Raw genomic sequence first — 55,489 nt, forward strand, 5'->3', positions numbered from 1 at the left:
CCAACACCAATCCAACACCAACCACCCCAGGTGGGTCGCCACCACCACACAGGGGGGGGGGGGGGGCCCCCCCCCCCCCCCCCCCCCCCCCCCCACGACTTGCTATTCGGCTGGTTCCGGTTCCGGTTCTTCCTTGATCGCTGCGAGTTCGCGCTCGACGCGCTCGTCGTGCGCCTTCGCCTCCGCGGCGGCCTGCTTCGGGCTCCAATGTCCGGACATCAGGAATACGAACGGCAGGAATACGACCTGCGCGATCAGGCAGATCCACCACCAGCGCTTCCACTGTCCGGGCGAATCCTTGGCCGCCTGCTGCACCTCGGTGGCGTGGGCGGCCAGATATGCCTGGTCATCGACGGGGATGGTGCCGACCGACTGCAACTGCGCCGTCGCCTGCGTGAGCTTGGGGCCCACCTTGGCGGCGACGGCGAGATCGGCGGCCGGGAGCTGCTGGGTCGCCTGCAGGCGTGCGATGGCCTGGTCCACCGGGATGGCGAATTTCTTCGCGACCTGGCCGACCGCCGCGAGCCCGGCCGTGGCATCGGCCGGATTGGTGGACAGCGTCGCCAAGGTGGCCGGGTCGATCGCCTGTAGTGTCGCCAGCTCCTGCGGATAGCGGGTATTGAGGCCGATGGTCGTCTGGATATCGGCGGGTGACGCGCCGGTCAAGTTGGTGAGCGCCGCGACCTGTGCGGCCGGATCATTGGGGTTCTTCTGCAGTGCCGCGAGGGTGTCCGGGCCGACCGTCTGAATGGTTGCGAGCTGTGGACCGTACTTGTGCTGGATCTCGGCGAGGCGAGGACCGTAGTTGACCAGCGTGCCAGCGGTATTGATCACGATCAGCAAGCCGAACAGCACAATGGTGACGACGCCGCGTAGCGTGCCGCCCCAGACCGCGAGACCCACCGCGGTCGCGGCCGGATTCCGGTTCTCCACGGTCTCGGTGAAGCTGGCCATCCAGGTGGCGTAGGCGATGCCCGCGCCGACCGCGATGACACTGAGCCACAATGCGAACGTGTAGTACCCGGTGTCGGGCTTCTCCGTATAGCCGAGGAATACGAACAATCCGACAATGCTGATGAGCGCGCCGATGATCATGAACGGCTTGCGCACCTTGAGGTAGTCCGAAATGATGCCTGCCAGCACGAGCGCGATCGCATTGGCGATCCAATACCAATTTCCGAGGGCATTGGCCTTGGCCGAACTGAACCCGAAAATGGTTGCCATATAAACGGGTAGGAATGACACGATCGTGTAGAAGTAGGCGAGGAACAGGCTGATCGCCAGCGCCGAGCCGACGATATTGACGCGCAGCATCTGCCGCCATTGCCCTTGTTCCAGCGTGCTGACGTCCAGCCCGCGCGCCCGCGCTTCGATCAGCGCGCGGTCGCGCAGGGACACCATGATCTGGTCGCGCAGCGCCGGACTCAGTTCACGCAATCCGATCACCGCGAATACCGCGATGACCATGCTGATCACACCGCAGAGCCGATAGTGGTACTGCCAATCGGGATGGGCATCGAGGGTGTGCGTGGAGATCTCGGTGGTGATCAAGGCGCCGAGCACCGGCCCGAGGGTCCAGAAGCCCATGGCCGAGGCCCGGCCCAGCTGTGGGGAGAAGTCACGAATCAATGCCGGTGTGGCGACCAGTACCGCGCCCTCGACAATGCTCACCACGCAGTAAACGACGAGATAGGCCTCCTTGCTGGTGGTCGCGGGCACGGCGAACAGGGTGAGCAGGGAGCAGATCACCACGCCGTAGGCGACGATATTGGCTCGTCCCCAGCGGTCGAGCAGACCGGCGAGCACCGAGGCGGCCGCGCCGAATGCGGCACCCGCGATGAAGATCCCGACGAAGTACCGGAAGGATAGGTGGAAGTAGGCGATCAGCTCATTGCCCACCGCTCCGGTGACGAACAACTGGTAGTACAGCGCCACTGATGTGATGACCACCAGGGCCAGATACCAGGAGCGGGCGGGAGTATCGGGATAGTGCGGTAGCTTGCGCTGCCACAGCCCCGTCAGTAGGGTCGGCGGCTCAGCGGTCCGGGTCGAGCTCATGGTCGAGATGCCTTTCTAGCCACGGCATTTCGTAAGGAACCTGAACCGTCCGCGGGCCAGGACGAGTTGCCGGGTGGAAACAGGGTAGTGATATGGATCACTTACCGCAGGTGTTTCGGGCCATGAGACCGATTGATTGCGCAACTGAAATGCGCGGTACCGGTGAGCGGGACTGGTAGTTGACTGTGCGAGCGCGCGCGGGAATCGCGAATTCCACTATCACGGAGGGATGTTCGAATCCGATGTGGCGCGGGTGGTCAACGCGTATCGCTGGAAATAGTTGCTCGGTGTCCGGATGATTGCTGGAAATAGCTCCGGTGCTATCGATTTCAGTGGTGCGGAGTCCGGTGTGCGGGCCGACGACAACGGGGTCCGTGCCGCTGGCACGGACCCCGTTGGGGAGATCTGGGCTTACAGGTAGGCGCCGCACACGGGCCACGCACCCGGGCCCTGGGTGGCGAGCACATTCTCGGCGACGCGGATCTGCTCGTCACGGCTGGCGCCGCTCGGGCTGCCCGAACCGCCATTGGCGGCCCAGGTGCTCTGCGTGAACTGCAGGCCGCCGGCGAAGCCGTTACCGGTGTCGGTACCCCAGTTGCCGCTGCTCTCGCACTGGGCAACGGCGTCCCAGTTGTGGCCGGCGGCCGACGCGGTGGCGGTGGACAGACCGAACGGAACTGCGGCGATGGCACCGGCGACGGCGGCGATACCGAGGGCGCGGGTGAACTTGCGGTTCTGAGTCATGTGTTTTCCTGGCTGCGCCCGCTCGGCCCCGGCGGACTTACCGCCGTGTCCCTGCCCCCAGCGATGTCGGGGATCCTCGGAACCGCGGGGCAGGGTTACCGGCGTTCGGCGGTTCGCGTTCGAGCCCGTCTCGTTGATCAGGGCTGTCGACGACGGTAGCGAAGAATTCGCCGCAGATCACGTAGAGATAACGTCCGAATTGCCTGAAGCGCAGAGCCAGGGTTTTTGATATTCCCGCAGTTCGAATGGGTAAAAATGTATATCTGCGGTTGGTCGTGATAGTTACGTTATGTGTTCGGGATCACTGTGAAATAGTGACCTGCATCGCGTTTTCGCGGCGATTCCTGGGATGAATGTCCGATTCGGCAGCGGCTTCAGATGGCCCCTCGCTGTTACACATGGTGCAGCAGTCATCTGCCGGGGTAATTGTGAATCCAACACACTCCGATTCACGGGTCCGATCAAATCGAGTATTCCGGTGTGGAGACTGGTTTGGCGCCGCCCGACAGAAGCGGCAGAGCGCTGTCGATGCGATACCGGAATCGGGCTCGTAGCGGGGCTTCTAGGGCCCTGATGCCCGACAAGGCCGGGTGAGCACGACTCTGACGTGCAATCGAGCGTGCGTTGTAGCGAACGACGATGCGAGGTTGTGGCACCGCCTGGGCGGCCCTGACCAGCCGTAAGCCGTACCAGGGCAGCCGCACGGATGTCGGGGACCAGCCGTGCGCCCGTTGTGTGTGGAGTCATGATGGCTGCTGGGTGGTGGTGGGTTGCGGGCTGTGGGTGGGCATTGGGGGTGGTCGTGGCGGATTTCATTCGTGACCGAGGCGGCGGAAGTCGGGGCGGGGTGCCATTACGGCGGACCTGGTGATCGGGCGGGACGGACCGGGATCGTCAGAGACGTGCTTCGTTCGGTTCGGATCGGTGGTGGCCGGTGTACTGGGTGACGGAGCCGCTGCCGCGGTGGCTGTCGCTGTCGAACCGCGATGGCGGTGGGGGTGGTGTCAGTTGCTCAGTGCTCGTGCAGTGGTTGCCGAGGCGTTGGGGCTGGTTGTGGAGGATCCAGCTGCGACCCAGACGGCGGAACTCGGGGGGAGATTGTCTGATGGACCCGGTGGTGACCCCTGCGGTGGTGATTGCGTTGGCCCGCGATGGCCAGCAGGGGGTGTCAGTCGCTGGGGGCTCGGGCTGGTTGTGGTTTGTCGTCGGGGATCTCGTCTTCGGGGCGGATTCGGCGTAGTTGGCCGTGTATGACGATGTAGCCGTCGAGGGGGTAGGCGATGTCTTCGGCGGTTGGGCGATCGGCGAGGCGGCCGGGGATTGTCGCGGGTGCTTCGTTCGGCTCGGATCGGTGATGGCCGGTGTATGGGGCGGGGGCGTCGGCGTCGGTGTCTGGGAAGAGGTAGCGGGCGCCTTCGCGGACCGTGGTGTGGATATCTCCGGTTGGTGCGGTCCATTGCAGGCGGTCGAGGTCGGCGCGCCAGGTGCGCCAGGGGAGTCTTTCGTTGTCCGCCAACGTCTTCAGGCGATGGTGGCGGGTACACAGCACGGCCAGGTTGGTGCGTATGGTTCGTCCGCTGCGGTCGGGCCGCCGGTCGTTGGCGTGATTGTGGTCCAGTTCGGATTCCGCGGCGGGCATGACGCAACCCGGAAAGCGGCACATACCGTCCATCGCGCGCACCTCACGTTCCAGTCGCGGCGATGGCCGCCATTGCACCGCCTCCTCGGCCGCGGGCGGGTCGTCGGCGGCGGCCGAGCGCTCCGGAATCACTTGGAAGCGCGCGTGTTCGGCCAGAATCCGGGCCAGCGCCGCATCGATCGGCCCATACCCGGCGAGAAAAGCCGGTGCCTCCTGAATGCCGAGCAGGGTATCCGCCGGAATCCCGATCTGGATCAAGGGCCTGCGCGGCTTCTCGATCGGCACCCCGAACTTCGGACACCGCGTACCGCGCCCGCAATGGCATCGCAGCCGCCCCGACCCATCCGCCAAGGCCACCAGGGCATCGGCCCGCCGCTGCGGCATGCTCCGCGGATCCGATGCGCACACCTGCAGACCCATCTCCCGCAACCGCATCGCAACCGTCTGCGCACCCGGTGCGGGGAGCAACCCGTCGAACACCGCCATGTCGTCCTGCACTGCCCGCAGCCGCACATCCCGCTCGTCCTGGCGCAACTCCCGCCGTCGCTGCGTCCCGCCCGGATCCAACCGCGCCGCCCACCGCCGCGCCGCCTGCCGCAGCCGCATCGAATTGTTCCGCCCTGCCGCATCCAGCAGCCGCGGCTCGAGAACATCCAGCACCTCCCTCGCCACCGCCCGGGTGTTGTCCACGATCACCCGCACCTTCGCCAGATCGATCCGCCCCGCGGCAAACGCCGCCCGCGTCTGCGGCAATGAATCCTCCAGTGCCAGACCGATATCGATCAACGCCCCCGCCGTGCCCTCGTCGACCTGCAGAGCCACGGCGGCCTCACTGGCCGCGAACTCCCCGGCCCGCACCCCGCCGGGCCCCGGCTCCGCACTCTCGGCCCGATGCCGCCGATACAACTCCCGCACCGCGAACACCTCGGCGGCCTGCGCCATTGCCGCCCGCCCGTGCGCCGCCCGAAGGGCCTCGATCAGCCCCTCGTCACTCATGGCCCCGAAGTCCACGGATGAGAGATCATCGCTATCGAACATGTGTTCGATTCTAGGTTCGAACAATCCCTTCCGCTACCCCCGAATCAAGGCGATTTGGTTGCCGACATGCCAGTGGTGTAACTTCGTTCAGGCAGTCAGGGAAACCTGAAAGCAACCCATTCGGGGCTATGGCGCAGCTGGTAGCGCACCACACTGGCAGTGTGGGGGTCAGGGGTTCGAGTCCCCTTAGCTCCACCAGGTTTGCTATTGCGCAAACACTGCTCTTGGAGGCCTTGACCAGCGGTTTATCGCCGGTCAGGGCCTTTTTTGCGTTTGCGGTGGCAGCTGGTGCCGGGTGGGTGGTTGGGGGATGCGGAAGACGGGGACGACGGTGGTGGGGCCGCTGAGATATATAACGTGCGTCCGATCCCGCAACGCCCGATTCCGCACGATGGCGGCTGGTGACCCTGGTCGATGATCGCCATCACCGGCCCGTAGGGGGCACGGCCGGTGCCGGCAGACATGATCCGGATCTCTGGACCTTCCACCGTCAGAGAGTCCGGTTTGTGGAGCGTTAGGCCCGCAACGCAGCAAAGCCGCAGGTCAACGACCCGCGGCTTTGCAGTGTTCATGTAGTTATCCGAACCGTTTCCCTGCTGCGGCCGGCACAGTCGGAGCGAAGTTGTGTGTCCGTACTGCTTGGACAGCAACCACTTCGATATCGGCCTTACCGCCATGATCGACGGCTTTGCCCATCACCTCGGCCCGGCAGACCGGCCTGACAGCTGACCGACTTCCCCTGTGCTCCAGGAGATTTCACCCATGCATACTGCTGCCTCAACAGTGCGGCCAGGAAGTCGCGGCCGAACCGCCGACCAGGCCGAGTGCGGGTGGCGAGCGGGTCCGCACGCCTTCTTCGAATCGCTTGCGGACGGCCAGATGGTTCACCCGGCCGGCCCTTCGCGTTCCGCGGTCAGGCTTTCACGAAGCCCAGGAGCGCTGTGTTGACCTCGTCGGCATGGGTCCACAGCAGGCCGTGGGGCGCGCCGTCGATTTCGACGTATTCCGCGTGCGGGACCAGTGCTGCGAACCGGCGGCCCGAGGCGTCCACCGGCAGGATGTTGTCCTTGGTGCCGTGCAGGATCAGTGTCGGCAGTTGGGTGGTGCGCACGGCATCGACATCGGGGCGGAAGTCCTCGATCCATGCCGGGACGACGGCGTAGGCGGCGACCGGTGCGCTGGTGGTGGCGGTATTCCAGTTCGCCCGGACGACCTCTTCGCTGATGCGTGTGCCGAGCGTCTCGTCGAGGTTGTAGAAGTTCTTGTAGAACTGCGTGTACCAGGCGTAGCGGTCGGACCGCGCGGCGGCGGCGATGCCGTCGAAGACCTCCTGCGGCACGCCCTCGGGATTGTCGTCGCGCTGCACCAGGAACGGTTCCAATGAAGCCAGGAATGCCAGCTTGGCGACCCGCTCGGGTCCGTAGTTCTTGATGTAGCGAGCCAGTTCGCCCGTGCCCATAGAGAAGCCGACCAGGATGACCTCGCGCAGGTCCAATGCCGTCAATACCGCATTCAGATCGGCGGCGAAGGTGTCGTAGTCGTACCCCTCGCCGACCTTCGACGATCGCCCGAACCCGCGGCGATCGTAGGTGATCACCCGGAAACCGGCCGCCAGCAGTTCGCGCGCTTGCAGTTCCCAGCTGGCGCCGTCCAGCGGGTAGCCGTGGATCAGCACGACCGGCTGTCCGCTGCCGTGGTCTTCGTAGTACAACTCGACTGTGGTGCTGTTCTCGGTGCCGACGGTGATGAATCCCATGACTGACTCCTCGCGACTCGATTGTGTGGACGACTTCGACCTCATCGTGGAGAACGATCGTTCTCCACGATGTCTGCTAGGTTAGAGAACGTGCGTTCTCGGCGCAAGCGAAAGAGAGCATGATGTGACTCACACGGTGCAGCGTCCTGTCGGCGACGTGCGTGAGCAGGTCATCAGGGCTGCCGACACGCTGTTCTACGAGCGGGGAATTCAGTCGGTGGGCATGGACGCGGTGCGGGAGGCGGCTGGCGTGTCGCTCAAACGCATCTATTCGCTGTTCGGCTCGAAGGACGACCTGATTGCGGCGGTGCTGCGGCACCGGTCTGCCATGTGGGACGACGGCCTGGCGTCGGCAGCGCGGCCGACGATGACCGCGCGAGAGCGGTTGCTGGCGATCTTCGATTTCCTCGACGCATGGTTCCGTGCGCCGGACTTCCGGGGCTGCGCGTTCATCAACGCCTACGGCGAGTTGAGTTCGGGCTCACCGGCTGTGAGTGAGGCGGTGCGGGCGCAGAAGGACGCCTTCGGCGAATACGTCGCCCGCCTGGTCGCCGAGGCCGGCGCCCCACCTGAGCTGGCACCCCAAATCGCCATACTCGCCGAAGGCGCCCAAACCACCGCGGCCATCGCGGGCACCCCGGCCCCCGCACGTCAGGCCCGAGCCGCAGCGCAAACTCTGCTGGACGCCGCATCGGCAAACGCTCGGCACGGCACCGACTGATTCGTCGGCGACTGCCCCAGGGATGTCGAAAGCCTCACCGGCAGCTTGTGCACCGTCCGCGTAGTACTGGACCTTCGCGAAACCCGCTGCCGCCGCTGGGTAGGCCGTCGACGAGGTGGCCGCTGCTGCGGCTCCTTTTCCGACGGCCCCCCTCCGAACCGGGCGTGCGACTTATGACCGCACCCGGCTCTCCAGTGCCGGTTTCCGTGAATCCTGCCGATCCGAACATCCGGCGTGGATGCCGACGTGGCAGTCACGGCAGACGATCAGGGTTTTGCGGCGGCGTGAAGCCATCTGCTCGACCCATTCGGGCCTGTCTGCCCGCTTTCCGAAGCGGAGGTCGCTCAAACGCCGAATGTGGTGCACTTCGACGTCGGTGTGCGCGCTGCAAAGCTCGCAGCGACCGACTATGAGCCTGCCGACGAGTTCTGCTGGCCGCTTCCTCCAAATCTTCGGAAGATCTTCTGTGAGAGGTGCTTTCGTGATCCGTTGCCGGGCCAGTGAAACCCCGCCCCATCGGGCAACTAGGGCTTTCTTCCCGGTCCCGCGTTCGACCGTGACCTGTAATCCCCGCCGACGGCCAGCGGGTGTTGGCCAGGTGGCGCGGTAGCGGTTCCAGACCTTGTTGACGCTGATTTTGTTCTTGTGCCCCAGCGTCTTGGTCAATGACCGCTCCATCATCCACCGCAGCAGGCCGAGGCGGTGCCGGTTGTAGGCCAGCCGGTAATACTCCGCGATGCCCCGGAACTCGGACTGATACCGTGCCACGATCCGGAAATCCGAATCATGCGCACGAGCCAGCAGAGCCGCCGGTTTACCACGGCGCATATAGGGTTTGCATTTGTCCCGCACGACGTCCATCGGCATTTTCAGACCGATCTGCCCGTTGATCGAGCGGTGACCGTTCCGGTCGCGTTTGGCATCATCGTGGTGGACCACGATCTCATAACCGAGGAAACGAGCGGCCTGAGTCCGCCCGTGTGTGATCAGGGTCTTCTCCCCGGACAGCTCCAGTTTCAACTGATCCTGCAGGAACCGGGCGATGTCGTCCTTGATCTGCTCGGCTTCCCGCCGTGTTCCCGAGAACCCCAACAGCCAATCGTCGGCATAGCGGGCGTAATACAGCCGCCGGAAACCAGGATCGTTCGGATCGTGTGAGGGAAGCACCTGCAACTGACGCCGCAGTGGGCGTGCTTCATCCCGCAGTCCGCGTTTCTCCAGCTTCCAGGCAGCCTTGTGCACCCGCGTATACGGCAGATACGGCTTGCGCCGGGCTCCCTGGTTGAAGACGGGCAGAAGCGTCTTCTCGACAAACTTGTCCAACCGGTCCAGATAGATATTGGAGAGCAAGGGACTCAGAACACCCCCTTGCGGTGCGCCACTGAGTGTTTCGTGGTAGCGCCATTCCTCCAGATAACCAGCCTGGAGCAGTCCGTCGATCAACCGCAGGAAGCGATTGTCGTGAATGTCTTCGGCTAGAATCGAGTGCAGCACACCATGATCCAGCCGGTCGAAACACTGGGAGATATCTCCCTCGACGAACCACGTCACACTACCCCACGACCGAGATATCTCCGCCAACGCTGTGTGACACCCTTTTCCGGGACGGAAGCCGTGGGAGCGGTCGGAAAACCGTGGCTCGTAATACGATTCCAGCAGGGAGCGGATCACTTCCTGCAACAGTTTGTCCGACCACGACGGTAGACCCAGCGGCCGGGTCTTCCCATTCCTTTTGGGAATGTGGATTCGCCGGGCCGGAGTCCATCGATAGCGCTCGTCTCGCAGCGCGTCGATGATCGCCTGAATCTTCTTCAAGCTCATGCCATCCACGGTCTCCGCGGTGGATCCGGGTGTCATCGCACCGTCGTTACGGTAGATCTTGCCGTAGGCCCGCAGATACAACTCCGGATTGAACAGCTGCCGATACAACCGCTCCAGTGGCAATCCTCTCTTTCCGCGTTCATGAATGACCTCCATCAGGACTTCGGCTCTCTGCATTACGCATACCTCGTCTTTCCGGACAATCTCGACACCTGTGCCACTTGGCCCTGTAAGCGGCTTTCCCGCTCTCCCTGGTGGGGCGTTACTCCCACGACTACTATTGGCACTCCGTCACCATGGGGCTCGCGCCCGGTAGGTGATCCCGAATTCCTCTTGCGCTGGACGTATCGAGTGCGACGTAGGCGGCCCGTCCGTTCCCTTGAGTGAGCTCGTTGCCCACCGCCCACCAGCCGGAAGGTTGGGGCGAAGCAAAGGGGATTCGCCTGATGCTGGTGGCTCCGCTCCGGGCGTTGTATGTCGGAGGATGCACATTTCCATCTCCGGGAACTGGGCTTCAAACAGTCTGGTCTTCGCCATATCACACGGGTCTTGCGCGGCAGCACCATAAACGCCTTCACAATGCTCTACGCTTTCCCGCCATGCTGTTGTCCCCTCGCGCTTTCGCGTCCAGGTAAGACGGGCGACCCAAAGGTCTTCTCCTTCCGAACCTCTACTCTCTGCGAGAGTGATCCAACGCCGAGTGAGACGGCGCAACTTCGCCATGTGACCGGCTCTCCCGGACTCGGACTACTACGGCGGCTCCGCCCCACCCGCCCCGTTCAGCGGGTCGATAGAGGCCGAGGTGTCGTGACGTGTGCTGGCAGTGCGTGCGCACGGTCTGGAGCGGTTCTTCGATGGCCGGGAGTGATAGAAGCTGTCGCCGGCGCGGCAGGGACTCAGGGGGTGCGGGCCTCGAGATGGGCCCGTTCACCCAGAGCCGCAACCGCGCAGAGGGTGAAGCCATCCTCGACGCGAGCGCGCAAGTCATCGCCGAATGGCTGATGAACTGACCGCCCTCCGCGCACCTGATCCACCCCAGCACACCGGTCGGTGACGCCTCCACGGTTGCGGGAGGGGGGTTTTCGGGTCTTTCCGGCGTCGATGCCGCGGGCTACCCGGTTGGCTCGAAGCGCACGGACAGGGCCTGCACCCCGGCCGGAGCATTCCAGATGAGATCGACACCCGCTATCTCGGATCTCGCACCGCACGCGGAATCGCCGAACAGGTAGGCCCGGTCGCTGGTGCCGTTCTCGAAACGCACTGTGGCATCCTGTAATTGGATACAGGCGCCACTGTCCGGCCGTTCGATCGACAAGATCTTTCCCGCCGCAGTGACGTAGGAGGCCCGGCCAATGGCCGCCTGCGCGGTACCGGGCAGCAGCGCGAGCAGTGCGAGCGCCGCGATGCCCGCGCCGGCGGCCTTGCCGAATTCACTTGGCAATCCCATGATTCCCTCTCTCGGCCGCCGCCCGGCCGACCACACTGATCGATCCCGCTCTAGCGTGTCAAATATGTTGGGAGACAACGATTGTCAACATTATCACTGATGGCCGGATCGCTAGCGGTGGGCGAGAATCACCTGCCCGGGCCATAACTGGCCGGGCCAGGTGCGGGGTGAACCCGGTGCGCGACCAGGTTGACCGGGACTCGAGGCGATCGGGATTCGGATCCGGCGGCGCTGCGCCACAACCGGTTCCCGACCCGAAATCTGCAGGTGAGACTCTTGATGGCGACGGTTGCAGCGCGACCAGTGTGCCCGCGGCGGTCGGAGCGGTGTGGTCTATCGATGTGACACGATGACCGGCGACTGCGTTTTGTCCCTGGCATTGCCACGACAGGAGCCCGACCATGCCACGTATTGCCGCCGCCGACCGGGTCGAACGAGCCGAACTGCTGGAATTCCTGCGTACTCGCCACCGCGGCGTCCTGGTCACCAACCGCGGCGACGGCCGCCCGCAATTGTCGCCGGTAACCTGCGGGATTGATCCCGAGGGCCGCATCGTGGTGTCGACCTACCCGACCCGCGCCAAGGTCGGCAACGCGCGACGGGACCCGCGCGTGTCGATCTGCGTGCTGTCCGACGACTGGAACGGCCCCTATGTACAGGTCGATGGCCGCGCCGAGGTCCTGGACATGCCGGAGGCCCTCGACGGTCTCGTCGAATACTTTCGCGCTATCTCCGGCGAACATCCGGACTGGGCCGAGTACCGCGAGGCCATGGCACGGCAGAACAAGTCGCTGTTGCGCATAGATATCGAACGCTGGGGACCTGTTGCGACGGGCGGCTTCCCGCCCGAACTCGCGGACTGAGACGGTCGATCACCTCTTGGATGGCGATGCGCCGCGGCAGTTCGATCAGATCTCGGTGCAATCGGCGGGCTGGCACCGTGGCTGGTCATCGGGCGGTGATGAACCGCCCCAGTTGCGGTACCGCTTCACCGGGGTGTTTGGCTTGGAAGCCTTCGCCTAGTGCCTGCAGTTTCCACTCCCCGCCGACGCGGAAGACCTTGGCCATCGCGATTGCGGTGAATGCCATGCCCCCGGTCAGTGAGTATCGGGCGAGCTCGACATCGGTGGTGCTGTCGACCAGGCGGCAGAACGCATTGGTGACCTGTTCGAAGGTTTGGCCCTGGTAGGAGGTTACGACGAACAGCAGGGTGGTGATGTGGGCCGGGATCCGGGTGAGGTCGACCAGGATCACTTCGTCGTCGCCCTCGCCTTCGCCGGTGAGGTTGTCGCCTTGGTGGCGGATGGATCCGTCCTTGGAGGTGAGTTGACCGTAGTAGGCGACATCAACCAAATTCGCCTCGGCGAACAGAGCCACCCAGGCGTCGAGATCGATCTCGATCGTGCGACCGCCGAACAATCCGCCCTTCTTGACGGGGTCCCAGCCCAGACCCATCCGGATATAGGTCAGCGCGACACCACCGTCCTTGCGGAGCGTGACGCGCTGCCCCTTCGCCAGGCTGACCGGACGGTTTTTGGAGAGACTGACCTCGCCTGGCGATGGCCGATGGCCTTGGCCCGGCCCCGCAGAGCCGGGAGCTGGCGTCGGAGGATAGCCACCTTGGGGGTGATGGCCGGTCGAAGGCGGGTGGGACGCTGCGGGCGGATGCTGCTGCCTCCGAGTGGAATTCATCGGATCGGCGGTTGGCGGCGGGTAGCTCGGCGCGGGTTGTGCGGGGTAGCTGGGAGCAATGGGCGGCGCTGGCGTGTGTGTGGTGGTCGGCCGGGGTGCGTCGTCGACGGTCACGCCGTGGTCGGTGACCAGGGCGGCGAATCCACCTGCGTAGCCCTGTCCGACCGCGCGGACCTTCCAACCGCCCTGGCGGCGGTACAGTTCCAGGGCGATCACGACGGATTCGGTGCTCAGACCCTCGATCCGGTACTCGTACAACCGATTACCGCGAGTATCGGAGACGATTGCCGATGGTGCGGCGATGCGACCGAATCGACTGTTCGCATCATCAAGAGTGATCACCGCCCGGATCTGAGCGATATCCGTTGGCACCCGATGCAGTGACACGGCCAACGCGGCGGGCCGACCGGGTTCTATCGACTGCAAGCGAACACCAGAACCGGTCGGCTGATCGAAGAACACGAAATCCGCGTCAGAGCGAACTTTCCCGGCCTCGGTGACCAGCAGCGCTGACACCTCCGCCGGCGCGGCAACCTGCACCGAGACCACCACATCGGTCACCGTCAACGGGCCGTTCTGGCCCTTCACCAGTGTCGCGGACACATCCGGCCCCTTCACCCGTCACTGCACTCTGCTACCAACTCTACGAGAAATCCTCCTACCGCGGCCGACCACCGGTGATGACCGAACAACTTTGGCGCGCGGTTCGTGCTCGGGGCCAGTGCGGTGCGAATTGTCGGCTGTGAGTGCGAGATTCGGCGGGTCGTGATCGCCGCGGGACAGGCCTCGGCTGTGGTCCCGGACGCCGCACATCTTCGGGCCGCGAGCCCGGTGCCGTCGAATCGATAAGCCCACCAAAGGTACTCGCGAACATCTAGAATCGAGGGCGTGGACTTTCTGTTGACGAGCATCGGGATAGTCGGCGTGCTCGTGCTCGGCGGTGCGGCCTGGATGGCGTTCCTCGTCCTGCAACGCCGTAAGTAGGAATATCGCCGCCACATCGACCTCGACCCTAGCGCGAGCGTCATGGTGAGCCGCTGGTCACTGGAAGCGAAGTGCTGCTTCTGTACCTCCGCCGTGTGGTCCCAGTGGCTGGCGGGGGATTCGCCGGGGCTCAGCTTCTGCACCATCGACCTCCATGTCAGTGACGCCGGATCCCGGGTTGCCGGAGCACCATCCGGTCGAGAACACCTTCAGGTGCGCCCTGCACCGCCGCCATGCGGATCAGGCCGTGCGGTCGAGATCGCTGTCGCAGGCATCGCGGCGCATCAGCGGCCATATCGCCCTCCGCGCCACCGATGAATTTCGGGCTCTTCGGCCGTCACCTACTTCGAACCATCCGTACAACCAGGAGTGCGCCATGCGCAAGGTGATCACAGGAGCCAGCATGTCGGTCGACGGCTATATCGCCGGACCCGAGGAGAGCGGCTTCGAGCATTTGTTCGCTTGGTACAGCGCTGGCGATCACGAATTCCCCAGTACCCACCCGGAGATCCCGTTCCGGCTCACCGAGGTCGACTATCAGCACCTGCGCGAGCACGTCGGCAGTCTGGGAGTCTTCGTCGTCGGCAGGCGACTGTTCGACCTCATCGACGGCTGGGGCGGTATCCACCCGCTCGATCGGCCGATAGTCGTTGTCACGCATACCATTCCGCGCGAATGGATCGACGAGCACCCCGGCGCTCCGTTCACCTTCGTCACCGATGGCGTCGAATCGGCGCTCGAGCAGGCATCGAAGGTGGCCGGCGGCAAGGCCATCGCCGTCAACGCCGGAACGATCGCCCGCCAATGCCTGGAGGCGGGGCTGCTCGACGAGATCCACATCGATCTGATCCCGGTCGTGCTCGGCGGCGGGACCCCGTTCTTCGACCACGTCGGAGCCGGTCCACACCTGCTCGACGATCCGACCGTCGTGCTGGGCGAGCGCGTCACCCACCTGCGCTACCGGGTCCGCAATAGCTAGCGCAAAACCCGTCTGCGCCACCGACAGTCGCATCGACCTGCCCAGTGGCTGTCGAACCGCCTGCCGATACGCCGCCGGGGTACGGCCCTACCCGAGCGTGACCTTCTTGGCCTGCCCGGAGACGACAGTGTCGTCGCGATCGACCAGCGCGACCCGCACTTGCACCGTCTGCCCCGCCGACAATGGCGCATCCCGACCGGCGGCTCCGGCGAGGATGATCACGGCGGAATGCTGGGCTCCGTCGCATGTGACGGCATTCTGTGCGCCGGTGGCCGAGGGACTGTCTGCGTTGGGATCGCCCACCATTGCCTTGATGGCGGTCACTCCTGCCGATGCATCGCAGCTGTAGTCGACCCCGATATTGGCCGGGCCGACGCCGCTGACGTCGATGTTGTTGGCGGCCAGAGCGGGAGCAGCGGTCGATATTCCGGCCAGCCCCAGCACGCCGAAGACGGTCGCGATAAGGGCAGGACGTCGGTAGTTCCGGAAAGTCATCATGGATCTTCGTCCTCCTGCGTAGGTGGAAGTAGATCGCGGAACACACTCAAAAGACGGCACGGCGCTCACCGCGCCGCACTCCATGTTCCCTCACCGCCGTCCACGGCACAGAACTTCTCGAAGATCTATCCGACATCGGCCGTGACGAGCCGGTGCGAGCGCTCGAAGATCACCAACCCCGCGCGTCGGCAGTTCAGATTCATGTGATGGCTGATTACCCTGCCGCCGAGCGTGCCTGTCCACGTCGCGACAGCAGCGACTGCAATACGACGAGCGCGCCGAGGACGAGTACGGTCATGCCGATCGCCCGCAGTCCGAAGTCCGTGCCCGAGACGAATGCGGTGATGACATCGTTGGCGCGGTCGGGTGTGGTGGTCGCGAGTGCCCGGGCCACGGTGTGCGGATCGTGGTCGGTGCGGATGTCCAGCGGTAGTGCGGCGAAGAACCGGGCGGTGAACAACGTGCCGATGACGGCGACGCCGAGGGCGCTGCCGAATTCGCGGGTGGTGGCCTGCAACCCGGCTCCGACCCCGGCCTGGTCTGGTGGGAGCGAGCTTGCGATGGCTCCCGAGAGTGTCGGAAGTGCAAGCAGCACACCGACTCCCGTCACGAGGAGCCATGCGGCGTAGGCGAGGTAGGGCGTCTGTGCGTCGCTCGTGGAGAGCCCGAGTAGTTCCGCCCGACAGGATCGCCCCGCCGCCGACATTGCCGACGACTCCGCCGATACCCGTCATCGATGCCCAGACGGCGATCGTCGCGCTCTTGCGTTCGACGGGGACGGCGTGCAGCAGAACGGCGAGCGTATTGGGCAATACGGCGGCGGCGCCGACACCTGTGATCGCACGGCCGGTGAGCAGCAGTGCCACATTCGGTGCCGTCGCCGACAGCAGCGCGCCGACCGCGAACAGCCCGAGGCCGACGAGCAGGATCCCGACGCAGGCGCACATGGCCGCGAGCAGGCCGCGCTGCGTGCCGGGACGGGCCGACGGGTCTCGCGAGGTCGGAGCGGTCGAGATGTTGTATGACATGGCTGCGACGCTATGAACCAGCGCGGTCTCCGCGCCACGCAACTTCAACAAGAGATCCTTGCGTACGGTGCAACTATGCCCGAGCAGCTCGATCTGAATCTGCTGCGCGTATTCGACGCGCTGCTCCAGGACGGCAGCGTCACGGCCGCCTCCGAGCGCCTGCATCTGTCCATCCCGGCGACCAGCCGGGCGCTGGGTCGGTTGCGGCGGGCGATGGGTGACCCGATTCTGGTGCGTGCGGGTCGCGGGATGGCCCCGACACCATTCGCGCTGCGCACGGCGCCGCGGGTGCGGTCACTGCTGGACGAGGCGTCGGCACTGATCAGCGCCGACCGCGAGATCACGGTCGCGGAACTGAAGCGCACCTTCACGATTCGCATCAATGACGGTGTGGCCGCGACCCTGGCGGCCGAAGCCACGGCCGCATTCGCCCCCGGCGTGACACTGCGCTTCGTCACCGAGGGCAGTGAAAGCAACGATGCCCTTCGCGACGGCTCGGTCGATCTGGATATCGGCACAGGCGAAGCGGCGCCCGACATCCGGACGGCCGTGCTGTATCGCGAACGAATAGTCGGGATCGTCCGCGCCGACAGCCCGCTCGGTCGGCACCGCCGCCCGACGCTGGCGCAACTGTGCCAGCATCCCCACGTCTCGGCCTCCCGCCGTGGCCGCGCTCGCGGACCACTCGACGACGCACTCGATGCCGTGGGCCTGCAACGCCGCGTCGCCGCCGTCGTCCCCACCTTCGCCGTCGCCGCGCTGCTGGTCGCATCGAGTCAATACGTCGGGCTCGTCCCGCAGCGCCTCGCCGAACAATACGGCCGGGCCCTCGGCCTGCGCTGGTTTCCCATCGCCGCGGCCCTGCCGGCAGTCGAAGTGCGGCTGGCCTGGCATGCACGACTCGACGCCGACCCGGCACAGCGCTGGCTGCGCGACACGATTCGTGATGCGCTCGGCTCGCCCGGCGATCCGGTGGGCCGCCAGGGGTGATTCAGCACGTCATCGCTATGAGGGGCCAGGGGAGGGCAGAGTGGTCGGTCGGACCAGCGGGCGCCCGCGTGGCCGGATGAGCACTGCTCCACGTGGACCGAGGTCGGAGCGATCGGTGTATTCGCTGGTGAGGGGCTCGATGTGGAGCGGCCACGACGCGGCGGCCTGTTGCTTCCAGTGGCGGGGGTCCAGGGTGAGCGGGGTGAACCATTCGCCGATGACGTCGAATGTTGAGCGGTCGGGCGTGAGCCACTGGTGTGGCATACGGCGGCCCGGCTCCGTGGTGGGCACGTAATCCATGCCGGTGTCGGATGGTTCGGGCGGCGATCATGACCGAAACCCGGATCCGACGCTCACAGCTGGCACAAATGTTGCTCACATTCCGGACAGAGGTTGGGGCGCAACGATTCTCGCGTCGGCACGAGATGTCGGCCGACGGTTTCGGATCGAGATGCACCCTCAGGAGGAATGTATGGGAGTTAAGTCGAAGCTGGTGACGGCTGCCGCGGCCGGTGTCGTGGTATTCGGCGCGCTCGGCGTCGGCGCTGGTGTCGCGAACGCCGACCAGCCCCAGGGACCGGACTCCGGACAGCAGTGTCCGCCGCCGCCCGGTGACCACCAGGGCCCGCCTCCTGGTGACCGTCAGGGCCCGCCGCCCGGTGACCACCAAGGCCCGCCGCCGGGTGATCAGCAGGGCCCGCCGCCCGGATGCCAGCCGCCCGCACAGTGATCTGAGACCGCGGCCCTATGTCCGGCAAGGGCATAGGGCCTTTTCTCGCGCTGCATCCGGTTGCGTTCGACACGAGCGGTGAGCTGGCCGGGGAACTATGGTGTGGTCGTGCGGATTCGACGGTGGCGCCGGGTTTATCTGGGCGCCGAGTATGCGGCACTGTTCTTCGGCGGGGCGACCGCGTACAACGCGGTATTGCGCGGCAGGCCTCCGATTCCCGCATTGCTCGCGCTGGCGTTGGGGGTTTCCGGCTACCTGCGGCGCTCGCCCGATTTCGACCGCGCCGCACTGTGGCGCACCGAGGCGCTGCCGCCGCAGGCGCGCTCGATGGCCGCGCTTGCGGGCGGGAACGCGCTGGCACTCACCGCGGCGGTCGCGCTGGCGCGGCGGGACGACCTATTCGACCTGCCTCGGCGCAATCCTTGGCTGTGGCTGGCGGTCATGGTGCTGTATCCCGTGCTCAGCGTGTACCCGCAGGAGCTGATCTTCCGTTCCTTTCTCTTTCATCGGTACGCGCCGGTCTTCGGCGAGGGCACCGGGCTGGTGGCCGCGAGCGCCGTCGCGTTCGGATATGTGCACATCCTGTTCGGCAATTGGATCTCGGTCGTTATGAGCGGTGTCGGCGGCTGGATCTTCGCAACGCGATATTTGCGGACACAATCGCTGTTCACCGCTTCGGTCGAGCATTCGGTGTACGGAATGCTCATTTTCACCATCGGTTTGGGCCGATACTTCTATCACGGTGCCACGGGGATTCGGCAGGGTTCCCAGCTACCCGCGGGATGATCGCCGAATTCGGCTACGTCTTCGCCACCAGGATCTGCTCGGCGCTCGGGGGTCGCAGCCCATCCGTGCGCCCGGCGAAATAGAGCTGGGTCATGGCCGACGTCGAAATATGTTGCGCCGATGGGAAACCCGCGTCTTCGGCCAGTCCGATCAGCTGGTCGGGGCGGAACATACTGAGGAACGGGACTCCGCTTGCGCGCGCGGCATTCTCGACCGCCTGACGGATCGGGCGCTCCTCGTCGTCGAGCAGTTCCAAGGGCAACTGGAATGTCGTCACGAAGGTCGAACCGGGGGCGAGCGTCGCGAGATGACGCAGCGTCTGGATATTCGCCTCCCGGGTGAGGTACATGGAGACGCCCGTCGAGACCACCACCGCGCGCCGCTGTGGATCGAAGCCTGCGGAAATGAGCCGGTCCCACCAGGATTCGGTTTCGAAATCGACCGGCACCAGACGCAGCCATTCCGGAATTCCGAAACCGAGTTCGAGTAGCCGCTGGCGCTTCCACGCCTGCGGTCCGGCTTGGTCGACCTCGAATACCGTGAGGCGGGCCGCGATTTCGGGTCGGCGCTGGGCGAAGGTGTCGAGACCGGCCCCGAGGATGACGTACTGGTCGACACCCTGGGCGGCCTGTTCGATCACCAGATCTTCGACGAAGCGGGCGCGCGCCGTGACGCAGGCGCGGGAGAGCGCGGTCCGCTCGGGATCCATATCCGCTCGGTCGCGCCACCCCGGGGCCGGGTCGACCAGCCGAAGACCTACCTCGTCTTCGAGGACATGCGGCGATTGATCGAGTTCGATATGCAGAGCGCGCCACAGTGCGACCCGCTCCGCGGTGCTCTCGGGACCAATGATCTGCTGCACATGTACTCCTTCAGCCGAGCTTTCCGACCTGCAGACTCCAGATCCGTCCGTCGGGGTCGCGGACGGTCATTTCCTTTGTCCCGTAATGGGTTTCCTCGAACGGTGTAACCACCTCCACATCGCTGCCGGGCCGGAACGCATCGGGTTCGGTCACCGTCAGCACGAGTTGGGTCGACGGCGTCTCGCTCGCCGGAATCTCGGCGATGAAGACATAGGGTCCGTCGCCATTGCGGAACAGGCCGGAGTTGTGGTCGGTGGTGAATTCGGGTTCGAAGCCGAGCGCCATGAAGAATCGTGCCGTCTTGCCCCAGTTGTGGGTTTCGACGAAGACGCCCTGAATACCTTCTGTCGCCATATGGAATCTCCTTGTCGCGATCACGGTTGCTGGTCGTGGGTGTCGTCGAGGTAGCCGCGCAGTGCCTCGGCGACCAGGGCCGACAGTGACATGCCGGACTCGATCGCACGGAACTTCACCTGCTTGATCAGTCCGACCGGCAGGTACACGTTGAACTGCTTCACATCCTCGTCGCCCACCACTCGAGGCTAGCATGCTAGCAAACTAGTGTCACTTGTTGTGGTCTTGAACACGGCCGTGCTGCCGGGGTGGTGCAACGCCCCACATCGGCGGCGGGTCATTCGGTGGATCGGGGGGTGGCGCGATAACTTGATCGGGTGATCGAGAGTTCTTTATCCGCGACGGCTGGGGCTTGGCGGGTAGGTGACGGCGACCCGGTGTCATTGCGGGAGGCGACGGTGGCGTGGGCGATTGCCGCGCATGCCGAGCTGGCCGAGATTGCCACCGGGTACGGACATTTCATTACGGTCGGGGAGTTGGCCGAGCGGGTGCAGGACGTGTCGGGGGTGCAGACCGGGGCGCCGACGCGGACCTGGATGGCGGCCATTCTGCGCAAGGTCGCGCGGCGCTGCCACAATGCGGGCGAGCCGCCGCTGACCTCATTGTGCGTGCAGGACAACCACACGGTCGGCGACACCTACAAATACGTGCTCGAACTCGCGGGGCTACCGATCCCGAACGACCTCGAGTTGCATGCGTCCTACGCCCGGTGGCAGTGCTACGAGCACTACGGGGCCACCATGCCCGTCGATCTGGCCGTCCCGCCGCTCATTCCCAAGGTGGCGGGACGCCGTCACTCGGCGGGCGCGACCGCGCAGGAGGCCAAGCCGCAGCCGACCCGCCCGGCGGTATGCGCGCAATGCTTCATCCAGCTCCCCGCCAGCGGGACCTGCCAGTACTGCGTGTGACGCGCCGCCTCAGTTGTCCGGCGGGAATTGCCCGTTCGCTTGGACCGTGGTGCCGTTCAGGCTGAACGTCACCACACTGGGGCCGCCCTGTGGGCAGCACAGCGCATCGTCGGGCTTGGCCCATCGGTACTGGACCGAGACGGTGTCCTTGGTCTTGCCGAGAATTTCGGTGTAGCCGTACGGCTTTGACGTGGCGGTGCCGAGGTAGGTGCCGTTGGTGAAGAACAGAATGTGGCTTCCGGGATGAATTCCCTGCCATTCCACCTGCATCCACGACAGCACGCCCGAGCATCCCGCCTGAATCGGATCACCGCTTCCGCCCTGTACGACCCAGCCGCTACCGGCCGGTGGCGGCGCTAATTGAGCGACCGCGGAGGCGGCGAGTGCTGAGTTCACATCGAAGCACAGACCGTGTCCGCTGCCGTAGGGCCCGGATTCCGCCGGCGCGGAGGTCGTTACCGTTTGTGGACCGGCCGCGGGCTCGGGTGCGGCCGAAGGCTCCTGTGTCGCTACGGGTTTCGGATGCACTGCGGGCTCGGGTGCCGGTGCCGCCGGTGTCGCGGCTGGTTTCGGATCGGCCGCGGGTTGTGCACGATCGGTGGCGCCTGCCTGCACCACATTCGGCGAACTCGCCGACGGGGCGGATGCTGCGGTGACAACAGTCGGCGATGAGTTCGTGCCGCACCCAGCAGTGCCGATCGCAATGCTCGCCGCGAGCATGACGAACGCCGTTGACCTGATACCCATGGCTTCCCCTCGAGCTGATCGCAAACGCGAATTTCCCTGTGCCGCAACCAATTTGTGCACAGACAGCACATCGGACGAGTCGCGATCGGTGTTACCGGGGTAGTGGGAGAAACGTGCCCCGAATTATCGGGGCACTCGACGAGCGACTCAGTACCAGTGGTGTGCTTGCCAAAAGGCCCAGGCGCGTTCGGGGCTGCCGTAGCGCTGGATCATGTAGTCGTAGGTCCAGCGGATCTGGGTGAGCGGGTTGAAGCGCCAGTCCATGCCGTGGGTGGCCATCTTCTCCGGCGGCAGGGCCTGTCCGATGCCATAGGCGCCGGAGACCGGGTTGGTGGCGAAGGGGTCCCAACCGCTTTCGCGGGTGACGATCTTGTCGAACGAATCGAACTGGTGGGCGGGGACAACCGTCAATGCCAGAACCTTGGTGCTCGCGCGGACCAGTGAGAACGCGAACCCGGCCGATGAACCGGAGATTTCATCGTTGTCGGTGGTGGCCGCCGCGGGAGCGACGCAGATGAACGACATGCAGACAGTGGCGAGAACGGCGCTGATGATGCGTGACATCGACGATCTACTCCCTCCACATTCGGGACAGATGCGATAGTCAGCAAAGCACTAGTTACTGTGGCGGTGTCGCAGCCGCTCCGGCGTGTCCGGGAATGTGGCGGGTACCGCTGCTGCGGATTTCGTCAATGACGCACGCTCAACCAGCCGTCCATGAGCGCGAAATATCTGCAGTAGTAAGGGTGTGACCCGATTTCATCGGGTGCGGTGAAGGTGATGGTCTGACCGGGACCGATTTCGTTGTCGAAAAGTCCGGGCTTTCTGCTGGTGATGCTGTGTTTCAGCGCATCGTGGTTGATCACCGTGATGACCGCGCCCGGTGTGATCGGGGGCGTGGCGCTGTAGGTCTGCTTGTCGATCGTGATGGTGACCGCGGATATCGGGGCCGGGCCGGGTGGCGTCGGCACCGCCTGCTCCTCCCTGGACGTGCCGCACCCCGCCGCCCAGGCAACGACCAGCATGCCGACCGCGACCGCCACCCGGTGCCGCCACCGCGCGGGGATGGTTCGAGCGCTGTTCATACGGACCGGCTTCCCAAAATTCGAGCTGCCATGCCTCTTCGAGCGCGTGCGCAAACCACTCGGTACCCACCAGTTCCTGCGCGTGATGCAGGAGGCCGGGACCATCCGGCGCGAGGTCGACGCGCGTGCCATCGCCTTCATCCTCACACCGTCACCCCGCCCTGCGGCAGACCTTCCCGCACGATCGAGACGCCGACCAGCCCTCCCCGGACGACGTGCTCGAAACGCTCGCGGACCTGCTCGACCTCGGCCTCACCCCACCCGGTGGCGCGGATCTCGCGGCGGGCAAGGCGGTCCTGCTCGACGGTCTGAAGCAGGCGCGGGCGGACCTCGCCGATCACGATCACTGATTCGACGGTGTTTAGGCCACGGCCGAAACATGGTGAGGATCCGGGCTGCTGATTTCTAGGCTCCTGAACAGTGACGATTCAGGAGTCTGAGATGTTGAAGGATGTTGTGGTGCGGCCGGGCGGTGGGTTCGCGGTGGCGGTCGGTCGACTGGCCGATAGCGCGATGGTGGTTGGGCGGAAGCGGTTGTGGCCGATGCGGTTGCGCTGGGCGGTGACGTTCTCGCTGCCGTCGGCCGCCGATCAGCAATTGGTGCGGTTGGATCCGGTACTCGCCGTGATGGTGCGAGGTCCGCGGTGATCGCGGGTACCGTGGTGCGATACCTGGGCACGGCGATGCGGGGCAGCGTATGAAGCGGATCTACTGCACACCTGAGGATCTGACGCGCATCAGGATCGGGCCCCCGCTCGGCGCGATGGGGGAAACCGTGCTGGCCACCAGGGTGGTGCAACGCACCGACGCGCGGCTGTACGACGGGTGGCGCAGTCAGGTGCGGCGTGCGATGCCGGAGGACTTCGGTATGCTCGCCGATCTGTTCCCCGGCGTCGATCCCTTCGTCGACCTGATCACGCCGACCCGCGGCGCACGGTCGATCTCGGCCGGAATCGAGGCGCTACATCTGGCCTCGCGCGAGGAACTCCGCAGGGAGGTGGAGCATACCGATCGCAGCCGCGCGCGGAGCGAGCGTCCGCTACCTACGTGGACGCGCGGCCTGTCCGACCGCGATAGTACGGCGCGGCGCGATGTAGCCGCTGCCGTCCAGGCATTTCATTCGGCGGCGTTCGCCGGTCGCTGGGCGCATCTGCAGTCCTACCTCGAGGTGGCCGCCGAACGGATGGCCCGCACCCTTGCCACCGAGGGCGTGGAACGGCTCTTTGCCGCGCTTGCGCCGCTCACGCGGTGGCGTGCGCCGGTGTTGGAGGTGCTGGCCATGACCGGCTGCCACGACGAACACCTCGATGGCCGTGGATTGATCATTGTTCCGTCGCTGTTCGCCTGGCCGGGGCCGCTGTTGCTGAAATCCACCATCGACAAGGATTCGCCGATGACGCTGGTGGTTCCGGTGCTGCGCGAATTCGCCGATTTCGCCTCGGCATGGGGTCCGCGGGCGACCAATGAGGCGCTGACCGCGCTGCTCGGCCGGACGCGGGCCGCCGCGCTGCAGGTGATCGCCGAAGGCTGCTCGACCACCGAACTCGCACGCCGACTTGGTGTTTCACCCGCGACGGCCAGTGAACACGCAACGATCCTGCGGGAGGCCGGGCTGATCGAGAGCTGGCGGCACCGCAATGCGATGCGGCATCAGGCGACGACGCTCGGCATCGCGCTGCTCGACGGTGATCTCGACAGTGGTGTGCGCATCGCTTGAAGCCGCGCCAGTATGGTCGGGCACGTGCAGTGCGTAACCGACCGGAAGAGTTCGGCGTGGTAGGGCGGGGTGAGCTGGCGCGGGTGCGGTGGGCAGGAGTCGGGCTGGTCGCCGGGGCGGCATTGGTCGTCGCCGGGGCCAACACCCGGTTGTGGCTGGTGTCGTCCGGACATCGATCCGGACCCGCGTCCGCGCCGAAGGTCCCGGTGGTGATCGTGCCGGGGGCCAAGGTGGGGCCGGATGGAGCGCCGATGGCGTATCTGCGTGGGCGACTCGATGTGGCGATCGAATTGTTGCGGGCCGGAAAGGTGCACGAGATCCTGGTGTCCGGTGATGCCGCGGGCACGTCGGGAGACGAAATCGCCGCAATGACAAAGTATCTCGTCGACCATGGCGTCGATCCGGCGGTGGTGCGCTCCGACGGCGAAGGATTGTCGACCCGCGCGACCTGCGAGCGAGCCAAGAGCGTATTCGGCATCGACCGCGCGATCATCGTTACCCAATATCAGCATCTGCCACGGGCGGTCGCCCTGTGTCGCGCGGCGGGCATCGACGCCGACGGTGTCATTGCCTACTGCGACTGCAGGCGAAAAACCAAGGTGCGCAACAATATTCGCGAATGGCTCGCCGCGCCCAAAGCGGTCGCCGCATTGATCGGGCGCTGACCACACTGCTTCGTGGTCTCCGGCCATGGCTGGGCGCAGTCGGCGGTGGTGCGTTACTCATGGATATCGCACTGTTCTCGGGGTTCGGAATCAACGCGGATCCGGCAGTCCGGGATCCATCGGATCGATCGGTCCGCCGGGATTCGGGATCGGTGGCGGCCGGTTCGGATCCGGGTGTGGTGCCGGGTCGGGAATCGGCGGCGTCGGTGTCGGAACTGGTTCCGGAGGTGGTGCAGGCTGCGGATCGTTGCCGGGCCTTGGTGGGACGGCTGCGGATCGGGGCCGTGCATGGGTGCTGTAGGGCCCTCGCGGGCCGGGGGTCTGTGGTGTGCGCGGTGGATTGGGATCGAGCGTTGGTGGTGACTGTTGTGGATTGGGGCTGGGCGTTGGTGGTGACTGTTGTGGATTGGGGCTGGGCGTTGGTGGTGACTGTTGTGGATCGAGGCTGGGCGTTGGATCGTGCGGGGTGCGGATCGGTGCCGGGCTCCGGTGGTGTTGAGTCCGGATCGCGGTGGGGGCGGGCTCCGGAGTTGGGAAGGGATCGGGGCCGGGGGCAGGTTCGGGCTGAGGGAACGGCTCAGGGTCAGGGACCGGCTCCGGGCCGGGAACCGGCTCGGGGCCAGGACTCGGTGGGACCGGATCCGGGATCGGCATCGGCGGAACCGGGTCGGGGATCGGCGTCGGCGGGATCGGGCTCGGATTCGGTGGCACTGGACGCGTCATGTGCGTTCCTCCTCATCGCGGCGGTACCCATCCGGTCGCGGGCGAATCAGTTCAACGCCAGCTCCCCAGCCCATTCCGCCCTGCCGACGGATGTCGGCTTTCGACGGCGGCGCGGAACTGTTTGCACGGCATCGGTGAGGCATCGGGGTGCCAACTGTTCGAAGCATCTCGGGATCGGCACCACAGTGCGGCTCGGGTCCTGCTAGGTTCGCGGGCATGCCCGCTCGCGATGAGAAGACTGTCGGTCTCGTCCTCGTCACCTACCAGAGCGGCGAGGACCTGCCGCCCTTCTTGAAATCGCTACCCGCAGCCGTCGAGCCGCTGACGCTCGAGGTGGTCGGCGTCGACAACACCTCGACCGATAACAGCGCCGATCTTGTCGACGAATTCGGCGGGACGGTGATCCGCAACCACAAGAACGTCGGCCTGGCCGCCGCGATCAACCAGGGCGCGGCCGTGACGAATGCCGAATGGATCCTGGTCGCGAACCCTGATACACACCTCGCACCGGGTTCGATAGCGGCACTTGTCGAGACCGCTCGGACCGACGCGACGATCGGCATGATCGGACCGCGGATAGCCCGGCTGGACGGAACGCCCTACCCGAGTGGCCGTCGGTTCCCGTCGCTTGCAGTGGGGATCGCACACGCCCTGCTCGGTGGTGTGTGGCCCGGCAATCCCGCGACCCGCGCGTATTTCGGCGATCCGGTGACCACGGTCAGCGATGTCGACTGGATCTCCGGCTGCTGCATGCTGTTCCGCCGCGAGGCCTTCGATGCGGTCGGCGGGTTCGACGCTCGGTACTTCCTGTACTTCGAGGAAACCAAGATGGCGCTGGATATGCACCGCGCCGGATGGCGGGTCGTACTGGATCCGGCCGTCGAAATCCGCCATCGCGAGGGCGGCAGCATGCGGTCGGCGCCGTTCCGCAAGATCCGCAGCCACCATCGCAGCGCTTTGCGGTTCTACTGCGACTACCACCACGGCTCGCCGTGGCTGCTGTTCGCACCGTTGGTCGCCGCGGGCCTGATAGTCCGGGGCGCGCTGTCGGTACTGCGGACCGCGATCGCTCAGCGTCTACGGCGCTAGGCGAACGGCCGCCCGGATCGATCTGCTCGGTGTGCCCGGTGGACCGTCACCGAATACGCCACCGCCGGACAGCTGATCATCGAACCCCGGCTCCTGGCCGCCTTCCCGGTCTACCTCGACGCCTGACGGTCAGTTGGATTGCACCGCGTATCCCGGCGGCAGTTTGTGCGGTGGACAGTTGATCACCGTGTCGTCGTCGATACCCCGGGATTCCAGGAAGGTGATGCGCCCGGTCGCGGAGACCAGCGTCAGTGGATAGGTCGGTCCCTTGTCGCGGTCGGCGATGATCGCGTCGAGATTGTGCTCGTAGCGGGTGAGCGTGCTCTCGGGGTAGTCGAGCATCCACTGCGGATACGAGATCGTGGTGTGCACGCGGCGATCCCCGAGCCAGATGATGATCACGGTGGTGCTGCCGGTCTCCTCCACCCAGGCGAGTTTGTACATATCGTCGCTGAGCTGGACCAGCTTCACGGTCTGATTCTTGGACCAGCGCCCGAACATCGGTCCCATCAGGCAGCGCGAATCGATGGTGTGCCAATCGCGCACGTAGATCTCGTATTTCCAGCCGTTGTCATAGGCGTAGATCAGGTGTTTTCCGACAATGCCGGACAGATCACCGGTCAGGGCTGAGGCCGTCCAGGCTGGCTGCCGCACGCTCATCACTGACTCCTCTCGGTCGACCTATGCCGTCGGGACCAGGGCTTTCTCGTCAGCCTAACCACTCGCACGGACATTGCGGCCGGTTTGCCGGGAACGCCGTCATCATGGCCGGGCGGCGGCGTAGAGGATCTCGCGCATTCCGGGCAGGGATTCCTGATCCGCCCGCCACACCAGCCGCAGACTGAGATCGGGTACCGGAAAGTCCAATCGGACCAGCGTGCCGTGTACGAGACCGTCGGCGACCGCGAATTCCGGTAGCAGGGATATGCCGAGTCCGTGCTCGGCCCAGGCCCGCATGACCGGAACCGCACCGGCCCTGACCCGCTGCGGACCCGAGCCGAGAATCCGCTCCCCGGCCATCCAGAACGAGCATTCGGGCACATTGACCAGCAGCCGCTCATCGATCAGATCGGCCGGCGTCAGGGCCGACCTACCTGTCAGCGGATGGGTGGGCGCCGCGACCAGGGCCAGCGGCACCGGGTCCAAGTCCAGGAAGGCCAGCGGTTCCGCCGGTGCCGGGAATCCGAGATCCCCGACGGCACCACCGGAATCCAGAAGCAGTGCCGCATCGAGTTCGCCGCCGACCACATCGGCGAGCAGTCCGTCGCGGGCTCGATCCGAGCGCACCTCGACCTCCAGATCCGGCCGTCGCTCGGCCAGCCGCGCCAACACCTGCGGCAGGTAGGTGCCCGCGAGGGTTTCCAATGCACCGAGCCGCAGTAGCGGCCGTTCTGCCCGCACATCGCGGGTGGCCTGTTCGGCCAGGTCGAGGAGTCGCCGTGCCCACCCGGTCAGGCGCTGGCCCGCGGGGGTCAGCCGCATGCCCTTGGGATCACGTACGAAAAGTGTGACCCCGAGTGCGGACTCCAGCGTGCGGATCTGCTGCGACACCGATGACGGCGCGAGGTCGAGCGCCACCGCCGCATCGGTGACGGTGCGATGGCGCACCACGGCCTCGAAGGTCCGCAGCTGACGTAACTCCATGGCCTGGCCAACAGCGCCGGAGCATTCGGATATTCCGAATGCCCCGTGCGCCGCAGCCGGTGGAGTGGGCGTGCCCGCCCGACCAGAGTCGATCGCGTCACCATTCGAGTCGATCTGATCGGGAGCTGTTGCATCAGATGAGCATTCTGCAATCGCGGGCACGCACGTCCGCCGCGTCGAGCGGGCGGACCCGTGCCCTGCTCGGAATATCCCTCGGGTACTTCATGGTGTTGCTGGATATGACGGTGCTCTCGGTCGCCGAACCGGATCTGGCGGCGTCGCTGCATACCTCGGTCGCCGGACTGCAATGGGCGACCACCGGCTATACCGTGGCCTTCGCCGCGCTGCTGCTGTCCGCGGGCGCGGTCGCCGATCGCTATGGTGCGCATCGGGTATTCCGCTGTGGCACAGCTGCTTTCGGTTCGGTATCGCTGCTGAGTGCGTTCGCGCCGAACCTGTGGCTGCTGGTCGCGCTGCGGGTGCTGCTCGGAGTGGCCGCGGCGGCGTGTGTGCCTGCTTCGATGGCGATGATCAGCCAGCTCTACCCGGATCCGGCACGACGCGCCAGCGCGATCTCGACCTGGGCGGCGATCAGCGGCGCGGCGGTCGCGACGGGGCCGATCGCGGGCGGCGCACTGGTCGGGCTGGCCGGTTGGCGTTCGATCTTCATTGTCAATGTGCCGATCGCGATGGTCGTGCTGGCGCTGAGCGCGGGTTCGGCCGTGCACTGCGCCCGTGGCGAGCGCCGGATCGACTGGCTGGCGCAGCTGATCGCGGCCGTCGCCCTCGCGCTGTGCACCGACGCGCTGATCGCGGCGGGTGCGCAGTCGTTGCGGCATGCCGCGTGGTCGCTCGGTGGCACCGCGCTCGCGACGGTTGTCTTCATAAGACTCGAACGACGCAGTGCCGCACCGGTATTGAATCGGGAGCTGCTGCGCGCGGGCCGGGTGCGGGCCGGGCTGTTCGCGGGTGCGGCGGTCAACTTCGCGCTGACCGGCGCACTGTTCGTCCTACCGCTGCTGCTGCAACAGCAGCGCCACCTGAGCCCATTGCAGACCGGGCTGGCATTCCTGCCGCTGACCGTTCCGTTCGCGGTCATCCCGCCGCTGGCGGGCAGGGTCGTCGCCCGGGTCGCCGCGCGTCGTCCGATCCTGGCCGGACTCGGCCTGCTCGCGGCGGGCGGTGCGGTGCTGGCCGTCGCGGTCTTCGCCGACCTCGCCTATCCGGTGCTGGCGTCGGGCCTGCTGTTGTCGGGATTCGGTGTGGCCTTTGCCCTTCCGGCATTGGTCACCGCCATTGTCAACGCGGCTCCACCGGGTACGGCCGGTGCGGTCGGCGGTCTGCTGAACGCCGTCCGCCAAGTCGGTGCAACGCTCGGCGTCGCCGTCATGGGCGGGCTCGTCACGCCGGGCATCGGCTGGGCGCTGCTGACCTCCGCGGCGGCCTGCGCGCTCGCCTTCATCGTCTTCGGCTACCACCGCGCAGCCGAATCCTGACGGCGGTTCACCAGACTCCGTCTCACTCGGCGACCGCCGTCGATGGTTGACCGTGCACCGGGCCGCGGGGCATGGTTGGCCGATGAGTGCCGCATCGCACAGCGATTCGATGAGGGGTGGTGGCCGGGTGGCGGGTGGACGTGCGGCAGAGGTCCGTGCGGGTGTCGAGCTGACCAATCTCGACGCACCGCTGTTCGACGGTGCGCAGGCGACGAAGCGCGATCTGATCGACTATCTCGAATTCGCCGGTGATCGGCTGGTTCGGCAGCTGCGGGACCGCCCGCTCTCGGTGGTACGCATCCGGCCGGGACAGGAACCGTTCATGCAGAAGAACCTGCCGAAGTACACCCCGGACTGGGTGCGGCGGGTGACGGTGTGGGCCGAGACCTCCAAACGCGAAGTGACCTACGCACTCTGCGATGACGTGCGCACGCTGCTGTGGTTCGGCAATCAGCGCGCGGTCGAATATCACCCGACGCTACTGCTCGCCGATCACGCCCATGGGCCGACGCATCTCATCCTCGACCTCGATCCGCCCGAGGGGGGACCGTTCCAGCAGGTCGTGCTGGCCGCCGAACTGATCAGGCAGGCGCTGGCGAACGACGGACTCGCGGGCGCGGTGAAAACCAGTGGCGCCAAGGGTGTGCATGTCTTCGTACCGATCGAATCCGGCATCCCGATCGAGGATGTCGCCGCCGCCACCCGGGCGATCGCGGCCAGGGCCGAACGCATCGACCCGGCCCTGGCTACCACCGCATTCATCCGCGAGGACCGCGCGGGCAAGGTCTTCCTGGATTCGACGCGCGCGGGCGGGGCGACCGTTGTCGCCGCCTACAGCCCGCGCGTGCGTCCCGGGGTACCGGTGTCGTTCCCCGTCGAATGGGCCCAGCTCGCCGAGATCAGCCCGGGCGATTTCACCGTGCGAACCGCACCGAAACTCCTGGGCGAGCAGGACCCATGGACACGGGAGATGCCCGCGCCACAGGCCTTGCCCGCCGATCTCATCGCCGAGGGCCACACCATTCCGGTGGCCCGGGTCCAGGCCATGCACGAGGGCAAGCGCCGGGCCCGGGCGCGCAGGCAGACTTAGCTTTTCAGTGCTGCTGCTCGATCCGCCAAGTCCGCCTTGTGCTGATCGAGGGCGAAGCCGCATACCGTGCTGTGGCCTCCGCAAACTTCCATCGCATATGACCACATCGCTGATCATCCGATCGGGATGGCATTTGTCTCCGGTGGAGTGTGCCCCTGGAGACCAACCCTCCAAGGGCACACCCGGGGTACAACTCAGCGCAGGTCGCGGCGACGGAAGCCGACAAGCCCCACCGCGATAGCCGCTGCCGCGATCGCCACGAGGATCACCACCGGGGTGGCGGTGAATGATGCCGCGGGCAGCTTCGGCAGGTGGCTGTATGGGTCGAGGTCCAGTACCCATTGCGGCATACCGGAGATGGATCCGAGCAGGAACAGGGCGAGCCCGCCGGTGAACACGCCCCACGCCACTGGCGTCCACCGGGGCAGCAGCCCGAACAGCAGCACGGTCGCTGCGGCGAACAGCCAGATAGCCGGAAGTTGCACCATCGCCGCCCCGAGCACTCGCGGGAGCTTGCCGCCGACATCATGGGCCGCCAAGCCGTAGGCGAGGCCACCGACGCAACCCGAAACCAACAGCAGCACTACCGGCCCCCCGAGCGCAAATACCAGATGTGAAGCGGCCCAGCGGATCCGGCCGATCGCGCCGGTGAGCACGGCCTCGGCGCGATCGGCGGTTTCTTCCGAATACAAGCGCAGCGTAGCCGAAATCGAGTACGCGGCCGCCGCGAGGCCGAGCATGGTGTACGCCATGGTGACCATCGAATCCTCGAGCACCTGCGAGCCGCCCATCCGGGCGATGATGTCGCGCATGGTCTGATTGGAACCCAGCTCGTCTCCGATGCCATTGATCACGCTGCCGAACATCAGCGCGTACAAACTCAGCCCTACGCACCAAGCCGCCAGCGTGCCACGCTGCATCCGCCAGGCCAGCCCGAGCGGCCCAGCCAGCGCGGGACCCGCCGCGGGTGCACCTGACCGCTCGGCGATCAGCCCCGCCCCGAGATCGCGCCGCGACAACAGAAGATAGGCTGCGACGATCGGCACTGCCGTGGTCGCCGCGTGCAGCAGCAGAATCCACCAGTGATCGCCGGCGAACGGCCGCACCTGCAGCGACCAGCCTTGCGGTGACAGCCAGGTGAGCACGTTTGTGGGGCCGTCACCGGCGCGGGCGTCACCGATCGCGCGCAGCGTATACGTTCCCGCCAGTACGGCGAAGGCGATTCCGCGCGCGGTCCTGGCACCGGCGCTGAGCTGCGCGGCCACCGCAGCGACAGCGGCGAACACGATGCCCGAGCCGGCCTCGGCGAGCCCGAACGCGAGTGCACCATTGCCAGGTACCCCGGCGCCCTTGATGCTGGCAGCACCGATCAGCCCCGCGGCCAGCGCACCTCCGCACGCGACCGTCAGTGCGGCAGTAAGGCTCGCGAACCGCCCGACCTGGGTCGAGGCGAGCAGTTCCCCTCGTCCGGTCTCCTCCTCGGCGCGAGTGTGGCGGATAACGGTGAGAATCGTGGCGATCGCGATGAGCGCGTGAAATGGCCCGGCCTTCCACACTCCCGCCGCACCGAGCGTGGTGTTGTAGATCGGTCCGTACATGGCCAACTGCGCCGGGCTGGACAGGATCGAGTTCGCGAAGTCGGCCAGATCGGCCGGGGTGTTGATCAGCTTCTCGATACTCTTGACGTAGACGCTGCCCAGTGGGGCCGACAGCAGCAGCACCCACAGCGCCAGCACGATGCGGTCGCGGCGCAGATACAGCCGCAGCAGTTGCAGGGTTCCGGTGAAACTCGAGGCGCCGCGAGCGGATTCGGCAAATTCGTAGCGCGGGCGCGCGGCAGTCGCGGTTGTCATTTCGATGCCTCCACGTAGTGGCGGCCCGAATCATTACTGCCAGCGCCGTGCCCGTCGAGCGAATAGTGGCGCAGGAAAAGCTCTTCCAGCTCGATGACATCGAATCTCCTTGAGAGACTGAGGATCAATATTTGCCTATGAGAATTTGGGATCACCGTTCGGCGAGCAGGGCATCGAGCGCCGTCGAATCGGTGAACAGACCGTGCGTGCTCATCTCGATCGCTGGCAGCATCATCTGTTCGGCGAACTCGCGTAGCGCCTTTCGATAATCGAGCTCCCCGTCGTGCCCGGCCGCGTACAGCTGCAGGAAGAAGAAGAACCCACCGCTGTTCTGGGTCGCCAGATAGCGGGCCGTCGCCTTGAGATCCGTTGGTGAGCGCAAGGTCCCAGCCTCGATGCCGACCGCCAGATACGCCTCGACGTCGGTCGCCATCTGCTCGAACCATGTCACCAGAAGGGCACCTCCCGCCTGAAAGGTCCGCATCAGGTAGGCAATGAGCGGCGCGTACTCCTCGATCTCCGTGAGCGCTCGCAGCGTCGCATTCGGCGAAGGATCCTGCACGTATTCCGTCTTCGCTGTCCGGATGAGCGAACGAACATGCTCGTCGCACGCCGCTCGAAGTCCATCCTTGGACCCGAAGTGATGATTCACCAACCCGGGTGACACACCCGCCGCCTTCGCGATCGCTCGAACACCGACCCCGAACCCCTCCTCGCCGAATACGACGATTGCGGCATCCCGGATACGAGCCCGAGTGCTCAGATCCGAGGGCGGATCCTTCCGGTACGGCTGCTCTGTTAAACGCATGTTCAATATATTAAACACACGTTCAATCGGCACGCAAGCATCAGATCCATGATTCCCACCGGCGTTGTCCGGCAGCGTGATTCGTTCTTCGATCCGGGCCCGGTGGCGTTGACGGTCGTGCGCCGGCCGTCGGCCTCTCCGCCTTCGTCAACCCGCGATCAGCGCCGCGTTTCCTCGGAATCGCCGGTCGCGACGGCGACGGCGCCGCCGCCCGCATGTTCGGCATCCGTGACGCCGCGCTGGCCATCGCAACACTCAGCAACGACCCGGTCGTTCCATCGCCATTGGGCGCACAGCGGAGCTGAACTCCACGTTGAACGCCGTCGTCCGATCCATGGAACCCATTGCGGCCTGGTTGACCAGATCGGGCTGACCGCCGACCAGCGCACCCGCGAGGGATCCCCCGACGGTCGTTGTCGATTGGACGTCGCATCGTGGGTGCTGACCGAGGTGGTGTCGGCCGTGCCTTTGCGCCGGGTATGCGGCGCGGGTTGCCTGGTAGCCGGATCGGGCGGCCCCTGTATTCGAGCCTTCGGATCACCGACGAGCCGGACCAGGGCCACAGCATTCCGGTGGCCCGGGTCCAGGCCATGCACGAGGGCAAGCGCCGGGCCCGGGCGCGCAGGCAGGTTCAGCCTTTCAGTGCAGCTGCTCGATATCGGTGCGGAAGTGCGCGGCCCCGTCGGTGATCGCGTCGACAGTGACCCGGGCCCGGTACTGGTCGCCGTCATCGGTGATCGCGCAGACCTCGGTCGCGCCGATCTCGGCGTCCACGGCATTGGGGCAGCTCACGTGCTTGGGCGCATGCCCGGTGTAGTCGATGAAGTCGATGGCGACCTGGGCGGTGAGCTGTGAGCTGGAGATCGAATCGGTGTCATTGTCATCGTTGCCCCAGTTCGTCCTGGTTTGGAAGCCGCTGCCGAAGATGCCGAGGATGAGCATGACGATCAGCAATGTGCGGCCACCGCTGGAGACCAGCAGTGGTCGGGTCGGGGATGGCGGTGCCGGTTGGGTCACCGGCGGTGTCGGTTCGGTCAGTGGCGCACCGGGGGGTATGGCAGCCGGAGCCGCGGCCTTATCGCCGAATATGCCCTTCAAATAGGCGGGGGTCAGTAGATACACATAGGTCGAAACCCGCATTTCGATGCGCAGCACCGCCGCGGTGGCCTCGAAGACCGCGGCGGGCATCCGCCCGGTGATCAGGACGATCAGCCACAGAATGAACGAGACGATGACCCAGCCGGTGCTGAACCAGTTCGACAGCACCAGAATCGGCACGGCGAGGATGATCCGGAAGAACACCGCCGCTCGGTTCAACGGCGTCGGTGCCGGGAAGAGCAGGCGGACCGGATAATCCGGTGCGGTCCATGCGAAGGGCGGATAGTCGTCGACCAGCAGCATCAGGTAGCCGTACACCCGCACGGTGTAGCCGAAATACCCGCGCAGGAATTCACCGCACCAGTCCGGCAACCGGCCGAGCGCCAACGCACCGAACCAGCCGCAGACCACCACCACGAATGCGGCGATGCTCAGCGCCCACAACGCGATCAGCTGCGGTATGGCCAACAGCAGCCGCAGCAATACCGTCCAGCGGCGCTGTTGTTCCGGCGGGAAGACATCCAGTTCGACCAATGCTTCGCCACTGGTCGGCGATCCTTGGTTGGTTACCATGGCGACCCACTCACTCCCTTCGTCCAGCGTATGTCCAGAACTCGGATGAGCGAAATGAATGTAGCTCGAAGATTGCTAATCAATCGATGAACCGCGCCCAGATCCTCATATGTGCTGGCCTCGAATGCTGTGAATGGGAATGCTAGCCAGTGGCTGAGACGATGTTATCGGTCGATCCGGTGCGGCCGGTCGGGAGGACGAAGGACAGCTCGCCGCGTCGGGCGACACCGAGTTTTCGGTAGGCACGGGTGAGGTGTTGTTCGACGGTGCTGGTCGTGATGGCTAGTTTGGCGGCGATCTCGCGATTGGCCTTGCCGCGGGCGGCCAGCTCCGCGACGCGGCGCTCGGCGGGGCTCAGGGTCGCGAGCCCACCCGGGATCGGAGCGAGTGCGGGCATGGGTTGGGTCGGTTGCGTGGCCGTTTGCGGTTTGCCGTCGAGCAGATCGCGCAGCAGCACCTCGGCGCCGCAGGCTTCGGCAATGCGCGCGGCATCGCGCAGCAGCGCGCGGGATCGGTCGTGATCGCCGACGGCGCGATGCGCCCGGCCGAGTTCGCCGAGGACCGTGGCCAATTCGACGTCGTCCCCGCCGGTACGGGCGATGACGGCGGACTCGCGAAGTAATCGGAAGCCCTGATGGCGATCGCCGGTGGCGGCGAGCAGCCGCAGCGAGACACCACCGGAGCGGTGCCGATCGGCGGCGCCGAGCAGCTCCAGATGTCTGGTCGCGAACTCGCGCGCCTGACGATGCTCGCTGAGTGCGAGATGGGCGGCGGCAATGTCATTGCGCCACGGCATCAGCCATGGGAAGTCCATATTCCATCGGTCCATGAGATAGCCGCAGCGGCGGAAACTGCGCAGCGCCTCGTCGGGCCGTCCGACGGCGAGGTGATGATGGCCTTGCGCGTGCAGATACGGTAGGCCGAAGCGTGAGTCGAAAATGGTTCGTGGCAAGGGTCTTTTCAGCTGTGCCGCGGCCTCGGTATGGCGGCCGGATGCGGTCAGTGCATGCACCATCGCGGCGATCGGCGTGCCGATCCAGAGGCCGAGGTGTTCGGCTGGTACGTAATTGAGGGCGAGCGCAGCATCGGTGGTCGCGTCGCGAATATTGCCCTTGCGCAACATGGTTTCCGCGCGCAGGCCAGCGAAGATCGATTGCCAGGTCGGTGCGCGGCGGGCCTCGGCCTCGGCCAGCAGTGATCCGCACCAGGCCGCCGCGGTGTCGAGCCGATTGCTGTAGATGAGGCAGTGCACCGCAGCGACCAGGGTTTCGATGGTGGTCGAGGTGAGGCGGTGGCTGGTGAGCAAACGCTGTGCGAGCGTGGCGATTTCGGCGAGTGGATGGGTGAACAGGCCGGACAGCAGATCGGCGCCGTGCCGATGCGGCGAGTGCTGATCGGTGCGCACCCGCGGCGGCCGCGCGGGAGCCGCGAACAATCGCGGATGGCGTGGCACATGCGGGGGATAGGAGTACCGCAGCCAGGCACGCAGGAAGTCGACCTCGGGGGCCGCCTCGTCGGGATTGTCGCTGTGCAGCTGGCCGAGTGCGTGATCGGCCTGCTGTACCTGCCCGTGCCAGAGCAGATACATGATGGCGGCGGGCAATTCGCGGTGCGGCACCCGGCCCGCGCGCAGCGCCGCCTTCAACCGGATGAACTGGCGCGAGCGGGTCGATGGGTTGATCCGCCATTCGAGACAGACGAGCCGAATCGCGATCGATGCACGCTCGCCCGCGTCGCGGGTCGCGCGATAGGCCAATTCCAGCCGATCGACGGCCAGATCGATCTGGTCATTGGTCATCGCATCCTCGGCGGCGCCCAGCAGTACCTCAACCGCCCACGGGTATCCGGCGGCACCGGCCTCGACCAGGTGGTCGGCAATGGTGCACGCCGGAAAACCACGGTGGTGCAGAAGTTGCGCGGCCCGGCTGTGCAACTTCTGCCGGACCTCCCCGGGAGTGCTGCGCAGGATCCGCTCGCCGAACTCCGGATGCTCGAAGCGCGCCCCCGTGGTGTCGGTGAGCTGCTGGACCACCGCCGCAACCGCGTCCGCATCGGCATCGAGCAGTTCGGCGACCAAGCCGACCGTACTCGCGGTCCCGAGCACGGCCATGGCCTGACCGACCCGGGATTTGGCGAAGTCGGCCCAGTGCTCGCGATGGGAAAGGGGCTCGTGCTGCGCCAGGGGTGCGCGGTGCGGTAGGACAGGCTGACGCATACTCGGAGCCCTTCGTCGAGGTGGTGTGCCCGACTGTGGGAGAGCACCAAAAACGAGCAGTTCGGGTGCACTGAGGATGCGGCATCGTCGCAGCGGGAAGGGCGCGGCGACGCGCCCGAAGATCCAGCCGGTGAAGCCAGGGTAATTCGCCGGTCCGATCCTGTCACGACAACGGGTTATTACTTCGTAATATGAGTTGTTTCAATGCTTTTCGTGTCATCAACTCCCGACGAGCGTCAGAGCGTGCTGGTGGTAGGCGAGGCAGGCGGCCGAGGTGTCGTCGGCGGCCAGGAACAGCACCGTGTGTGCCCCGGCGAGTACGCCCCTATTGCGCGCGCACAGGTACGCGTGCACCGGAGCCGCGGAATACGGATTGTCGACGGAAGGATCGACGCCGACGATCGACTCCGGTGTGAAGCCGAGTGCGTCGGCCAGCCGAGTACGGAAGGCGAGGGTCCAGGTGGGTGCGAGCAGAATGGCGCGCCCTGTGGCGATATCGGCGGCATCGAGCCCTGCGGCCGTGAGGCAATCGCGCACGACAATGGCGGCCAATTCCACCGGGTCGTCATTACCGCGCTGGGTGCTCATGGCCCGTCGACCGTTCGCTCCCGCCTCGCCCATCGCCACCCATGCGGTCGGTTCGGCGGGGCCTGCGGTGTCGGTGCCGTGCAGCGGGCCGAATCCGCCCGCGGGGCCGGAGCTTCCGAGCAGAATCGCGGCACCGCTTGTGCTGTAGGGGAATCCGTCGACATGACGTTCGGTCGACGGGTGGGTGTCCCCGGCCACGAGCAGCGCGTACTCGACTTCGCCGGTGGTCAGGAAGCAGTCGGCGGTGGTGATCGCGTGCAGCAGTCCGCTCGCGCCGTTCATCAGATCGAAGGAGAAGGCGGGCACCCGGCCGGGGGCGTATTCGAGGCCGATGCCGACGCGCTTCTGGATGAGCGCCGATACCGCGGGTTCGGAGATGTTCTGATCACGGAAGACCCCGGCGTTGATCAGCATTCCGACCTGTTCCGCGGCGATGCCCGCCTGTTCCAGGCAGGCGGTGGCCGCGCGGGCCGCGAGTTCGAAGTAGCTGCTGGTATCGAGATCGGCATTGATGGCGGCCGCGAGAATGGTGGTCGGCATGGTTCAGGCCTCCAGACGGGAGATGGTCGCGGCGAGGTGTCCGGAGACGATGCCGGAGGCCTCGGGAATCATCAGCACCTTGGACCCCTTGGGGATCTTCTGTTGCGCGAGATATTCATGTAGGACGACGAAATGCGAGGTCGACGCGGTATTGCCGAATTCGTGCAGCACAGTGAGCGATTGCGGCATGGGGGTGTCGAAGTGCCGTTCGGTCAGGTGCGCGATGTATTCGATGGCGGGTGCGCTGAATTGGTGGTGGATCCAGTAGTCGTATTTCTCGCCCGCCCAGTTGCGTCCGGTCTCCTCCAGGAAGGTGGCGATGCGGCTGATGCCCTGGAGGTAGCGGCCCTCGTTCTGCATGGCGCGGTTATCGGTGTAGAGCGCAATTCCCGAGGATCGGTCGCTCGGCATGCCGATGCAGTGTTCGGCGCCGTCGGCGGAGGTCATCAACTCGACGTAGTGGATCTCGTCGTCATCGTCGCCGCGATCGTCGAGCACCACCGCGACCGCGGCATCGCCGACGGTCAGCGCCGCGAATTGCGGATCGTAGGGCTTGCTGATCTCGCGGGCCGCCGTCTCGGCGATCGGGGTGATCTGTTCGCCGCTGACCACCAGCCCGTTGCGCACCACACCGGCCTTGATCATCCGATCCAGCACCAGCACGCCGGTCATCATGCCCGCGCAGGCATTCGAGACATCGAAATGGCGGGCCTTGGTCGTACCGATCTCCTTGCCGAGCATGACCGCGAATGACGGTGCATAGCAGAAGATTTCCTTACCGCGGGTACGGGTAATGGAGGCCGAGATGACGACGTCGATATCCGCGGCCGCGTAATCGGAATGCGCCAGGCAGTCTTCGATGGCGCGCAGGGCAAGATCGAAGGAGGATTCGTAGCCCTCGTCGCTGGAATCGTAGACCCGCCGATTCTTGATCCCGGTAATCCTTTCCAGGTCAAGGGATCTGGGGACGGTCAGTCCGGAGACGATCTCCTCGGTGGAACGGACGGTTGATGGTGTGTACGAGCCGATGGACTCGAAACGCGTGCGCAGCATTACCCCTGCTTTCTGTGTCGCGGGTATTTCCTTGTGTTGCCAGGAGTTCGACGGCGCTGTCGTAGATTGCGTGGTTGCTACCCGGGCAGCCCGACCAAAGACGCGCTCACCGCGCACAATCGCTGCCCGATCCGGTCGTCGCGGGCCAGGCGCGACGGTTCGCGCTCGCGGGTCTTGCGGAAATAGGCTCCGGTGACCTCGGCGACGCTCGGATCCGTCGCCAGGTAGGTAAGCGCGGCGGCACCCTCGGCCGCGGAGATGAAGAACATACGTTTGGCGAGTGAGACCACCGGTTGTCCGAACCACGGCAGTGAATTCCAGATGCCGGTCGACACCGCGCCGGGATGAAAGGCATTGACCGTCACCCCGGTGCCGTCGAAACGGCGTGCCAGCGCACGGACATAGAGGACATTGGCCAGTTTGGATCGGCTGTAGGCCTTTTCGCCCGAATAGCCCGCACGGAATCCGAGATCGTCGAAGTCGAGTGTTGCGCCGTAGTGCATTACCGACGAGGTGAACAGAATGCGCGCCGGAGCGCTGCTGATCAGCAGATCGGTGAGCAGTTCGGTGAGCAGAAAGCCGCCGAGATGGTTGGTTGCGAAGGTCGCCTCGATACCGTCCGCGGTTTCGGTGCGCGTCTGGTGATAGCCGCCCGCATTATTGGCCAGCACATCGATGCGGTCGTAGGCGGCCTCGATGGCCTTGGCGAGCCGGCGCACCGACGACTGCGATGCAATATCGCATGCCAAGGTGTCGACCGCACCTGCTCCCGCGGCCCGCACCAATTCCGCACTGTCGGTGAGCTTCTGCGGATTCCGGCCGACCAACACCAGCCGATCGCCCCCTGCCGCAAGCTGTTGCGCGGCCTCGAGACCGATGCCTGAGGTGGCCCCGGTAATCAGGATCGTCTTCATGCCCGGTCACCCTGCCACCGATCGCGCGGCCGAATTTCGGACCTCGGCCGCTGCTGCCGGGTTGCCCGAGGTATGCGAAAGTACTGGCCGCCGTTAGCCGTTGACTGATCATGCAGATCAGCACGCGCGTGCCGAATTCTGGCCAATGATGCTGTGCGCGAGTTGTAGCCGTTGTGTATGACCGCCGATAGGGGGCGATAGGGGTTGGTCGTTCCAGTCGGATCGATCGGTGGAATCCGCCATCGAAGTCGCTTCTGGGAGCGCCAGCATTTTCAGGCGTACCAGGGTGTTTCGGTGCCAAAGTTCCCCCAACATGTTCCTGATCACCGGACCGCACGGGTTCGTGCCCGGCTCCTGAATCGCAATGATCGAGCGCGCCGCCCGGCACGCGGCCCGAGCGATCGGAGAAGCGCGTCGACGCGGGGCGACGGCGGTGGAGATCAATGGGCGACAGTCCGCGCGTTCGGTTCGATCCGATGGACACTGAGGATGGCTTCGAAGCATTTGCCAGGTCTAGTGCCCCGTCCAGATAGATTGCTGCGCTACCACTTCGGCTGCTCGCCGAGCGTAGTCGTAAGGCGGTCGATGCGGCCTGGGTGACCACCATTCGACTACCTTCGACCGCCCCCTGGCCCCAGGGGGCGATATGGCAGGAGTTATCTGGACGCGGCACTCGTTATGGCATCGAACCTGCCTGACGAAGAGGTCCGGCGCTACAACGCCTGCCATTTCCATGGGCACCTGGCGCAGGTGCGCGAGTTCCGGAGCTGTCGCGGCTTTGGGACGCAATTCGTCATGAGTATTGGGCGGAAGTATTCCGCCCTCAGGCCCGGCACGTCAGCTAATCGTCTGCTTTGTCGAGGCCGATACAGGCGGCGATGATCGCGTCATAGATGCGGTCCAGGTCGGTGTCGGTGGTGCGCCAGTTGCTGAAGGCGGCGCGCAGGGCGGGTTTTCCGTCGTAAATGGTTGGGGTGAGGAAGGTTTCGCCGCTTTCCGTGATGGCGCGGGTGAGTGCTTGCACGCGTTCGGTGGTGGGGCGGTCGGCGAGGGTGAAGCAGACGACGTTGAGGCGGACTGGTGCGAGGAGTCGTAGGAGACCGCTGGCGGTGAGGCGTTCGCCGAGGTGATGGGCCGCGGCGACGTTGCGTTGGACGATGTCTCGATGGCCTGCTCTGCCGTAGGCGGTCAGGGTGAACCAGGCTGTCAGCGCTCGCAGTCGGCGCGAACTTTCCGGGACCAGATGTACGAAATCCGGTGTGCCGGTGGGTATTCCGAGGTAGGCGGCGGTGTTCTGGAAGACTTGGACCTGTAGGTCGCGGCGTCGGGTGAATTGCACTGCCGCGTCGTAGGGCACATTCAACCATTTGTGCAGGTCGACGCAGACCGAATCGGCTGCCGCCAGCCCGTCGACCAAATGCGCGTATTCGGGTGCGAGTGCGGCGTAGGCGCCGAAGGCCCCGTCGACGTGCAGCCAGAAGGGGTAGCGCTGTTTCAGCTCCGCGATCGCTCGAAGATCGTCGAAATCCACCGTATTCACGGTGCCCGCGTTGGCCACCACGATCGACGGATGGCCGTCGAGTGCGTCCAACGCGGCGGCGAGCCGCCCGATATCAACCGCCTCGCGTCCCGATTGCGTTGGTATCAGCCGTAATTGGTCGCGACCGATGCCGAGCATGGCGAGTCCCTTGTAGATGCTCGCATGTGGCGCACCGGATAAAACGTATATCGGCCCGAGCGCGCCGACACCGGCCTGCGCCACCGAAATCCCCATGCGTTCGCCCAACCACTCACGGGCTGTCGCCAATCCGACGAAATTCGACATGGTGGCACCGGAGACGAAGGCCCCCGTGTGCTCGGTCAGCCCGAACAGCTGACCCAGCCAACCCACGGTCTCCTGTTCGAGTGCCGACGCTCCCGAATCGACGGTGGTGAAGCTGTTCTGGTCGAACACACTGGTCAGCCAGTCACCCGCGATCGACGCGGGAGTTGTTCCGCCGGTGACGAATCCGAGATACCGCGGCCCCGCGCTACCCGAGAGCCGCGGCTCCCACCGCTGCTGGAACTCCCGCAGTGCGCCCCGCAGTCCGACCCCGAGCTCCGGAACCGCGCTGCCCACACCGCCGCCATCGCTGGGCCGTGCCACGGGCCGGTCGTTCAGCCCCGTCAACACCTGTGCCGCCGTGTGACGCGTCTCGTCGAGCAGTGCGGGCAGGTCGGCGAGGTCATCGGCGAGTTTCGGATCCATCCACCGACCCTAGAGACGGTGCCGCGCTGCTGTCGTGAGCCAGTTCGCATGAACTGGACTCATTGCGCAGGTCATAGCCGGTGGCTTCGTACGCGGGGGTCTCGATCAGTTTCCCGGCCGCCGCACTACCCGAGCGCGACGATCATCGCCCGCTGCTGGTGCCCCGCCACGAGCACGATCAGCGCGGGCAGTCCGAATGCGAGCGCGGGCCGGGCCGCCACCGCCCATTGCCAACCCGGCTGCGCCGACCCGAACAGCACTGCCCGCCGCCGCGGTGGTGTCGGCACCGGATGGTGCGCGGGTCGAACGGCACGTCCACCACCAGGCCATGCAACACCAACCGACCATCGGGTTTTGTGTGTCCCAGCACACAGTCGTCCGTTTTGCTCTAGCGTTGGCACGGTTGCTGCCGAGAGGGGTCCATGATGCGTACGGGGATGCTGGAGCTGGTGCAGTTGCGCGGGCTCGTCGAGGCGGGGCAGATCGACACGGTGCTGGTCGCGATGACCGATATGCAGGGGCGATTGCAGGGAAAGCGTTGTGCGGCAAGGTTTTTCCTGGAAGAGGTGGTCGGCCACGCAACCGAGGCGTGCAACTATCTGCTCGCCGTCGATGTCGATATGGCGACGGTCGACGGCTATGCGATCTCGTCATGGGACACCGGATACGGCGACTTCGTCTTGCGCCCGGATCTGAGTACCTTGCGGCTGGTGCCGTGGCAGCCGGGTACCGCGCTCGTGCTGTGTGATGTCGAGCAGGTGGAACCGGCGAACAAGCCGGTCACGGTATCGCCGCGACAGATATTGCGGGCACAGTTGGAGCGACTGGCCGAGCGCGGGCTGCGGGCCTATGTCGGCACTGAACTCGAGTTCCTGGTCTTCGACGACAGCTACGAGGACGCGTGGAATTCCGGCTATCGCGACCTGCGGCCCGCTAACCAGTACAACGTCGACTATTCGATGTTGGGAACCGCCCGGATAGAACCCCTGCTGCGCCGCATTCGCAATGAAATGGCCGGTGCGGGCATGTATGTCGAGTCCGCCAAGGGGGAATGCAATCCCGGGCAGCACGAAATCGCGTTCCGCTATGACGAGGCACTGGTGACCTGTGACAACCACAGCATCTATAAGAACGGTGCCAAGGAGATCGCCGCCCAGGATGGGCACAGTCTCAGCTTCATGGCGAAATACAATGAGCGCGAAGGCAATTCGTGTCACATCCATTTGAGTCTGCGCGCCGATTCAGGGTCGGCGGTCTTCGCCGGTGACGGTCCGCACGGAACCTCTGCGCTCATGCGGCATTTCCTCGCGGGACAGCTGGATTGCCTGCGCGAGTTCACCTATCTGCTCGCGCCGAATATCAACTCCTATAAGCGCTTCGTGCCCGGCAGCTTTGCGCCCACCGCCTTGGCCTGGGGACGCGATAACCGGACCTGTGCGCTGCGGGTGGTCGGTGAGGGGCAGTCGCTGCGGATGGAGAACCGGATTCCGGGCGGTGATGTGAATCCGTACCTGGCGGTGGCCGCCACCATTGCGGCCGGACTGCACGGGATCGAGCACGGGCTTCCGCTCGAGCCGGAGTTCCATGGCAACGCCTACCTGTCCCAGCGTCCGCGGGTGCCGCGTACCCTGCGGGAAGCGGCGCAATTGTTCGGCGAGAGCAAGGTGGCACGAACAGCGTTCGGCGACGACGTGGTGGACCACTATCGGAATGCGGCACAGGTCGAGCTGGACGCCTTCGACGCCGCGGTCACCGATTGGGAGCGAATCCGTGGTTTCGAACGGCTCTGAGGAGATCCGTCCGGTCATCGGCCTGCCGACCTACGTGGAGCAGGCTCGGTTCGGCACCTGGAATGTGGAGAGCGCGGTGCTCGCGCACAGCTACGTGCGGATGGTCGAGCGCGCGGGTGGTATTCCGGTGCTGCTGCCACCCGCCGGAGTGGCACGCCCAGAGCTGGTGGAACGGCTCGATGGATTGGTGCTGACCGGCGGCGCCGATATCGATCCGGCGCGCTATGGTGCGCCACCCGATGCCGCGCTCGGCCCGCTCAAAGCCGATCGTGACGAATCCGAATTCGGTTTGTTCGCGCTGGCGCGTGCCGCGGGTCTGCCGATCCTCGCGATCTGCCGCGGTCTGCAATTGGTGAATGTCGCATTCGGCGGCACCCTGATACAGCACCTGCCGGATCTGCTCGGCAACGACGACCATTCCGGTACGCCCGACGGCTTCCACACGATCAAGGTGTCGACCGTGCCGGGCAGCCGGGTCGCCGCCATTGCCGGACCGGATGTGCAGGCGAGCTGTCACCATCACCAGGCCGTCGCCATCCTGGCCGAGGACCTGGTCGCGACCGCGCACGCGCCGGACGGCACCATCGAGGCGGCGGAGACGACGGACGGTTCGTTCCTGGTGGGTGTGCAGTGGCATCCGGAGGCGGACGGCACCGATATCCGCCTGATGGGGGCACTGGTCGAGGCAGCGGCAACCTATCGAAGGGAGCGGAATTCGTGACGACAACGCAGGTGGTCAACCCGGCGACCGAGCAGGTCGTCAGCACGCTCGAACTCGTCGGTGCGGACGAGGCCGATGCGGCCATCGAGCGCGCGCAGCGGGCCGCGGTCGGTTGGCGCGAGGTCGCGCCGGGTGATCGGGCCCGGTTGCTGCGCCGATTCGCCGAGGCCGTCGATGCGAATCTCGAGCAGCTGGCGCAGTTGGAGGTCGCCAACGCCGGGCACACCGTCGGAAACGCGCGCTGGGAGGCGGGCAATGTCCGCGATGTGCTGCATTTCGCCGCCGGAATCCCGGAACGCCTGCTGGGCAACCAGATTCCGGTCGCGGGCGGGGTGGATATCACCTTCCACGAACCGCTCGGCGTGGTCGGGGTGATCGTGCCGTGGAACTTCCCGATGCCGATCGCGGCATGGGGCTTCGGACCCGCGCTGGCCGCGGGGAATACGGTCGTGCTCAAGCCCGCCGAGCTGACCCCGCTCACCGCGATCCGGCTGGGCGAGCTCGCGCTGGAAGCCGGTGTGCCGGAAGGCGTTTTCCAGGTTCTGCCCGGTAAGGGGTCGGTGGTCGGGCAGCGGTTCGTCACCCATCCCGCCGTGCGCAAGGTGGTGTTCACCGGGTCCACCGAGGTGGGCAAGGAGATCATGGCCGGATGTGCACGGCAGGTGAAGCGGGTGACGCTCGAACTGGGCGGTAAGAGCGCGAATATCGTATTCGCCGATGCCGATCTGGAGCGGGCGGCGGCGACCGCGCCCTATGGTGTCTTCGACAATGCCGGACAAGACTGCTGTGCGCGGTCGCGAATCCTGGTGCAGCGCAGCGTCTTCGACCGATTCCTGGAATTGCTGGAACCGGCGGTGCGTGGGGTGCGGGTCGGCGATCCGGCGGACGAGGCCACCGAAATGGGGCCATTGATCTCGGCGTCGCACCGTGCCAGGGTCGCCTCGTTCATCGAGCCGTCGACCAAGGTCGCATTCACCGGAACCCAACCCGATGGGCCCGGATTCTGGTATCCGCCGACGGTTGTGCTGCCCGATGCGCCCTCGGATCGACTGCTCACCGAGGAGGTCTTCGGTCCGGTGGTCGCGGTGGTCGCGTTCGAGGACGAGGCCGATGCGATCCGCATCGCCAATGACACCGAATACGGCCTGTCCGGCTCCATCTGGACCAATGACGTGGGCCGCGCACTGCGGGTGTCGCGCGGCGTCGAAGCCGGGAACCTGTCGGTGAATTCGCATTCCTCGGTGCGGTATTGGACGCCGTTCGGCGGATTCAAACAGTCCGGGCTCGGGCGCGAACTGGGACCCGATGCGGCACTGGCCTTTACCGAGACCAAGAACGTCTTCATCGCCACCTAATTAAGGAGATGTGTTGCAGCGCTTACAGGATCGAGTCGCGGTGGTCACCGGTGGCGGGAGCGGTATCGGCCTCGCCACCGTGCGCCGATTCGCCGCCGAGGGTGCCAAGGTGGTCGTCGCCGATATCGACACCGCCGCGGGACAGGCCGCGGCCACCGAGGTGGGCGGGCTGTTCGTGAAGGTCGACGTCACCGACGAGGCCCAGGTGCGGGACCTGTTCCAGACCGCCGTCGACACCTATGGCGGACTCGATATCGCCTTCAATAACGCGGGAATCTCACCGCCGGAAGACGATTCGATTCTCACCACCGGCATCGAGGCCTGGCGCCGGGTGCAGGAGGTCAATCTGACCTCGGTGTATCTGTGCAGCAAGTACGCCATCGAGCACATGCTCGAGCGTGGGAAGGGCTCGGTGATCAATACCGCGTCCTTCGTCGCCGTCATGGGGGCCGCGACCTCGCAGATCTCCTACACCGCGTCCAAGGGCGGTGTGCTGTCGATGAGCCGGGAACTCGGAGTGCAGTTCGCCCGCAACGGAATTCGGGTCAATGCGCTGTGCCCTGGACCGGTGAACACCCCGCTACTGCAGGAATTGTTCGCCAAGGATCCCGAACGTGCCGCGCGCCGCCTGGTGCACATCCCGGTCGGCCGGTTCGCCGAGCCGGAGGAGATCGCCGCCGCCGTGGCATTTCTGGCCAGCGACGACTCCTCGTTCATCACCGCATCGCAGTTCCTGGTGGACGGCGGCATCTCCGGCGCGTACGTCACGCCATTGTGACGGTACCGTTGACTCGGGCGGACTCCTGAGCAACAAGCCAGGATGCGCCATTGTTCGCCGATCAGAGGGAGGCTCGTGAGATGAGTACGGAAGATGGGCGATCGCCCGGGCTGTTCAGTCACGACGTCCTGTCGACGGAATCGTCGGTACAAGCCGAGACCGTCGGCGCGGATTTCCGTCCCGTGTTCAGCCGTTCCGACGGCAGTGCGCCCGGGGCGTATCCGCAGCCGGAGCAAGGGAACTGAGAACGCGTAGCGCCCGATCCATGACGGCGCTACGCCCACAGCGATAGTCGGAGCACGGGTAGCGCCCGGGGCGTTACCCTGCACTCATGGTCGACGACGGGCGGATCCCGAACGCGCAACTATCGGGTACCGCCCGGATAGAGGCGTTCAGCGATGGCGTGATGGCCATCGCAATCACCTTGCTGATCCTGGAGATTCGGGTACCCGACCACGAGCCGGGCCGGCTGCCCGAAGCACTCGGCCATATCTGGCCGTCCTACGTGGCCTACCTGGCGTCATTCCTGACCATCGGCATCATCTGGTTGAACCATCACTCGTTCTTCGGCCGCCTGCGCCACCTCGACCACGTAATCCGCTGGTGGAACCTGATGCTGCTGCTCGGCGTCTCCATATTGCCGTTCCCCACCGGACTTCTCGCCGAATATGTAGTGCACGGCGAACAACGCGACGCCGCCGTGGCCGCCGCCATCTACGGCATTGCCGGTGTCATCATGACCATCCCCTGGGCGCCCATGTGGTGGCGCCTCGTCCACCGGCCCGAACTCTTCCAACCCGGCTTCGACGCCGCCTTCGCCCGCCGCGAAGCCACCCGCGCCTACCCGGGCATCCTCATCTACGCCGTCTGCATAGCGATCGGTCTCGTCTGGCCCGTAGTAGCCATGATCCTGTACTTGCTCGTGGGAATTTTCTACGCCATCACCAGCCAGGGCTGGTCGAAGCAGTCGGTCGACGATTCCGAATAGATTCGTAGATAAGCGGATGCGAATGGCCATGCCGCACTATGCCGGGAGATCAGGAGTTGCGCGGGACCACCAGGCCGGATTCGTAAGCGAGAACGACGAGTTGGGCTCGGTCGCGGGCGTGCAGCTTGGTCATGGCCCGGTTGATATGCGTCTTCGCGGTCAGCGGGCTGATGACCAAACGCTCGGCGATCTCGTCATTGGACAGACCGTGCGCGACCAGGACTACAGCCTCGCGTTCGCGGTTGGTCAGTTCATTCAGCCCTGTGCGGGTGCCGGTGTCGAGCGGTTGGGCCACATACCGGTTGATCAGCCGACGCGTGATCGACGGTGCGAGTAGGGCATCGCCGCGTGCGGCGACACGTATCGAATGGAGGAAGTCTTCCGGCTGGATGTCCTTGACGAGAAATCCGGCCGCACCGGCGCGCAGCGCGTGGAAGACATATTCGTCCAGGCCATAGTTGGTCAGGATGACGACGTGTACTCCGGCCAGATCCGGATCCGCGGCAATGCGCCGGGTCGCCTCGATACCATCGACGATCGGCATTTGAATATCGATGAGCGCGATATCGGGCAGGTGCTTGCCGACCAGCGCCACGCCTTCGCCGCCGTCGGCGGCCTCGGCCACGACCACGATGTCGTCCTCGAGGTCGAGGAGTGCGCGGAATCCGCTGCGAATGAGCGGCTGGTCATCGACCAGCAGGACACGAATCATGCTCTATCCATGGGAAGTTCGGCGTGTACGCAGAAGCCGCCCTGGCTGCGCGGAGCCGCCCGCAGGTGCCCGCCGAGAGCGGTGACTCGTTCACGCATCCCGAGCAGCCCGACACCCGGCAACGGCGGAGTATCCGCAGTGGCCTTGCCATCGTCATCGACCTGTATGACCAGAGTGTCGGGCCGGTAGTCGATCCGAACCGATGCCGTCGCTGCGGCAGCATGGCGGGCAATATTGGTCAGCGACTCCTGAACGATGCGGAAGACGGTGCGGTCCAGCGCCGTCGGCAGATCCTGGCATTGTCCGTCGATCGTCAGCGTCACGTCCAAACCTGTTGTGCGGGCGCGTTCCACCAGGCCCGGGACGTCAGCGAGCCCTTGCCGCTGGCTCTTCCCGTCGTCACGCAGCGCCTCCAGTGTGGTCCGTAGTTCCCGCGCGGCCTCGCGACCGGCATCCCGGATCGCCAGCAGCGACTCCGGCACCGCTTCGCCCCGCTTGTGCGCCACATGCACAGCCGCCTCGGACTGGACCTTGATGACCGAAATCTGGTGCGTGAGCGAATCATGCAGCTCGCGTGCGATGTGCAACCGCTCCTCGTCGGCGCGACGTCGCGCGGTCTCCTCGCGGGTGCGCTCGGCCTCATCGGCCCGGCGCTCGGCCTGCCGCAGCGCTTCACCCGCCGCGCCCGCCGCGATCAGCCAGGCGAGTTGGAGAGCATCCCGCCCCTGTCTGAACGCCTCGCCGACCGGCCGATCCTGGTGAGCGGCAAGGATTGCGAGCGGAAGCGTCGCCACCATAATGACCGAACCCGCCACCGCTACTATCCGGTGGCCCGCCCGCACCGCGCCGTACACCGCGAACAGATACGCGACAGCGGGGACATCGAAACCGATTGCTTGATAACCGAGTACGCACAACCCGGTCACGGCCAGCACAGTGATCGGAGCCCAACGGTATGCGGCCAGCGCCAGACCACCGACTGTCAACAAGGCGTAGCCCAGCGGGGCGAGATCCGTGGGTGAGTGCTGCCCGGACAGCGCGGCGACGAGCAGGATCGCCATCGCGCCGACGGCCACCGCCCGATCTCCGACGCCGGTCCGACCCCAACTCATGACTGCACCCTAACCCGATGTGCGCGCGGGCGACTCGTACCGACAGACGAAAGGCCGCCTACCACATACGCGGTACTTCTGCCGCTCCTGCCACGGCCGCGGTAGTCGACCACCGCATCAGGCGCAGCGTGAATTGCCGACATCCGCACGACGACCGGAGGCAGGCCGGACGGGCAGGCTCAGGCTACGTCCACTGGACCGATAACAAGGAGCACCTCATGTCCATCCCTTTCCGACGTGCCGCCGCGGCCACCCTCCTCGCAGGCTTGTCGCTCGCCACACCGGCGGTCGCGCACGCCTCCGTCCAACCGGCCGCCGCCAGCGTTTACACCCTGAGCGCCGGGCGAATCGGGGCCAGCACAGCCGCCCTCATAGGGCTGGTCGGTGCGATCATCGGCGGCCTGACCCTGGCCCGCGCCGACCGGATCGGCAACCGCGCGAAAGCCGCCATCACGGCCCTGGCAGCGGGACTGATCAGCCTGGCCCTCGGCGTGCTCGTCGCAGCCACCGCCAAGGGCGGCATCGGCACCGGCAACGGTCTGGGCGGCGCCTACGTTGCGTTGGTGGTGGGGCTGATCAGCACGGTCCTCGGCGCGCTCGCTCTGTTCCGGTCTCGTCGCACCGGATAACGCAAAGCTGGTCGATCAGCGACCAGCCCCGACACATACTCACCCGCCCGCCCCTGCGGCTGTGCGCGAGCGAACCGCCCCCGACCCTCGCCATTAACGAATCCATTTCAGCCACAGCACGATCCGACACGACCCGACGGGTCCACCAGCAACGAACCGCGCGAGCGCAGTTGCGGTACTCATCCACAAAAGTCGCTCGGGGTAGAAGCCTCTGCCAGAGGCCATCGTTGCGATGAGAATCGCAACCACGCATGGGTGCTGCCGCGGGAAGCCAAGGAGCGTTCAGGGTCGCCCCGAATGGTGTTCTTCGAAGGGTGACGCACTCGCTGTCGGTCCAGGTGGAACCGTTCGCCGTTACGCCTTATGAGGTCGACTTCGTGTTTCACCGGCAGCACTCCCAACATCGTCACCGTCGAGCGGGCCGCGGCTCGGGCCCGTGGCGAGTTCACAGCATGGGTGCCTGTAGATGCGGTCCGCCTTCGATCGACACTGCGCGAAACGACAAGTTTCGTGCGTTCACCGGTAATTAGGGATCGCGCACCACCCGTACCGTTGTCATTCTGCGTGACACTGCGCCAAGACGAAGAAAGGTGACCGTATACAAATGCGGTCCTGTGGCGAATCCGCAGAGACCGACCCAGCAGAGAGGTTCTGCGTAAGCAGCAATGCGGTGTCAGACAATCTGCACTCGGTGGCTCGGCCCGATTTCCACGTACTGCCGCCGGTGCCGATTGGACAATGGATCTGAACCACTACGTCACAGGCATAGCTGCACCCACTTCGCACCTGAATGATCTCGGGCGGCGGCGCCGGGCGTGGACAAATTGTTGTTGAACGCGCCAACGCGTTCGTGGTGGGCAGGTGGTCCACGCAAAAAGACTTTCGTCGCCATGAGCGGCCGGGGAGGTGGGTCTGTGGTTGTCGTCCGTTTGAGTCCGGGAGCGATGTCGCGATGTCGCTTCGTCATTTCGCCGCTTGCAGAAACGATCGGCAGTCTGATCGCGCTGCAGCGGCGGTCTGCGGATCCGTATCCGACGCAATGGCATACCCGCCACTACGCTGCCTATCGTGAGTGGTTACGCGAGGATGTGGTAGCCGCGGGATTGTTGCCGCTGCTGGCGACGACGAGAAAGTTTCCTGATCTCGTGGCTCCGCCATCGGCCGGATTGCGGACGCGGTTGGCCGATGAGCTGGCCGAGCTGGCGGCGTGTTCGGACGAGTACCTCAGGTCCGTCGCGGCGGAGGCGATTGCCGCGAGCCGACAGCCGCAGCCCACTCAGTGGCTGGCCATCGACGGGCTCGGCGCCCGCATCGCGGATGTACTGCAGACAGGGTGGAATAAGTTCGTCGCGGCCGACTGGGAGCGACGGCGCGCGGTACTCGAACGCGACATCGCCTATCGCACAGGCCTGCTCGCCGAACGCGGGTTGCGGCATGTGGTCGACACACTGACGGACGGGCCCGAATGGTTCGACGACAACGCGATCGTGCTCGATCGCCGGGCGGGGCCGGACCGGTGGGTCGGCGACGAAGGCTTGGTGTTCGTGCCGCGTACGACCCGTGGCGGGTGGTGGGTCTGCCAGCGGCCATCACGCTATGCCCTCATCTACTTCGCGCTCGGAGGCGCGGCGCCCGTAGGCATCCCGGTATCGGACGACCCGTTGTCGGTGCTGCTCGGTGCTGGCCGCGCCCGCGTTCTCCGCGAGCTCGGCCGGCCGGCGACGAGCAGTCAGCTGGCCGCGGTACTAAATGTCTCGCTGGGCACGGTCAGCTCTCATCTTTCCGTGCTCCGCGATGCCGATATGGTGACCAGGATTCGCCTGGGTCGCACCGTCATGTACCGGCTGAACGACCGCGGCGCAAGGCTGCTCACCGTTCTCGAACCGTGACAGACTGCAACAACCGGACCCAGCGCCGATCGACAACCACGGCGAATCCACTCGTGGAATGCCGCGCCGTTTCTTGTCGAATGGGATGGCAGTTCCCGGTGCTGCTCGGCGTGGTGAAGAACGTCCATGTCACGGCTGGGCCGGTTATTCCGGGCACACGCAAGCCCAATCGCGAGCAGATTGTCAGGCCCGACGAGCCCGACGACGACGATCTGTAATTCCAGGAGCACAACCAACGCGGATGGCTGGTGTGACACAGGACGTTTCGGTGGCCACCGGTTCGATGATGGCGCTGGAATCTCGCGAGAGATCCGGACCGACGACCGAACCCGGCTATGTGGTCGCAGCGTGCTGACCGGTCGTGAGGCCGATGCTGGCTGGTGACGGCGATACCCGATGATGTGGGCATGATCGAGTACACGATGTTGCTGGCCCGGATTTCGGCTCGCGTCCGCCACGAGGGTTCCTCTCTGCTCGCGCCCATTGTCGGTACGGAATTGGCAGAAGCGGAATCTCGGCTCGGCTTCGCACTCCATCCCCTTCTCGCAAACGTTTACCAGCAGATCGCAGATGGCGGCTTCGGTCCCGGCTACCAGTTGCTCCGGCTGCTCGACGGTGACGCTGAAACCGTGGTCTCGGCCTATCTCACCAACCGGGCCTCCGGTGTGGGTTCCGGGTGGGCCTGGCCGGAAGGCGTCGTGCCCATCCTGACGTGGGGCTGCGGCATGTACGCGTGCGTCGACTGCCGCAGCGATGAGGGCACGGTGCTGTTGTTCGAGCCCAACCTGGGTGATCCGGACGCTGCCTGGTTCATCGATACCACGAGCCTGGCGCAGTGGTTCGAGCACTACCTCGACGACACCGGCTGGTGGGTCAAAGCCGAAGACGGTGAAGACGTCGACGATATGCCACTTTGGCTGCACGCCCGAGAACGCGCCAGCTGACCACACCTCGCACCGACACCAGACCGCACCGTCTGTGCTAACCGCTCAGATCCCGTGCGGCCCGCGACAAGTCGGCGATGCAGCAGCCGCGGGTGGTTCGGCATGCGACCGAATCGGAGTTGGCGCGGCCGAAGAAGCAGGCCGGGCTGGTGCTGTGGCTGTTGTCGAAGCCGATCCAGCGCAGCTTCGACAAGCGTGAGGCGATTAATTGCGGGCTGGGCGCCGCGCGTAGTGCGAACTCGATCCGTCGAAGGGAGACCCGAGTGCGATGACGCCCCGTCCGGTCACGCAGACCGACGGCGTGCCTAGACTGGCTGCCGAGAAGGAAGGACCGCTGATGAAGCGAAATCTGAACTGTCCCTGTGGCGAACAGATCGTCGGGACGGACGAGGACGACCTGGTTGCGAAGACGCAGGCGCATCTGGCCGAGAAGCACCCGGGACACGAATACTCCCGCGACCAGATCCTGTTCATCGCTTACTGATCGACCGCACACGGCTTTTCGTCGCCGCACACCTGCGGGCCACCCTGGGTACTGGTGGGCGGGCAGGTGTCGTGACGAAAAGCCGTGGGGCGGTTTATTTCCGACGAATCGGATAGCTTTCACACTTCACGCGTTCGCCAGGGACTATTGATCACTGGGGCGAGCCCAGGCGCGCGCCGCCGTCGACGCGGACCACGATGCCGGTGGTGAAGCCATTGGTGACCAGGAATTCGATGGCCTGGGCGATATCGTCGGCGCTGCCGATCCGGCCGACCGGGGTCTGCGCCGCGATTCCGGCGAACACCTCGGCGCGGGCGTCTTCGGGCAGGAAGTTCCACCATTCGGTATCGATCACGCCCGGTGAGACGGCATTCACCCGTACCGGCGCCAGTTCGACCGCGAGCACCGGGACGATGGCCTCGACGCCCGCATTGACGGCGGCCAGTGCCGCGGTGGTCGGCATCGAACCGCCCGCGGATGCCGCGGAGACCAGCGTGATGGAGGCGCCGGGTGCCAGCTGCGGCAGTGCCGCCTGAATCGTGGCGATATGCGGCAGCAGTTTGCCGGAGACATGGGTCTGCAGGTGATCCAGGCGGAGTTCGCGGAACGGGGTCGTGCCGGACGGTCCGGTGACCGTCACCACGACATGGTCGACCGGGCCGACCTCCGAAAACAGTTGGGCCAGTTCACTTTCGTTCCGTGCGTCCACCACCTTGCCGGTGACCTCGGGGCCCAGTTCCGCCAGCGCGGCGGTGAGTCGTTCCTCGTTGCGTCCGGCGATGACGACTTGCGCGCCGTTCTTGGCCAGTCGGCGAGCGGTCGCCAGGCCGATTCCAGAGGTCCCGCCCACGATGACGACTTTGTTGCTCACAACATCCTCCTGAAGTTCCAACCACGATGATTTT

At 65.7% G+C, this 55,489-nt stretch carries 56 protein-coding genes, 1 tRNA gene and 1 pseudogene; 26 read left to right on the forward strand and 32 right to left on the reverse strand.

Features of this window, described 5'->3' with window-relative positions:
• Nucleotides 1-102: 102 nt before the first annotated feature.
• The 3 genes from ABZW16_RS13680 to ABZW16_RS13690 form a co-directional block, all read right to left on the reverse strand.
• Complete coding sequence (locus ABZW16_RS13680) at nucleotides 103-2,058, reverse strand: MFS transporter (protein ID WP_354955579.1); 1,956 nt, start codon at nucleotides 2,056-2,058, stop codon at nucleotides 103-105.
• Between the two features lie 411 nt (nucleotides 2,059-2,469).
• Nucleotides 2,470-2,802: a transglycosylase family protein gene (locus tag ABZW16_RS13685; protein WP_354955581.1), complete on the reverse strand. Its 333-nt coding sequence runs from the start codon at nucleotides 2,800-2,802 to the stop codon at nucleotides 2,470-2,472.
• Nucleotides 2,803-3,970: 1,168 nt separating this feature from the next.
• On the reverse strand, nucleotides 3,971-5,479 hold the full coding sequence (locus ABZW16_RS13690) for a DUF222 domain-containing protein (RefSeq protein ID WP_354955583.1): 1,509 nt from the start codon (nucleotides 5,477-5,479) through the stop codon (nucleotides 3,971-3,973).
• 122 nt (nucleotides 5,480-5,601) lie between these two features.
• Between ABZW16_RS13690 and ABZW16_RS13695 the strand changes: the two genes are divergently transcribed.
• A tRNA-Ala gene (locus tag ABZW16_RS13695) sits at nucleotides 5,602-5,677 on the forward strand.
• A gap of 715 nt (nucleotides 5,678-6,392) precedes the next feature.
• Here the strand turns inward: ABZW16_RS13695 and ABZW16_RS13700 are convergent.
• Nucleotides 6,393-7,235, reverse strand: a complete 843-nt coding sequence (locus ABZW16_RS13700) for an alpha/beta hydrolase (RefSeq protein ID WP_354955585.1) — start codon at nucleotides 7,233-7,235, stop codon at nucleotides 6,393-6,395.
• A gap of 124 nt (nucleotides 7,236-7,359) precedes the next feature.
• Here ABZW16_RS13700 and ABZW16_RS13705 point away from each other — a divergent pair, with 124 nt between their 5' ends.
• A complete protein-coding gene (locus ABZW16_RS13705; protein ID WP_354955587.1) occupies nucleotides 7,360-7,956 on the forward strand; it encodes a TetR/AcrR family transcriptional regulator in 597 nt (198 codons plus the stop codon).
• Nucleotides 7,957-8,127: 171 nt separating this feature from the next.
• Here the strand turns inward: ABZW16_RS13705 and ABZW16_RS13710 are convergent, their stop codons facing one another.
• Together ABZW16_RS13710 and ABZW16_RS13715 are read right to left on the reverse strand one after the other, a co-directional pair.
• Nucleotides 8,128-9,954 (reverse strand): reverse transcriptase domain-containing protein, encoded by a 1,827-nt coding sequence (locus ABZW16_RS13710; protein WP_354955589.1) that lies wholly within the window; start codon nucleotides 9,952-9,954, stop codon nucleotides 8,128-8,130.
• Nucleotides 9,955-10,888: 934 nt separating this feature from the next.
• The gene (locus tag ABZW16_RS13715) at nucleotides 10,889-11,224 is read right to left on the reverse strand and encodes a hypothetical protein (protein WP_354955591.1); all 336 of its coding nucleotides are present in this window, start codon (nucleotides 11,222-11,224) and stop codon (nucleotides 10,889-10,891) included.
• 401 nt (nucleotides 11,225-11,625) lie between these two features.
• Here ABZW16_RS13715 and ABZW16_RS13720 point away from each other — a divergent pair, with 401 nt between their 5' ends.
• Nucleotides 11,626-12,087: a PPOX class F420-dependent oxidoreductase gene (locus ABZW16_RS13720; protein WP_354955593.1), complete on the forward strand. Its 462-nt coding sequence runs from the start codon at nucleotides 11,626-11,628 to the stop codon at nucleotides 12,085-12,087.
• Nucleotides 12,088-12,172: 85 nt separating this feature from the next.
• Here the strand turns inward: ABZW16_RS13720 and ABZW16_RS13725 are convergent, their stop codons facing one another.
• Nucleotides 12,173-13,519 carry a TerD family protein gene (locus ABZW16_RS13725; RefSeq protein ID WP_354955595.1) on the reverse strand — a complete coding sequence of 449 codons (1,347 nt, stop codon included), beginning with the start codon at nucleotides 13,517-13,519 and terminating at the stop codon, nucleotides 12,173-12,175.
• Between the two features lie 757 nt (nucleotides 13,520-14,276).
• Between ABZW16_RS13725 and ABZW16_RS13730 the strand changes: the two genes are divergently transcribed.
• Nucleotides 14,277-14,879, forward strand: a complete 603-nt coding sequence (locus tag ABZW16_RS13730; protein WP_354955597.1) for a dihydrofolate reductase family protein — start codon at nucleotides 14,277-14,279, stop codon at nucleotides 14,877-14,879.
• Between the two features lie 87 nt (nucleotides 14,880-14,966).
• Here ABZW16_RS13730 and ABZW16_RS13735 read toward each other — a convergent pair whose 3' ends face one another.
• The 3 genes and pseudogenes from ABZW16_RS13735 to ABZW16_RS13745 all read right to left on the reverse strand — a co-directional run.
• On the reverse strand, nucleotides 14,967-15,377 hold the full coding sequence (locus ABZW16_RS13735; protein WP_354955599.1) for a hypothetical protein: 411 nt from the start codon (nucleotides 15,375-15,377) through the stop codon (nucleotides 14,967-14,969).
• Nucleotides 15,378-15,591: 214 nt separating this feature from the next.
• Complete coding sequence (locus tag ABZW16_RS13740) at nucleotides 15,592-16,083, reverse strand: hypothetical protein (RefSeq protein ID WP_354955711.1); 492 nt, start codon at nucleotides 16,081-16,083, stop codon at nucleotides 15,592-15,594.
• A 19-nt stretch (nucleotides 16,084-16,102) separates the two neighbouring features.
• Nucleotides 16,103-16,570, reverse strand: a pseudogene (locus ABZW16_RS13745) (hypothetical protein); the annotation flags it as partial.
• On the opposite strand from ABZW16_RS13745, the gene ABZW16_RS13750 reads away from it, so the two are divergent.
• Nucleotides 16,481-17,395 (forward strand): LysR family transcriptional regulator, encoded by a 915-nt coding sequence (locus tag ABZW16_RS13750; RefSeq protein WP_354955601.1) that lies wholly within the window; start codon nucleotides 16,481-16,483, stop codon nucleotides 17,393-17,395. The pseudogene ABZW16_RS13745 and the gene ABZW16_RS13750 sit on opposite strands and share 90 nt — an antisense overlap.
• A gap of 15 nt (nucleotides 17,396-17,410) precedes the next feature.
• On the opposite strand, the gene ABZW16_RS13755 is transcribed toward ABZW16_RS13750, so the two are convergent.
• On the reverse strand, nucleotides 17,411-17,695 hold the full coding sequence (locus ABZW16_RS13755; RefSeq protein ID WP_354955603.1) for a hypothetical protein: 285 nt from the start codon (nucleotides 17,693-17,695) through the stop codon (nucleotides 17,411-17,413).
• A gap of 172 nt (nucleotides 17,696-17,867) precedes the next feature.
• Here ABZW16_RS13755 and ABZW16_RS13760 point away from each other — a divergent pair, with 172 nt between their 5' ends.
• The gene (locus tag ABZW16_RS13760; protein ID WP_354955605.1) at nucleotides 17,868-18,125 is read left to right on the forward strand and encodes a hypothetical protein; all 258 of its coding nucleotides are present in this window, start codon (nucleotides 17,868-17,870) and stop codon (nucleotides 18,123-18,125) included.
• 108 nt (nucleotides 18,126-18,233) lie between these two features.
• Nucleotides 18,234-18,911 (forward strand): CPBP family intramembrane glutamic endopeptidase, encoded by a 678-nt coding sequence (locus tag ABZW16_RS13765; RefSeq protein ID WP_354955607.1) that lies wholly within the window; start codon nucleotides 18,234-18,236, stop codon nucleotides 18,909-18,911.
• A gap of 13 nt (nucleotides 18,912-18,924) precedes the next feature.
• Here ABZW16_RS13765 and ABZW16_RS13770 read toward each other — a convergent pair whose 3' ends face one another.
• From ABZW16_RS13770 to ABZW16_RS13780, 3 genes are read right to left on the reverse strand one after another with little or no spacing between them, the layout of a single operon-like run.
• The gene (locus tag ABZW16_RS13770; protein ID WP_354955609.1) at nucleotides 18,925-19,773 is read right to left on the reverse strand and encodes a class I SAM-dependent methyltransferase; all 849 of its coding nucleotides are present in this window, start codon (nucleotides 19,771-19,773) and stop codon (nucleotides 18,925-18,927) included.
• Between the two features lie 10 nt (nucleotides 19,774-19,783).
• Complete coding sequence (locus ABZW16_RS13775) at nucleotides 19,784-20,128, reverse strand: VOC family protein (protein ID WP_354955611.1); 345 nt, start codon at nucleotides 20,126-20,128, stop codon at nucleotides 19,784-19,786.
• Nucleotides 20,129-20,148: 20 nt separating this feature from the next.
• Nucleotides 20,149-20,307, reverse strand: a complete 159-nt coding sequence (locus ABZW16_RS13780; protein ID WP_062985155.1) for a ribbon-helix-helix protein, CopG family — start codon at nucleotides 20,305-20,307, stop codon at nucleotides 20,149-20,151.
• Between the two features lie 138 nt (nucleotides 20,308-20,445).
• Between ABZW16_RS13780 and ABZW16_RS13785 the strand changes: the two genes are divergently transcribed.
• Nucleotides 20,446-21,036: a hypothetical protein gene (locus ABZW16_RS13785; RefSeq protein ID WP_354955613.1), complete on the forward strand. Its 591-nt coding sequence runs from the start codon at nucleotides 20,446-20,448 to the stop codon at nucleotides 21,034-21,036.
• A gap of 9 nt (nucleotides 21,037-21,045) precedes the next feature.
• Here the strand turns inward: ABZW16_RS13785 and ABZW16_RS13790 are convergent, their stop codons facing one another.
• From ABZW16_RS13790 to ABZW16_RS13805, 4 genes are all read right to left on the reverse strand, one after another.
• Nucleotides 21,046-21,783, reverse strand: a complete 738-nt coding sequence (locus tag ABZW16_RS13790) for an LppP/LprE family lipoprotein (protein ID WP_354955615.1) — start codon at nucleotides 21,781-21,783, stop codon at nucleotides 21,046-21,048.
• 147 nt (nucleotides 21,784-21,930) lie between these two features.
• Nucleotides 21,931-22,347 (reverse strand): lytic transglycosylase domain-containing protein, encoded by a 417-nt coding sequence (locus ABZW16_RS13795; RefSeq protein WP_354955617.1) that lies wholly within the window; start codon nucleotides 22,345-22,347, stop codon nucleotides 21,931-21,933.
• 125 nt (nucleotides 22,348-22,472) lie between these two features.
• On the reverse strand, nucleotides 22,473-22,868 hold the full coding sequence (locus ABZW16_RS13800; RefSeq protein ID WP_354955619.1) for a hypothetical protein: 396 nt from the start codon (nucleotides 22,866-22,868) through the stop codon (nucleotides 22,473-22,475).
• Nucleotides 22,869-23,011: 143 nt separating this feature from the next.
• Nucleotides 23,012-23,215: a hypothetical protein gene (locus tag ABZW16_RS13805; protein WP_354955621.1), complete on the reverse strand. Its 204-nt coding sequence runs from the start codon at nucleotides 23,213-23,215 to the stop codon at nucleotides 23,012-23,014.
• A 94-nt stretch (nucleotides 23,216-23,309) separates the two neighbouring features.
• On the opposite strand from ABZW16_RS13805, the gene ABZW16_RS13810 reads away from it, so the two are divergent.
• The 4 genes from ABZW16_RS13810 to ABZW16_RS13825 all read left to right on the forward strand — a co-directional run bounded on the left by ABZW16_RS13810 (nucleotide 23,310) and on the right by ABZW16_RS13825 (nucleotide 27,062).
• Nucleotides 23,310-23,516, forward strand: a complete 207-nt coding sequence (locus ABZW16_RS13810; protein ID WP_354955623.1) for a hypothetical protein — start codon at nucleotides 23,310-23,312, stop codon at nucleotides 23,514-23,516.
• A gap of 49 nt (nucleotides 23,517-23,565) precedes the next feature.
• Complete coding sequence (locus tag ABZW16_RS13815) at nucleotides 23,566-24,585, forward strand: winged helix-turn-helix domain-containing protein (protein ID WP_354955625.1); 1,020 nt, start codon at nucleotides 23,566-23,568, stop codon at nucleotides 24,583-24,585.
• A 29-nt stretch (nucleotides 24,586-24,614) separates the two neighbouring features.
• Nucleotides 24,615-25,250, forward strand: a complete 636-nt coding sequence (locus ABZW16_RS13820) for an ElyC/SanA/YdcF family protein (RefSeq protein WP_354955627.1) — start codon at nucleotides 24,615-24,617, stop codon at nucleotides 25,248-25,250.
• A 939-nt stretch (nucleotides 25,251-26,189) separates the two neighbouring features.
• The gene (locus ABZW16_RS13825; protein WP_354955629.1) at nucleotides 26,190-27,062 is read left to right on the forward strand and encodes a glycosyltransferase family 2 protein; all 873 of its coding nucleotides are present in this window, start codon (nucleotides 26,190-26,192) and stop codon (nucleotides 27,060-27,062) included.
• Nucleotides 27,063-27,191: 129 nt separating this feature from the next.
• Here the strand turns inward: ABZW16_RS13825 and ABZW16_RS13830 are convergent, their stop codons facing one another.
• Nucleotides 27,192-27,722, reverse strand: a complete 531-nt coding sequence (locus ABZW16_RS13830) for a phenolic acid decarboxylase (RefSeq protein WP_354955631.1) — start codon at nucleotides 27,720-27,722, stop codon at nucleotides 27,192-27,194.
• Between the two features lie 102 nt (nucleotides 27,723-27,824).
• Nucleotides 27,825-28,706: a LysR family transcriptional regulator gene (locus ABZW16_RS13835; protein ID WP_354955633.1), complete on the reverse strand. Its 882-nt coding sequence runs from the start codon at nucleotides 28,704-28,706 to the stop codon at nucleotides 27,825-27,827.
• A 137-nt stretch (nucleotides 28,707-28,843) separates the two neighbouring features.
• Here ABZW16_RS13835 and ABZW16_RS13840 point away from each other — a divergent pair, with 137 nt between their 5' ends.
• Together ABZW16_RS13840 and ABZW16_RS13845 are read left to right on the forward strand one after the other, a co-directional pair.
• The gene (locus ABZW16_RS13840) at nucleotides 28,844-30,202 is read left to right on the forward strand and encodes an MFS transporter (RefSeq protein WP_354955635.1); all 1,359 of its coding nucleotides are present in this window, start codon (nucleotides 28,844-28,846) and stop codon (nucleotides 30,200-30,202) included.
• Nucleotides 30,203-30,311: 109 nt separating this feature from the next.
• On the forward strand, nucleotides 30,312-31,292 hold the full coding sequence (locus ABZW16_RS13845; protein ID WP_354955707.1) for an ATP-dependent DNA ligase: 981 nt from the start codon (nucleotides 30,312-30,314) through the stop codon (nucleotides 31,290-31,292).
• Nucleotides 31,293-31,486: 194 nt separating this feature from the next.
• Here the strand turns inward: ABZW16_RS13845 and ABZW16_RS13850 are convergent, their stop codons facing one another.
• The 9 genes from ABZW16_RS13850 to ABZW16_RS13890 all read right to left on the reverse strand — a co-directional run bounded on the left by ABZW16_RS13850 (nucleotide 31,487) and on the right by ABZW16_RS13890 (nucleotide 43,469).
• Nucleotides 31,487-33,145 (reverse strand): ABC transporter permease, encoded by a 1,659-nt coding sequence (locus tag ABZW16_RS13850; RefSeq protein ID WP_354955637.1) that lies wholly within the window; start codon nucleotides 33,143-33,145, stop codon nucleotides 31,487-31,489.
• 151 nt (nucleotides 33,146-33,296) lie between these two features.
• Complete coding sequence (locus tag ABZW16_RS13855; RefSeq protein WP_354955639.1) at nucleotides 33,297-33,986, reverse strand: TetR family transcriptional regulator; 690 nt, start codon at nucleotides 33,984-33,986, stop codon at nucleotides 33,297-33,299.
• A 606-nt stretch (nucleotides 33,987-34,592) separates the two neighbouring features.
• Nucleotides 34,593-35,624, reverse strand: coding sequence for a DUF4389 domain-containing protein (locus ABZW16_RS13860; protein ID WP_354955641.1), 1,032 nt, complete (start codon nucleotides 35,622-35,624; stop codon nucleotides 34,593-34,595).
• Nucleotides 35,625-35,766: 142 nt separating this feature from the next.
• Complete coding sequence (locus ABZW16_RS13865; RefSeq protein ID WP_354955643.1) at nucleotides 35,767-37,839, reverse strand: LuxR C-terminal-related transcriptional regulator; 2,073 nt, start codon at nucleotides 37,837-37,839, stop codon at nucleotides 35,767-35,769.
• 219 nt (nucleotides 37,840-38,058) lie between these two features.
• Entirely contained in the window at nucleotides 38,059-38,967 is a 909-nt protein-coding gene (locus tag ABZW16_RS13870) for a hypothetical protein (protein ID WP_354955645.1), read from the reverse strand.
• Between the two features lie 3 nt (nucleotides 38,968-38,970).
• On the reverse strand, nucleotides 38,971-40,020 hold the full coding sequence (locus ABZW16_RS13875; RefSeq protein WP_354955647.1) for a 3-oxoacyl-[acyl-carrier-protein] synthase III C-terminal domain-containing protein: 1,050 nt from the start codon (nucleotides 40,018-40,020) through the stop codon (nucleotides 38,971-38,973).
• Nucleotides 40,021-40,097: 77 nt separating this feature from the next.
• The gene (locus tag ABZW16_RS13880; RefSeq protein WP_354955649.1) at nucleotides 40,098-40,934 is read right to left on the reverse strand and encodes an SDR family NAD(P)-dependent oxidoreductase; all 837 of its coding nucleotides are present in this window, start codon (nucleotides 40,932-40,934) and stop codon (nucleotides 40,098-40,100) included.
• Between the two features lie 841 nt (nucleotides 40,935-41,775).
• Nucleotides 41,776-43,182: a pyridoxal-dependent decarboxylase gene (locus ABZW16_RS13885; protein ID WP_354955651.1), complete on the reverse strand. Its 1,407-nt coding sequence runs from the start codon at nucleotides 43,180-43,182 to the stop codon at nucleotides 41,776-41,778.
• A 125-nt stretch (nucleotides 43,183-43,307) separates the two neighbouring features.
• On the reverse strand, nucleotides 43,308-43,469 hold the full coding sequence (locus tag ABZW16_RS13890) for a hypothetical protein (RefSeq protein ID WP_354955653.1): 162 nt from the start codon (nucleotides 43,467-43,469) through the stop codon (nucleotides 43,308-43,310).
• Nucleotides 43,470-43,607: 138 nt separating this feature from the next.
• Here ABZW16_RS13890 and ABZW16_RS13895 point away from each other — a divergent pair, with 138 nt between their 5' ends.
• The 6 genes from ABZW16_RS13895 (at nucleotide 43,608) to ABZW16_RS13920 (ending at nucleotide 48,814) form a co-directional block, all read left to right on the forward strand.
• Complete coding sequence (locus tag ABZW16_RS13895) at nucleotides 43,608-44,972, forward strand: glutamine synthetase family protein (protein WP_354955655.1); 1,365 nt, start codon at nucleotides 43,608-43,610, stop codon at nucleotides 44,970-44,972.
• Entirely contained in the window at nucleotides 44,953-45,693 is a 741-nt protein-coding gene (locus ABZW16_RS13900; protein WP_354955657.1) for a gamma-glutamyl-gamma-aminobutyrate hydrolase family protein, read from the forward strand. Before ABZW16_RS13895 ends, ABZW16_RS13900 begins: the two co-directional genes overlap by 20 nt.
• Nucleotides 45,690-47,048 (forward strand): aldehyde dehydrogenase family protein, encoded by a 1,359-nt coding sequence (locus ABZW16_RS13905; RefSeq protein WP_354955659.1) that lies wholly within the window; start codon nucleotides 45,690-45,692, stop codon nucleotides 47,046-47,048. The genes ABZW16_RS13900 and ABZW16_RS13905 overlap by 4 nt, the downstream gene beginning before the upstream one ends.
• Before the next feature lie 10 nt (nucleotides 47,049-47,058).
• Nucleotides 47,059-47,826, forward strand: a complete 768-nt coding sequence (locus ABZW16_RS13910; protein WP_354955661.1) for a 3-oxoacyl-ACP reductase — start codon at nucleotides 47,059-47,061, stop codon at nucleotides 47,824-47,826.
• An 80-nt stretch (nucleotides 47,827-47,906) separates the two neighbouring features.
• Entirely contained in the window at nucleotides 47,907-48,071 is a 165-nt protein-coding gene (locus ABZW16_RS13915) for a hypothetical protein (protein WP_354955663.1), read from the forward strand.
• An 86-nt stretch (nucleotides 48,072-48,157) separates the two neighbouring features.
• Nucleotides 48,158-48,814 (forward strand): TMEM175 family protein, encoded by a 657-nt coding sequence (locus tag ABZW16_RS13920; RefSeq protein ID WP_354955664.1) that lies wholly within the window; start codon nucleotides 48,158-48,160, stop codon nucleotides 48,812-48,814.
• 49 nt (nucleotides 48,815-48,863) lie between these two features.
• On the opposite strand, the gene ABZW16_RS13925 is transcribed toward ABZW16_RS13920, so the two are convergent.
• Together ABZW16_RS13925 and ABZW16_RS13930 are read right to left on the reverse strand one after the other, a co-directional pair.
• Nucleotides 48,864-49,526: a response regulator transcription factor gene (locus tag ABZW16_RS13925; RefSeq protein ID WP_354955666.1), complete on the reverse strand. Its 663-nt coding sequence runs from the start codon at nucleotides 49,524-49,526 to the stop codon at nucleotides 48,864-48,866.
• Nucleotides 49,523-50,638, reverse strand: a complete 1,116-nt coding sequence (locus tag ABZW16_RS13930; protein WP_354955668.1) for a histidine kinase — start codon at nucleotides 50,636-50,638, stop codon at nucleotides 49,523-49,525. The genes ABZW16_RS13925 and ABZW16_RS13930 overlap by 4 nt, the downstream gene beginning before the upstream one ends.
• Nucleotides 50,639-50,856: 218 nt before the next feature.
• Here ABZW16_RS13930 and ABZW16_RS13935 point away from each other — a divergent pair, with 218 nt between their 5' ends.
• The 6 genes from ABZW16_RS13935 (at nucleotide 50,857) to ABZW16_RS13960 (ending at nucleotide 54,584) form a co-directional block, all read left to right on the forward strand.
• Entirely contained in the window at nucleotides 50,857-51,267 is a 411-nt protein-coding gene (locus tag ABZW16_RS13935; protein WP_354955670.1) for a DUF6223 family protein, read from the forward strand.
• Between the two features lie 1,145 nt (nucleotides 51,268-52,412).
• Nucleotides 52,413-53,156 (forward strand): helix-turn-helix domain-containing protein, encoded by a 744-nt coding sequence (locus tag ABZW16_RS13940; protein WP_354955672.1) that lies wholly within the window; start codon nucleotides 52,413-52,415, stop codon nucleotides 53,154-53,156.
• An 80-nt stretch (nucleotides 53,157-53,236) separates the two neighbouring features.
• Nucleotides 53,237-53,374 (forward strand): hypothetical protein, encoded by a 138-nt coding sequence (locus ABZW16_RS13945; RefSeq protein WP_354955674.1) that lies wholly within the window; start codon nucleotides 53,237-53,239, stop codon nucleotides 53,372-53,374.
• A gap of 189 nt (nucleotides 53,375-53,563) precedes the next feature.
• Entirely contained in the window at nucleotides 53,564-54,100 is a 537-nt protein-coding gene (locus ABZW16_RS13950) for an SMI1/KNR4 family protein (protein ID WP_354955676.1), read from the forward strand.
• A gap of 77 nt (nucleotides 54,101-54,177) precedes the next feature.
• Complete coding sequence (locus tag ABZW16_RS13955) at nucleotides 54,178-54,372, forward strand: hypothetical protein (RefSeq protein ID WP_354955678.1); 195 nt, start codon at nucleotides 54,178-54,180, stop codon at nucleotides 54,370-54,372.
• A gap of 65 nt (nucleotides 54,373-54,437) precedes the next feature.
• Nucleotides 54,438-54,584 (forward strand): DUF1059 domain-containing protein, encoded by a 147-nt coding sequence (locus tag ABZW16_RS13960; protein ID WP_354955709.1) that lies wholly within the window; start codon nucleotides 54,438-54,440, stop codon nucleotides 54,582-54,584.
• Nucleotides 54,585-54,735: 151 nt separating this feature from the next.
• Here ABZW16_RS13960 and ABZW16_RS13965 read toward each other — a convergent pair whose 3' ends face one another.
• On the reverse strand, nucleotides 54,736-55,455 hold the full coding sequence (locus tag ABZW16_RS13965; protein WP_354955679.1) for an SDR family oxidoreductase: 720 nt from the start codon (nucleotides 55,453-55,455) through the stop codon (nucleotides 54,736-54,738).
• Between the last annotated feature and the right edge of the window lie 34 nt (nucleotides 55,456-55,489).

Source organism: Nocardia sp. NPDC004604 (genome assembly GCF_040609795.1).
GTDB lineage: Bacteria > Actinomycetota > Actinomycetes > Mycobacteriales > Mycobacteriaceae > Nocardia.

Excerpts from the sequence above, each read along its gene's own strand:
- ABZW16_RS13810 (WP_354955623.1), top strand. The coding sequence starts at position 23,310 with ATGTTGAAGGATGTTGTGGTGCGGCCGGGCGGTGGGTTCGCGGTGGCG.
- ABZW16_RS13875 (WP_354955647.1), bottom strand. The coding sequence starts at position 40,020 with ATGCTGCGCACGCGTTTCGAGTCCATCGGCTCGTACACACCATCAACC.
- ABZW16_RS13735 (WP_354955599.1), bottom strand. The coding sequence starts at position 15,377 with ATGATGACTTTCCGGAACTACCGACGTCCTGCCCTTATCGCGACCGTC.
- ABZW16_RS13955 (WP_354955678.1), top strand. The coding sequence starts at position 54,178 with ATGCAGCAGCCGCGGGTGGTTCGGCATGCGACCGAATCGGAGTTGGCG.
- ABZW16_RS13775 (WP_354955611.1), bottom strand. The coding sequence starts at position 20,128 with ATGGCGACAGAAGGTATTCAGGGCGTCTTCGTCGAAACCCACAACTGG.
- ABZW16_RS13715 (WP_354955591.1), bottom strand. The coding sequence starts at position 11,224 with ATGGGATTGCCAAGTGAATTCGGCAAGGCCGCCGGCGCGGGCATCGCG.
- ABZW16_RS13760 (WP_354955605.1), top strand. The coding sequence starts at position 17,868 with ATGGGAGTTAAGTCGAAGCTGGTGACGGCTGCCGCGGCCGGTGTCGTG.
- ABZW16_RS13850 (WP_354955637.1), bottom strand. The coding sequence starts at position 33,145 with ATGACAACCGCGACTGCCGCGCGCCCGCGCTACGAATTTGCCGAATCC.
- ABZW16_RS13740 (WP_354955711.1), bottom strand. The coding sequence starts at position 16,083 with ATGTCGGCGGCGGGGCGATCCTGTCGGGCGGAACTACTCGGGCTCTCC.
- ABZW16_RS13880 (WP_354955649.1), bottom strand. The coding sequence starts at position 40,934 with ATGAAGACGATCCTGATTACCGGGGCCACCTCAGGCATCGGTCTCGAG.
- ABZW16_RS13835 (WP_354955633.1), bottom strand. The coding sequence starts at position 28,706 with ATGGAGTTACGTCAGCTGCGGACCTTCGAGGCCGTGGTGCGCCATCGC.
- ABZW16_RS13720 (WP_354955593.1), top strand. The coding sequence starts at position 11,626 with ATGCCACGTATTGCCGCCGCCGACCGGGTCGAACGAGCCGAACTGCTG.
- ABZW16_RS13935 (WP_354955670.1), top strand. The coding sequence starts at position 50,857 with ATGTCCATCCCTTTCCGACGTGCCGCCGCGGCCACCCTCCTCGCAGGC.
- ABZW16_RS13860 (WP_354955641.1), bottom strand. The coding sequence starts at position 35,624 with ATGGTAACCAACCAAGGATCGCCGACCAGTGGCGAAGCATTGGTCGAA.
- ABZW16_RS13750 (WP_354955601.1), top strand. The coding sequence starts at position 16,481 with ATGCCCGAGCAGCTCGATCTGAATCTGCTGCGCGTATTCGACGCGCTG.
- ABZW16_RS13815 (WP_354955625.1), top strand. The coding sequence starts at position 23,566 with ATGAAGCGGATCTACTGCACACCTGAGGATCTGACGCGCATCAGGATC.
- ABZW16_RS13870 (WP_354955645.1), bottom strand. The coding sequence starts at position 38,967 with ATGCCGACCACCATTCTCGCGGCCGCCATCAATGCCGATCTCGATACC.
- ABZW16_RS13790 (WP_354955615.1), bottom strand. The coding sequence starts at position 21,783 with ATGGGTATCAGGTCAACGGCGTTCGTCATGCTCGCGGCGAGCATTGCG.
- ABZW16_RS13685 (WP_354955581.1), bottom strand. The coding sequence starts at position 2,802 with ATGACTCAGAACCGCAAGTTCACCCGCGCCCTCGGTATCGCCGCCGTC.
- ABZW16_RS13710 (WP_354955589.1), bottom strand. The coding sequence starts at position 9,954 with ATGCAGAGAGCCGAAGTCCTGATGGAGGTCATTCATGAACGCGGAAAG.
- ABZW16_RS13960 (WP_354955709.1), top strand. The coding sequence starts at position 54,438 with ATGAAGCGAAATCTGAACTGTCCCTGTGGCGAACAGATCGTCGGGACG.
- ABZW16_RS13895 (WP_354955655.1), top strand. The coding sequence starts at position 43,608 with ATGCGTACGGGGATGCTGGAGCTGGTGCAGTTGCGCGGGCTCGTCGAG.
- ABZW16_RS13945 (WP_354955674.1), top strand. The coding sequence starts at position 53,237 with ATGGGATGGCAGTTCCCGGTGCTGCTCGGCGTGGTGAAGAACGTCCAT.
- ABZW16_RS13800 (WP_354955619.1), bottom strand. The coding sequence starts at position 22,868 with ATGAACAGCGCTCGAACCATCCCCGCGCGGTGGCGGCACCGGGTGGCG.
- ABZW16_RS13730 (WP_354955597.1), top strand. The coding sequence starts at position 14,277 with ATGCGCAAGGTGATCACAGGAGCCAGCATGTCGGTCGACGGCTATATC.
- ABZW16_RS13840 (WP_354955635.1), top strand. The coding sequence starts at position 28,844 with ATGAGCATTCTGCAATCGCGGGCACGCACGTCCGCCGCGTCGAGCGGG.
- ABZW16_RS13920 (WP_354955664.1), top strand. The coding sequence starts at position 48,158 with ATGGTCGACGACGGGCGGATCCCGAACGCGCAACTATCGGGTACCGCC.
- ABZW16_RS13680 (WP_354955579.1), bottom strand. The coding sequence starts at position 2,058 with ATGAGCTCGACCCGGACCGCTGAGCCGCCGACCCTACTGACGGGGCTG.
- ABZW16_RS13925 (WP_354955666.1), bottom strand. The coding sequence starts at position 49,526 with ATGATTCGTGTCCTGCTGGTCGATGACCAGCCGCTCATTCGCAGCGGA.
- ABZW16_RS13865 (WP_354955643.1), bottom strand. The coding sequence starts at position 37,839 with ATGCGTCAGCCTGTCCTACCGCACCGCGCACCCCTGGCGCAGCACGAG.
- ABZW16_RS13950 (WP_354955676.1), top strand. The coding sequence starts at position 53,564 with ATGATCGAGTACACGATGTTGCTGGCCCGGATTTCGGCTCGCGTCCGC.
- ABZW16_RS13930 (WP_354955668.1), bottom strand. The coding sequence starts at position 50,638 with ATGAGTTGGGGTCGGACCGGCGTCGGAGATCGGGCGGTGGCCGTCGGC.
- ABZW16_RS13690 (WP_354955583.1), bottom strand. The coding sequence starts at position 5,479 with ATGTTCGATAGCGATGATCTCTCATCCGTGGACTTCGGGGCCATGAGT.
- ABZW16_RS13795 (WP_354955617.1), bottom strand. The coding sequence starts at position 22,347 with ATGTCACGCATCATCAGCGCCGTTCTCGCCACTGTCTGCATGTCGTTC.
- ABZW16_RS13825 (WP_354955629.1), top strand. The coding sequence starts at position 26,190 with ATGCCCGCTCGCGATGAGAAGACTGTCGGTCTCGTCCTCGTCACCTAC.
- ABZW16_RS13755 (WP_354955603.1), bottom strand. The coding sequence starts at position 17,695 with ATGGATTACGTGCCCACCACGGAGCCGGGCCGCCGTATGCCACACCAG.
- ABZW16_RS13845 (WP_354955707.1), top strand. The coding sequence starts at position 30,312 with ATGAGGGGTGGTGGCCGGGTGGCGGGTGGACGTGCGGCAGAGGTCCGT.
- ABZW16_RS13915 (WP_354955663.1), top strand. The coding sequence starts at position 47,907 with ATGAGTACGGAAGATGGGCGATCGCCCGGGCTGTTCAGTCACGACGTC.
- ABZW16_RS13830 (WP_354955631.1), bottom strand. The coding sequence starts at position 27,722 with ATGAGCGTGCGGCAGCCAGCCTGGACGGCCTCAGCCCTGACCGGTGAT.
- ABZW16_RS13885 (WP_354955651.1), bottom strand. The coding sequence starts at position 43,182 with ATGGATCCGAAACTCGCCGATGACCTCGCCGACCTGCCCGCACTGCTC.
- ABZW16_RS13700 (WP_354955585.1), bottom strand. The coding sequence starts at position 7,235 with ATGGGATTCATCACCGTCGGCACCGAGAACAGCACCACAGTCGAGTTG.